Origin of the sequence: Pseudomonas sp. A-B-19 (assembly GCF_019947515.1) — a bacterium.
Lineage (GTDB): Bacteria > Pseudomonadota > Gammaproteobacteria > Pseudomonadales > Pseudomonadaceae > Aquipseudomonas.
In genome coordinates this window covers 1-56,795 of the sequence record NZ_JAGYGN010000037.1, presented here as the reverse complement: position 1 = coordinate 56,795, position 56,795 = coordinate 1, and the positions used below count along the sequence as shown (strand labels likewise).

Here is a 56,795-nt window from a genome sequence, read left to right as displayed (position 1 = left end):
AACTGCTCGACCGCCACGGCACCGGCCGCGTGCTGTTCCGTAACACCCGCGCCGCCGTGCAGGGTTTCCCGGAGCGCAAGCTGCACCCGTACCCGCTGCCGTGCCCGGACCAATACCTCGAACTGCCGTTGGGCGATCACGCCGAGTTGTACCCGGAAGTCAGTTTCCAGGCCCAGCCGGATGCCAACGAAGAAGAACGCTGGTGGAAATTCGACCCCCGCGTCGAATGGTTGATCGATCAGCTGAAGATGCTCAAACGCACCAAAGTGCTGGTGATCTGCGCCCACGCCGAAACCGCCATGGACCTGGAAGACGCCCTGCGCGTGCGCTCGGGCATCCCGGCTACAGTGTTCCACGAAGGCATGAACATCCTCGAGCGTGACCGCGCCGCCGCGTACTTCGCCGATGAAGAGTTTGGCGCGCAAGTGCTGATCTGCTCGGAAATCGGCAGTGAAGGTCGCAACTTCCAGTTCTCCCATCACCTGGTGCTGTTCGACCTGCCGTCCCACCCGGACCTGCTGGAGCAACGCATCGGTCGTCTGGACCGGATCGGCCAGAAGCACACCATCGAACTGCACGTGCCATATCTGGAAACCAGCCCGCAAGAGCGTCTGTTCCAGTGGTACCACGAAGCACTGAACGCATTCCTCAACACCTGCCCGACCGGCAACGCCTTGCAGCATCAGTTCGGCTCGCGCCTGCTGCCGCTGCTGGAAGAGGCCGACGATGGCGAGTGGCAAGCGCTGATCGACGAAGCCCGCGCCGAGCGTGAGCGTCTGGAAGACGAGCTGCACACCGGTCGCGACCGCTTGCTGGAACTCAACTCCGGCGGCGCGGGTGAAGGTGATGCACTGGTCGAGGCGATCCTCGAGCAGGACGATCAGTTCACCCTGCCGATCTACATGGAAACCCTGTTCGACGCCTTCGGCATCGACAGTGAAGACCATTCGGAAAACGCGCTGATCCTCAAGCCCAGCGAAAAAATGCTCGACGCCAGCTTCCCGCTGGGCGACGACGAAGGCGTGACCATCACTTACGACCGTAACCAGGCGCTGTCTCGCGAAGATATGCAGTTCATCACCTGGGAACACCCGATGGTTCAGGGTGGCATGGACCTGGTCCTGTCCGGCTCGATGGGCAACACCGCCGTGGCGCTGATCAAGAACAAGGCACTGAAGCCGGGCACTGTGTTGCTGGAACTGCTGTATGTCAGCGAAGTGGTTGCCCCGCGCTCGCTGCAACTGGGTCGCTACCTGCCGCCGGCCGCCCTGCGCTGCCTGCTCGATACCAATGGCAACGACCTGTCGGCCCGCGTTTCGTTCGAAACCCTGAACGATCAGCTTGAAAGCGTGCCACGTGCCAGCGCCAACAAGTTCATCCAGGCCCAGCGTGACCAGTTGACGCCACGGATCAACGCCGGTGAAGCGAAGATCCTGCCCCGTCACACTGAACGTGTCGCCGAGGCGCAGCGTCGCCTGGCCGCCGATACCGAAGAAGAACTGGCACGTCTGACCGCATTGCAAGCGGTCAACCCGACCGTACGCGACAGCGAACTGGTTGCCCTGCGCAATCAACGCGAGCAAGGCCTGGCCATGCTCGACAAGGCTGCGCTGCGACTGGAAGCGATTCGGGTGCTGGTGGCGGGTTAACAACTCTCCTCCACCGCTATAAAAAGAAGGCCCGCAGCGATGCGGGCCTTTTTGTTTACTTCAATTTCAGTAGTGCTGCTGATGGCTTCATCGCGAGCAAGCTCGCTCCCACAGGGATCTCATATGCAATGAAGATCCAATGTGGGAGCGAGCTTGCTCCGGGCGGCGTTCCGACGATAGCGGTTAAGCAGTCACCGCAGAACCTTCAGGCTCAACCACCGCCACCAACCCTTCCTTCATCCGCTTGGCATCGCGCACAAAACACCGCGAAGCCAGCACCAGAAACACCACGGTGAACAACAGCGCCACCGGAATCAGGTACATCGCATCGTGCAGGCCGACCGCCTTGAAGGCTTCGGTCATCTGCCCGGCACCGGCCGCCAGCATCGCCGAGTAGGCAAAGTGATCCGACAAGGCCCCGACCACCACCGGCCCCAAACCGCCGCCCAACAGATACAGCCCGGCAAAGAACAGCGCCATGGCCGTCGCCCGCAACCGCGGCTCGACCACATCCTGAATCGCTGTGTACACGCAGGTGTAGAAGTTGTAGGCGAACAGCCAACCGAGACTGAACACGGCGACAAACACACCAATCTCGATGCGCCCGGAATGCAGCGCCCACGCGGTGCAGACCGTCGAAATCATCAGGCTGAAGGCCGCAAACAACAGCCGCCCGTTGGCAATCCGCTGGTGAATCTTGTCCGCAATCCAGCCACCGAGGGTCAGGCCGACCAACCCGGTCACACCGACAATAACTCCGGTGGCGACCGCGGCATCCTGCAACGGCATGAGAAAGTACCGTTGCAGCATCGGTACCAGAAACGAGTTGCAGGCATAGGTGGCGAAGTTGAAACACAGGCCGGCCATCACCAGCCACAGGAAGGTTGGCACCGCCAATACCCGACGGATCGGCCGATCGATCTTTTCCTGCGACACCTGAACGCTCTCGGCGGCGCCGCGTTTTGGTTCCTTGATGAAAAACATGAAGATCGCGAGGACCAGCCCGGGCACCGCTGCGATAAAAAACGGCGCGCGCCAGCTATCGAAGGCCTTGACCATCGCGCCGATGGTGAAGAACGCCAGCAACAGCCCCAATGGCAGCCCGAGCATGAAGATGCCCATGGCGCGAGCCCGGCGGTGAGCCGGGAACAAGTCGCCGATCAGCGAGTTGGCGGCTGGCGCGTAACTGGCCTCACCGATACCGATGCCCATGCGCACGATCAGGAAACTCCAGAAACTGCCCACCATACCGTTGACGGCGGTCAAACCGCTCCACACCGCCAGCCCCCAACCCATCAGTTTGCTGCGCGAGCCGGTATCGGCCATGCGCCCCAATGGCAAGCCGGCAATGGCGTAGACGATAGTGAATGCCGTACCGATGATCCCCAGCTGGAAATCACTGAGGTGCCATTCCATGCGAATGGGTTCGATGATGATGGCCGGAATGGTGCGGTCGAAAAAATTGAACAGATTGGCCAGGAACAACAGGAACAGGATGCGCCAGGCATTGGCCGCTTGGGTCGAGTTCTGCATGGGTCCGTCTCTTTTATTGTTTTTGGGGCGTCACTGCCCCCGGACTTTGCAATCTAGACAGGCCGACCACGACTGTCTTTCATTATTCGCCAGGCTGATACCCACCCATGGGACGCAACCTGTAGGACCTTTCGCAGGGCGGGTATTTCGCAGTCCGTCCGTTCGTTGAAAAATACCCTTCTCCCCCCCTTCCAAAGCCGTTGGCGAAGCCTAGAATAGCGGCCTTGTTTCCCCTCCGTGTCTCCACTCCTCCTTACGATAATCGCCCATGTCCGAAGCCAGTCCGTGTCTGAATTGCGGTGCCTGCTGTTCTCATTTTCGCGTGTCATTTTTCTGGGGGGAATGTGCCTCGTCCGGGGGAACGGTACCCGATGAGCTTGTCGAGCAGATCAGCCCCAGCCGGGTCGCGATGCTCGGCACCGGCTGCAAACCCGTGCGCTGCACCAGCCTGGTGGGAGACGTGGGCAGTACGGTGCAGTGCTCGATTTACGAAAAACGCTCCAGCACTTGCCGGGAGTTCGAGGCTTCTTGGGTCGATGGCCTGGCCAATCCCGATTGCGACGCGGCCCGTGCCGCTTTCGGCTTGCCGGCGCTGCAACCCGCATTCGAGACGCCTCAGAAGCAAATCGCCTGAGCATTAGAACGAATCGCTATCAGGCTAATGCCAAAATCATTAGCATCAATGTGCCACTATCACTTGTGCTCCATCCACGCCCTCTATACTCCAGGACATTCGCTGGCGCTCCTTGCGCCGGCCTCAGGGATAACGATGGGGGCATGCTATGGAGTGGCTTGGTTTGCATTTCATTACCGAGCTACCAGAGAGTGGGCAGGTCATTCTTGATTGCACGCATGACCCTTTTCTGGTGCTGCTGGCTTATCTGGTCGCCTGTGTCGGCTGCTTCGCGACACTGGACATGGCCGAACGGGTTGCTCACGCTGAACAATCCGCCTCCCAAACGCTCTGGCGCTGGGTTGGCAGCGGGTGCCTGGCCGGCAGTATCTGGGCCATGCACTTCGTCGGGATGCTGGCATTCCAGGCGCCTGTCGATCTTCACTACCAACTGCCTGTCACGGTGTTCTCGCTAACCATCGCGCTGCTCGCCGCGTGGCTGGCCATGCATACCCTCAGCCTTCCCGAGCTGAGTTTGCGACAGTGCCTCACGGCATCGATCGGGATCGGCCTGGGTATCTCGACCATGCATTACGTGGGCATGACGGCCATGCACTCCAATGCCTCGGTCTATTACCATCCGGGCCTGTTTGCCCTTTCCATTGCGATCGCGATCGGTGCCGCACTGGCAGCCTTGTTACTGGCATGGTATCTGCGCGACGGCGCCGGCATACTGCATCAGCTCATCAAATACTGCGCCAGCCTGTTGCTCGGGGCTGGCATCCTCAGCATGCACCTCACTGCCATGGCCGCCTTCAACCTGGTGCTGCCCGAAGGCAGCCTGCCAGCGAAAACCGGCGATCACAGCCAACTGCAACTGGCACTGACCGTGGCGGTCATGACCCTGCTGATCATCGGCAGCAGCATCAGCGCGGCGCTGGCGGACAAGAAACTGCAACGCAAGGACCACGACCTGCAACGGGTCAACTCCCTGCTCAGCCAGTTGGACCAGGCGCGCATGTCACTGCAACAGGTGGCGCACTACGACGCGCTGACCAACCTGATCAACCGCCGCGGATTCAACCAGGTCTTCGCCGAAAAACTCATCGACAAAGCCAACAAAGGCGGGATGCTGGCGGTCATGTTCCTGGACATCGACCATTTCAAGCGAATCAACGACAGCCTTGGCCACGATGCCGGTGACGAACTGCTCAAAGTGCTTGCCGGGCACATCAAGAGTTCGATTCGCGGTCACGAGGATGTGGTCGCGCGCTTCGGCGGCGACGAGTTCTGCCTGCTCATCGACCTGCATGATCGTGAAGAGGCGCGGCAGATGGCCCAACGCATCATGCTGAAAATGAAGGAGCCCATCGAACTGGCCGGCAGGCGCATGGTCATGACCACCAGCATCGGCATCAGCCTGTTTCCGGAAGATGGCAAGACGTGTGAAGAACTGCTGAAGAACGCCGACCTTGCGCTGTATCAGTCCAAGGGCGGTGGCCGCAATGGCCTGAGCTTTTTCAGCGCCAACCTGAAAACCCGCGCCACACTGGAATTGCAACTGGAAGAAGAACTGCGCTTTGCCCTGCGAGAAGACGCTGGCCTGATGCTCTATTACCAGCCGATCTATGACCTCAAGACCGGTCAGGTCAGCAAGCTCGAAGCCTTGATTCGCTGGCAACACCCGGTCCATGGTTTCCTCGTACCGGATCGCTTTATCGCCATCGCCGAGGCCAACGGCCTGATCGCCGAACTGGACAACTGGGTGCTGCGCAAGGCCTGCGAAGATCTGGGCGAGTTGTCGCGCCAGGGTTGTGTAGACCTCAAGATCGCCGTGAATTGCTCGCCCCTGAGCCTGGCGCGCGTTGAACTGGCCGATGAAATCGAGTCCGCATTGCGGGCCGCCGGTGTGGAGCCCCACCGGCTGGAACTGGAAGTCACGGAAAACGCCTTGATGGGCAATATCGCCAATACGCTGATGTTGCTGCGACAGATTCGTGCCCTCGGCGTGTGGCTGTCGATCGATGACTTCGGCACCGGCTATTCATCTCTGGCCTACCTCAAGCGCTTGCCGCTCAACACACTGAAAATCGACCGTTCGTTCATCCAGGACATCCCCAAGGCCACCCAGGACATGGAGATTGTCCAGGCGATCATCGTGATGGCCCATACCCTGCACCTGCAAGTGGTCACCGAAGGGGTCGAAACCTTCGAGCAATATCAGTTTCTGGAAAACCATGGCTGTGACTTCGTTCAGGGCTATTTGCTCAGTCGGCCGTTACCGCTGGCTGAACTGCATCCGGTACTGAACGAAATCAAGCAGCGCAAGCACGCCTGTACCGTCACGACCCTGAGCCTGGCTCACGGTACATCTGCACTAATGTAGACGGGTCTTTTTCAAGGAAACCCTGACTCCCATGCAGGCGCATCAACTGCGCGGCCAGACCACTGATCGGTGTCGCCGAGCCTTGCTCACGGGAAAACTTCACAGCGGTATCCAGATCCTTGAGCAACGTGCGCACATGCCACTTGACCGGCTCGAAACGGTTTTCCGCCATTTGTGGGGCCAGGATCTGCAAGGGTTTCGAATCGGCAAAGCCGCCGGCCAGCGCTTCGGCGATCAGACTGGCATCAACCCCGGAACGTTCCGCCAACGCGACCACTTCGGCAATCACCAAGGCATTGCAGGCGACGATCATCTGATTGCACGCCTTGGTCACCTGCCCTGCCCCGACGCCGCCCATGTGCGTCACACGTTGCCCCAGGTTCAGCAGAACGGGGCGAACCCGATCCAGATCCTGCGGCTCGCCACCCACCATGATCGCCAGCCTCCCGGCTTCAGCCCCGACCACACCGCCGGACACCGGCGTGTCGAGCCAGCCCATGCCGGTTTTGCCGGCGAGCTCTGCGGCCATTTCCCGTGTGGCGTTGGGCTCCAGGCTGGAGAAATCCACCAGCAACTGGCCTTTTTTGGCGCCCTCCGCAATGCCTGCCGGAGCAAACACGACCTCGCGTACGACCGACGTATCCGCCAGGCACAACATCACCACGTCCGCGTGCTGGCACAGTTCTGCCGGGCTGGCGACCTGGCGTGCCCCGGCCTCCACCAGCGGCTTGCACTTGTCCGGATTGCGATTCCATACCGCCAGCGGATAACCCGCTGCCAACAGGCGCCGGCACATTGGCAACCCCATCAGGCCGATCCCGGCAAACCCCAGCGAAGGTAGCGTTGACATCATTTTGCCTCCTTTTGATTAAAGATCGCCAAATATTGGCCGATCCATCATGACTCAGGAAAGGATTCACGCCGAGCGATGCTCAGGCCAAGGACCAAGGCATGGTCCAGGTACGCGCTGAAAAAAAGACGCGATTGTATTCCGTGACGGTTCGACGACTGCGAGTCGGCCAACCAATCAGCCCAGGTAGATGGCGAACAATGACTTCTAAAAACAACCCGGCCACTGCGGTAACCGATCTGACGTTGAGCCCTGCGGCCAACGGCCCGTCATCACTGAAGCCATTGATTCAATCGCGCCCCTTGGCAACCCAGCAATACCTGTACTTCACCGAAACCAACACCGACCGCATCCTCGACAACCTCGACGGCCTGCGCGACATGGTGTTCCCGCGCGCACCGCATCTGGACGGCGACAGCGAACAGCACAACGATCAGGAATTCCCGTCGGTGTGCCTGATCGGCCTGGGCCGCTGCGGTTCGAACATTGCGCTGGACGTGGCGGAGCTGGTGTACAACGCCCGCAAGTTCTACCTCAACGAATTCAACAACGAAGATCGCCTGTCGCCAGACAAGCGTTTTGCCGAAAAGGGCTACAGCCCGGCCCAGTGGATCCGCAATAACCTGCGCCTGGGTCAGAACAAAAACACCAAGCCGGTGTTTCTGGTCGAGCCACTGGTGATGCTCGGCGACCTGGACAAGGACATCGCCGGACGCATCCGTTTCTCGCGCAAGGGCGAAAAAAGCGGTTTCCTGCGCGACTACAGCAAGATGAAAATCATGGACTTGTCGGAAGTCCACGCCGGCGGCGCCGGTAACGCGCCGATCCTCGGCCAGTACCTGGCCAAGATCATCCTGAACAAGGACACCCAGCGTTTCTCCAGCCCTGACTGGAAGATGATCCACTCGTACCTGATCGACAGCTGCGGCATCAAGGCCAACCAGTCGCGCCTGTATTTCTCGATATTCAGTGCCGGTGGCGGTACCGGTTCGGGCATGGCCTCGGAATTCGGTCTGGCCCAACAGCACTCGTACATGAACAAAACGTTCGACACCAAACCGATGGACGAGCACGACAGCAAGAGCGGCCACGCCTTCGTCTTCGAACCGATCTTCACCAGTGGCATCTGCGTACTGCCGAACATTTCCGATCACCGCAGTGAAATGTCCGAGGCCCTGCACATCAATGCCGGCCGCCTGCTGTGCAAGTACCTGTCGGAAGAGTGGGACTTCTCCTACAACTTCGCCAACGAAGACAGCAGCGAAGCCAGCGTCATGGGCCGCATCCGCCCATGGAACGCGATGATGCTGATTTCCAACGACATCATGCGTTACGCCGAAGAGAACGATGACGGCAATATCCAGAACATTGATGTCAATGCCATGGAGAAGCATGCCAACCAATACATCTCGCAGCAGATCTTCAACATTCTGACGGCCCAGGCGGTGACCACCGACTACGACCAGAACTATTTCCGTCGCGCCGGCATCGACATCGGCGAAACCATCCGCCTGGACGCCAACGACCTGTTCATGAGTCTGGCCGGCCCGGTGGCGATTGCCTACGCAGAGTCCGTGGTGCCGGAAACCCCGCCGCCGAGCAGCGACAAATTCAAGGTGTTCGAGAAAGAGCCGCAGCGCCTGAACATCGACGACCTGTTCTTCCGTTCGATCGACCTGCCGCACTTCAACAAGGTCACCCAGGCCATCGAAGGCATCAGCCTGTTGCCGATCGAGTCCAAGCGCTATCGCGCGTCGCTGGAGCAGTACAAGAACTCGGGGTACGACGCGGCGGCCCTGCACGACCTGCACTTCTTCAAGAATTGCTCGTCGGTGGTGTCGATCGTTTCCTTGCCCAAGGACTACAAGCTGTCCTACATGGATTTGAACCGGTTGAAGACGCACCTCAACAGCCTGTTCCCCAACACCACGCTCAAGCGCTACGCGCTGGTGATCGGTGCCTCGGCCAACCTGTCGCTGACCACCCTGATCGCCAAGAGCCCGTGCCTGTCGGACGACTTCCTGACACTGATCGTGGCCTTCATCAAGCGCTGCTTCGCAAAAAATCCGTACCGCTTCGACGAGACCCTGGACAACTCGATCCTGGACTTCATCATCAACGAACAGTTCGATGAAGACCGGATCGACGAGTTGCTCAACGAATTCGAGAACCCGGCGAAGATCCTCGATACCAACTGGTACGCGATCAAGCCGATGTACGAGAAGAAGTACCGAGAGCTGATCAATGACAAGGACAAGTTCGTCTCGATCAACGACATCCGCCTGTCACGCGACTGTGTGAAGAAATCGATCAAGTACCTGCGTGAGATCTACCGTCACCGAATTGGCAAGACCAAGGTCATTTCGTTGAATAACCATACGGGCAAGACTTTCTGAGACTGACCTGGTACCGAGTCGCTCCAATCGCTGGCAAGCCAGCTCCTACAGGATTTGATGTCGAACACATATTTCGTGAACGACACCGAACCCTGTAGGAGCTGGCTTGCCAGCGAAGGCGGCTTCGAATCCAACACACATTCAACATCCAGAAACAATTGAGCAGCCGTTCAGTTGTCCTCCCAACTGTTCCCGTTACGTTTACGTCACCGTGAGGCTGTGGCCTTTCTCCACGGCAACATGCCATCACGCTACCCGGCTACACACTTTCCCCCCTGAAAAGAACGCACCAAACAGGTGCGATCATTCAAACCTGCGCCCTTTCCTGGATCAGAATCCACGGCGAAACGACCACGGCCCACAACTGCGGATCACGTTCAAAAAGGTCCAGCGCCCGCGTTTCAGACAGTTTGGCGAGCTCGTCAGCGGCCAGCCAGGCAGCCACTTTCTCCCCTTCATCCTGGGCCACGGCCTCGGCGGCGGCGATCAAATCCAGGCCGGGATCGACCCACAATAGGGCACCCTTGGCGAAGAACGGCTCCAACTCTTTCCAGGTAATAGATGCGGTTTCACCAAGCAGCTTGGCATAGAGGGTGCTAGGTTCTTGATTCATGGGACTGTCCGGAAAAGAAATCGACGCGAATGATAACGTCGGTGGTCTGGCAGAAAAACCCGGATGTGATTGAGTCACCGAAATGAAAAGCGCAGTAAAGCCAGGGAATGCACTGAATCCGGCTATAAGCCCTTCAACACCCCCGCCGCAATTCTGTCTTTTTCTTTCAATAAAGCGACACTTGCAGGTTTTGTCCCCCGGCGCCGCCTTCCCAGGCCGACAATCGGCGCTCTACACTGTACCGGTACAGTTGTCGGGGGGCATTTCCGGGGGATGTCGTGGATATCTGACCCGGTTCTGCTGCCATCGGCGCCAGGACTATAAAAACTACAACAGTAAGAGTGGAGCACTATGACTAAGGCTACTAAGCAGATTTCCAAACTGTTTGCCGCTATGGTTCTGGCCGGGGTTGCCAGCCATTCGTTCGCAGCTGATACCATCAAGATCGGCATCGCCGGCCCTAAAACCGGCCCGGTCACTCAATACGGCGACATGCAGTTCATCGGCGCCAAGATGGCCATCGAGCAGATCAACGCCAAGGGCGGCGTCGACGGCAAGATGCTCGAAGCCAAGGAATACGACGACGCGTGCGACCCTAAACAAGCCGTGGCCGTCGCCAACAAAGTGGTCAACGATGGTGTGAAATTCGTTGTCGGTCACCTCTGCTCCAGCTCCACTCAACCGGCTTCGGACATCTACGAAGACGAAGGCGTGATCATGATCACCCCGGCTGCCACCAGCCCGGACATCACCGCACGTGGCTACAAAATGGTGTTCCGCACCATCGGCCTGGACAGTGCCCAGGGCCCTGCAGCCGGTAACTACATCGCCAACCACGTAAAACCGAAAATCGTTGCTGTGCTGCACGACAAACAGCAATACGGTGAAGGCATCGCCACTTCCGTGAAGAAAACCCTCGAAGGCAAAGGCGTCAAGGTTGCCGTGTTCGAAGGCCTGAACGCCGGTGACAAGGACTTCTCCTCGATCATCCAGAAGCTCAAGCAAGCCAACGTCGACTTCGTCTACTACGGCGGCTACCACCCGGAATTGGGCCTGATCCTTCGCCAGTCCCAGGAAAAGGGCCTGAAAGCCAAGTTCATGGGACCTGAAGGCGTCGGCAACGACTCCATCTCGCAAATTGCCCAGAACGCATCCGAAGGCCTGTTGGTGACCCTGCCGAAGTCTTTCGACCAGGACCCGGCCAACAAGGCGCTGGTCGAGGCGTTTGCCACCAAGAAACAGGACCCGAGCGGCCCGTTCGTGTTCCCGGCCTACTCGGCCGTCGAAGTGATCGCCGAAGGCATCAAGGCAGCGAAGAGCGAAGACCCCGCCAAAGTGGCTGAAGCCATTCACAAAGGCACCTTCAAGACCCCGACCGGCGACCTGTCGTTCGACGACAAGGGCGACCTGAAGGACTTCAAGTTCGTGGTCTACGAGTGGCATTTCGGTAAACCAAAGACCGAAGTTTCGCCTCAGTAAGCTGGCTCCATAAGTAATAGAGCCCACTGCGCAAGCCGTGGGCTTTGTTTTACGAGGTTAATAGGCCAGAGTCCCGCGATCCGGGAGCTGACTTACCTGAAAATCTTAAAACCGTCACCAGCGGTTCGCTGGCAAACGCTCGTGCGAAGGTGGCTACAGACCACACAGCCCGGGCCGGAACATGACTCCACCAGTGAAATGCGTATCAGGTTTTTAGGAGCGTTGTAATGCCTGAGATCTATCACTTCTTCCAACAGCTGGTTAATGGTCTGACCATTGGCAGCACCTATGCCCTGATTGCCATTGGCTACACAATGGTTTACGGCATCATTGGAATGATTAACTTCGCCCATGGCGAGGTCTACATGATCGGTTCCTACGTGGCCTTCATCGTCCTTGCCGGACTGGCCATGCTGGGTATCCATTCTCTGCCGCTGTTGATGACCGCCGCATTCCTGGCGACCATCGTTGTAACCAGTGCCTACGGCTACAGCATCGAACGGATCGCCTACCGCCCCCTGCGGGGCAGTAACCGCCTGATCCCGCTGATCTCGGCCATCGGCATGTCGATCTTCCTGCAAAACTCCGTACTGCTCTCGCAGGACTCCAAGGACAAATCGATCCCCAACCTGATTCCGGGCAGCTTCAGTTTCGGTCCGGGCGGCGCACAGGAAGTGCTGATTTCCTACATGCAGATCCTGGTGTTCGTGGTGACCCTGGTGGTGATGCTCTGCCTCACCCAGTTCATCTCGCGCTCACGCCTGGGACGTGCCTGCCGGGCCTGTGCCGAAGACATCAAGATGGCCAACCTGCTGGGCATCAACACCAACAACATCATCGCCCTGACCTTCGTCATTGGTGCCGCCCTGGCGGCCGTGGCAGCTGTATTGCTCAGCATGCAGTATGGCGTGATCAACCCGAACGCCGGATTCCTGGTGGGCCTCAAGGCCTTTACCGCGGCGGTACTGGGTGGCATCGGCAGCATTCCGGGGGCCATGCTCGGTGGTCTGGTGCTGGGGGTGGCCGAAGCATTCGGCGCCGATATATTCGGTGACCAGTACAAGGACGTAGTGGCTTTCGGCCTTCTGGTTCTGGTGTTGTTATTCCGGCCAACCGGCCTGTTGGGGCGTCCGGAGATTGAGAAAGTATGACTAGGAATCTTAAACAAGCGCTGTTCAGCGCCCTGCTGGTCTGGGCCGTGGCCTATCCGGTACTCGGCCTGAAACTGTCCATCGCCGGCATCAACCTCGAAGTACTGGGTGCCAGTACCTCAACGCTGTTCATCATCACCGCCAGCTCGGTGCTGATGTTCCTGCGGGTGCTGTTCGACAAGCAGTGGAACACCCTGATGAAGTCAGCGCCGAAAGGCGCGCTGATTTCGCCGAAGGTCAGCCACTTCATGACCCTGCCCAGCACCCAACGCTGGGTCATCATGGGGTTGATCGTGCTCGCGCTGGTGTGGCCGTTTTTCGGCTCGCGCGGTGCGGTGGATATCGCCACGCTGATTCTGATCTATGTGCTGCTCGGTCTGGGCCTGAACATCGTGGTCGGTCTGGCGGGGTTGCTCGACCTGGGCTACGTCGGTTTCTACGCGGTGGGTGCCTACAGCTATGCGCTGCTGTCGCACTACTACGGCCTGAGCTTCTGGATCTGCCTGCCCATCGCCGGACTGATGGCTGCGACGTTCGGCTTCCTGCTGGGCTTCCCGGTACTGCGTCTGCGCGGTGACTATCTGGCGATCGTGACCCTGGGCTTCGGTGAGATCATCCGTCTGTTCCTGCGTAACCTGACGGACCTCACAGGCGGACCGAACGGCATCAGCAACATCCCCAAACCGTCGCTGTTCGGCCTGAGCTTCGATAGAACGGCCGCCGAAGGCATGCAGACCTTCCACGAGTACTTCGGCCTGACTTACAACCCGGTCAGCAAGGTGGTATTCCTCTACCTGGTGGCGCTGTTGCTGGCGCTGTTCGCGCTGTTCGTGATCAACCGTCTGCTGCGCATGCCGATCGGCCGTGCCTGGGAAGCCTTGCGTGAAGACGAAATCGCCTGCCGTGCCCTGGGCCTGAACCCGACCGTAATCAAGCTGTCGGCCTTCACCCTGGGCGCCTGCTTCGCCGGATTTGCCGGTAGCTTCTTCGCCGCGCGTCAGGGTCTGGTGACGCCGGAGTCGTTTACCTTCATCGAATCGGCCACCATCCTGGCCATCGTGGTGCTGGGCGGCATGGGCTCGCAATTGGGCGTGGTCCTCGCGGCCATCGTAATGATTCTGTTGCCCGAGCTGATGCGTGACTTCAGCGAATACCGCATGTTGATGTTCGGTGCCCTGATGGTGCTGATGATGATCTGGCGTCCTCAAGGTCTGCTGCCCATGCAACGTCCTCACATGGAGCTGCGTAAATGAGCCGCGAGATCCTTAAAGTAGAAAATCTGAGCATGCGCTTTGGCGGCTTGCTGGCGGTCAACGGCGTGGCCTTGAGCGTGAAGGAAAAACAGGTCGTGGCACTGATCGGCCCCAACGGCGCCGGCAAGACCACCGTGTTCAACTGCCTGACCGGTTTCTACAAGCCGAGCGGCGGCAGCATCCTGCTGGACGGCGAGGCCATCGAGGGCCTGCCCGGCCACAAGATCGCCCTCAAGGGCGTGGTGCGTACGTTCCAGAACGTGCGGCTGTTCAAGGACATGACCGCGGTCGAGAACCTCTTGATCGCCCAGCACCGTCACTTGAATACCAACTTCCTGTCCGGCCTGTTCAAGACCCCGTCATTTCGCAGAAGCGAACGCGAGGCCATGGAGTACGCCGAGTACTGGCTGGAAAAGGTTCACCTCAAGGAGTTCGCCAACCGTCCGGCCGGCACCCTGGCCTACGGTCAGCAACGTCGCCTGGAAATCGCCCGCTGCATGATGACCCGCCCGAGGATCCTCATGCTCGACGAACCGGCCGCCGGCCTGAACCCGAAGGAAACCGAAGACCTCAAGGCGCTGATCGGTGTGCTGCGTGAAGAGCACAACGTCACCGTGCTGCTGATCGAACACGACATGAAACTGGTCATGAGCATTTCCGACCACATCGTCGTGATCAACCAGGGCACCCCCCTGGCCAACGGTACGCCGGAACAGATCCGCGACAATCCTGAAGTGATCAAAGCCTACCTGGGGGAAGCGTAAATGCTGCAGTTCGAAAACGTTTCCACCTTCTACGGCAAGATCCAGGCCCTGCACAGCGTCAACGTCGAAGTCCGTCAGGGCGAGATCGTGACCCTGATCGGCGCCAACGGTGCCGGCAAGTCGACCCTGCTGATGACGCTCTGCGGTTCGCCACAGGCCCACAGCGGCAGCATCCGCTACATGGGTGAGGAACTGATCGGCCAGGACTCCTCGCAGATCATGCGCAAGAGCATTGCCGTGGTGCCGGAAGGTCGTCGGGTGTTTTCCCGCCTGACCGTGGAAGAAAACCTCTCCATGGGTGGTTTCTTCACCGATAAGGGCGATTATCAGGAACAGATGGACAAGGTTCTCGGACTTTTCCCACGCCTGAAGGAACGCTTTGCCCAACGCGGTGGCACCATGTCCGGCGGTGAACAGCAAATGCTCGCCATCGGCCGTGCGCTGATGAGCAAGCCCAAGCTGTTGCTGCTCGACGAGCCGTCACTGGGCCTGGCACCGATCATCATCCAGCAGATCTTCGACATCATCGAACAGCTGCGCAAGGACGGTGTGACCGTGTTCCTGGTCGAACAGAACGCCAACCAGGCGCTGAAAATCGCTGACCGTGCCTACGTGCTGGAAAACGGCCGGGTCGTGATGCAAGGCACCGGTGAAGCATTGCTGACCGACCCGAAAGTGCGCGAAGCGTACCTCGGCGGCTAAGCCATTGTGGTAAACAGAAAACGGCCTTCGGGCCGTTTTTTTATGCCCACCACAATCTCAACAACAATGAAATTCCCTGTGGGAACGAGCTTGCTCGCGATGGCGGCTTCACCTTCAACATAGATGTTGGCTGACCTACCGCTATCGCGAGCAAGCTCGCTCCCACAGGGTCTAGTGTCAGATGCCTTTGTCACAACCGGTCCAGCGCCTCCCCACTGCGCTTGAACCACCCGATCAGATAGTCCGCCAGCACCTGCGTGCGCTTGGGCAATCCGCCCTGATACGGATGCACCAGATACATCGGCATGCTGCGGGTCTGATAATCGCGCAGCAGCCATCGCAAACGCCCTTCGGCCAGCTCTGTTGGCAAACAGTAGGATGGCAGGCGCGCAATACCGGCACCGACCAGTGCGGCTTTCTTCAACAGGTTGTAGTGGTTGCTGGCGAACGGCCCCGACACGCGCACCCGCAACAATTCATGCTGCTGGTGATACAGCCATTCTTCGCGGCCGCTGTAATGGCTGTTGAGCAGGCAACGATGCTCGGCTAGCGCCTGGGGTGTTTGCGGCTCACCGTATTGCTCCAGATAAGCCGGGCTGGCACAGGTCAGTTCTTGCCACGCCAGCAGCGGACGCGCCACCAGTCGCTGGTCAATCGCCACGTCAGAACGAATCGCCAGATCGAAGCCGTCGCGTGACAGATCGCGATAGCTGTTGTTGAGTTCCAGTTCGATCTGCACCTGGGGATACTTGGCGGAGAACTCCAGCAACACGCCATCGAAGAAGGTTTCCCCGAGTGATACCGGAACTGTCATCCGTACCGGGCCGGCCATGTCGTCCTTCAGCCGCGCCAGCGCCTGACGCGCCCGCTCGACTTGCACCACCAGCGCCTGAGCCTGTGGTAACAACGCAGCGCCGGCTGCCGTCAGGCTCAAACGGCGAGTGGTGCGTTGCAACAGCACCACGCAAAACTGCGCCTCCAACTGGCTGATGCGCTTGGACAGCTGGCCTTTGCTGCAACCGAGCTGCTGCGCCGCCAGGGTGAAACTTCCCGCTTCGATCAATACGGCGAACGCGGCCAGGTCATCCATCTCGCTCATGGATTGTTTCCATTTGAAAACCAAAGGTTGCCTATTAGTGCGCTTATCCGCAGAAAAAACCACCCTAAACTGATGCCTTGTTCAACCCACACGAGGATCAACCCCCATGAAAATTCTTTTGATCGGCGCAAACGGCACCATCGGATCAGCTATCGACACAGAACTGTCGCAACGCCACGAAATCATCCGCATAGGTCGCACCAGCGGCGACTTCCAGGTGGACATCAGTGACAGCGCCTCGATTCGTAAACTGTTCGCGCAGACCGGCAAATTCGATGCACTGGTGTGTGCCGCCGGCAACGTGACCTTCGCACCGCTCAGCGAAATGACTGAAGAGAGCTTTGCCTTGGGCCTGAAAGACAAGCTCATGGGCCAGGTCAATTTGCTGCTGATCGGCCGAGAGTTCGCCAACGACGGCGCTTCGTTCACCTTCACCACCGGCGTACTCAGCCATGATCCGATCTACAGCGGCGCATCGGCAGCACTGGTCAACGGTGCACTGGACAGTTTCGTTCGTGCCGCCGCCATCGAACTGCCCCGCGGCTTGCGTGTGAATTCGATCAGCCCGAATGTCCTGCTCGAAGCCATGGGCAAATACGCGCCGTACTTCCGTGGCTTCAAGCCGGTTCCTGCAGCGGATGTGGCTTTGGCCTACGCCAAAAGCGTGGAAGGCCTGCAAACAGGTCAGACCTTTCACATAGGCTGAGCCGGTTCAAGCTCAATCAACCAACGTGGGCAAGAGGTCTTTGGCGATGGCTTTCGGGATGGACACTCTGAACTGCGATCCCAGGACCGATTGCACTGTCGTCTCAGAAACCTTCCAACCATTGATCGATAGCGTCAATTTCCGGCCTATCGACTCGCGGCTAATGCGCTGCATACGCTCAGTTGCTTCAGGACTGAGCGTGACATTCATTTCAAACACCGAATGAAGTCTGTCGTTGTCCTTCAATAGCAAATCCATTCGGGTGAAGTCGGTTGCCGAAGACAAATTGATCTCGGCAGCCTGACTGCCCGTGGCCCCCGTCATCACAATCAAAAACAACCAGTTCTTCCAACCCATTGCGTTCTTCATATCCGCCCCCTGCAAAAGCGCGGCAGCTTACCTTTGGCGTCCTGAAACTCGGCATCGGAATAATTCAGAAGATGTTGCAGGAAATCACCCTCTACTTTGCCAGAGAGCAACTCCAGCCTTGTGATGAACGGTCAGCCTGAGTAACGTGGCGGCACTTGTCAGGAGACCCCAAGATGCGTGTTGCCCGTTCCTTAGTCCTCGTTGCCCTGCTTCCGCTGTTCGCCGCTTGCCAGTTGTTCGAGGGGGAGCGGCAGAGTGTTTCCCATGCCGGCCAGACACGTATGCAAGGCCAGTTGACCGCGGCGGACGGCAAACTGCTGTTCCAGCCGTGCAACCAGGCAAAGCGCTACGTGGTCAACGACACGGGGGGTACCAGCGTCCTGCAGCAGGCCGCAAACCTGGCGGACAAGCAGGGCAAACTGTTTGCCGACGTGCGTGGGCGGGTTGTGGCCGGCAGCGGTGGCGACGGCCAGCTCGATCTGGAGCAGTTGTACCGCGTCGAGCGCTCGGGCACCGCGTGCGAAGATCCGAATTTCAAGCTGCTGATCCTGCGCGCCGCCGGCCATACGCCGGAGTGGAACGTGAAAGTCAGTGGCAAAGGCATGGTCATTGACCGCGCCGGCCAGCCTCCCCTCGCCGTGCCCTACGTGGAAGAGCAACTGGGCGATGGCCGTTTCAATCTCAGCACCGAAGCCAACAACCAGCACATCGAACTGTGGGTTGCGCCGCAACGTTGCGTCGACAGCAGCACTGGCAGCATCCAGCACATGAGTGCCGAGCTGCGCGTCGACGGCCAGGTCCAGCGTGGATGCGGGTATTTCGGCGGTTCGCGCGACGACTGATTCGACGAGAGGCGGTTTATGCCTCACTGGACGCAGTCTTTCGGGCTTATAATCGCCGGTTTCAAACGCCCTGGCGCAGTTGTGCGCCCCGCGAACCGGATCCCGCCATGTTACGAATCACCGAACTCAAGTTGCCGATCGACCATCCCGATGAAGACCTGCGCCCTGCCATCGTGCAGCGCTTGGGGCTTGCCAGCGATGACCTGCTCGATTTCACCTTGTTCAAGCGCAGCTACGATGCGCGTAAAAAGTCCTCCGAGCTGTGCTTCATCTACACCATCGACCTTGAAGTTCGCGACGAGGCGGCGGTGCTGCACAAGTTTGCCGATGACCGTAACGTCAACGTGGCACCGGATGTCAGCTACAAAGCGGTAGGCCGGGCACCGGGCGACCTGAGCGCACGTCCGATCGTCGTCGGCTTCGGTCCATGCGGGATTTTCGCCGGCCTGTTGCTGGCGCAAATGGGCTTCAAACCGATCATCCTCGAACGCGGCACCGAAGTCCGCCAGCGCACCAAGGATACCTGGGGCCTGTGGCGCAAAAGCGTGCTCAACCCCGAGTCCAACGTGCAGTTCGGCGAAGGCGGCGCGGGGACATTTTCCGACGGCAAGCTCTACAGCCAGATCAAGGACCCGAAATTCCTCGGTCGCAAAGTCCTGCACGAATTCGTCAAGGCCGGCGCGCCGGAAGAAATCCTCTATGTCAGCAAACCGCACATCGGTACGTTCCGTCTGACCGGCGTCGTGGAAAACATGCGTGAGCAGATTCGCGCCCTCGGCGGCGAAGTGCGCTTCCAGCAGCGGGTCACCGACGTATTGATCGAAGACGGCCAACTGGTCGGTGTCGAACTCAATGGTGGCGAGCAGATACATTCCAGGCACGTGATCCTCGCCCTCGGCCACAGTGCCCGCGACACCTTCCGCATGCTCCACGGCCGTGGCGTGTTCATGGAAGCCAAGCCGTTCTCGGTGGGTTTTCGCATCGAGCACCCGCAATCGCTGATCGACCGTGCGCGCCTGGGCAAATATGCCGGCCACCCGAAACTGGGCGCCGCCGACTACAAACTGGTGCACCACGCCAAGAACGGCCGTTCGGTCTACAGCTTCTGCATGTGCCCGGGCGGTACGGTGGTGGCGGCGACTTCCGAGCCGAACCGCGTGGTCACCAATGGCATGAGCCAGTACTCGCGTAACGAGCGCAATGCCAACTCCGGGATCGTCGTCGGCATTACCCCGGAAGTCGACTATCCGGGCGGCCCGCTGGCCGGTATCGAGTTGCAGGAACGCCTGGAATCCCACGCCTTTGTGCTCGGCGGCAGCAACTACGAAGCCCCGGCGCAACTGGTCGGCGATTTTATCGCAGGAAAACCATCCACCGAACTGGGCAGCGTCGAACCGTCCTACAAGCCGGGCGTTGCCCTGGGTGATCTGGCGTTGGCACTGCCGGCGTTCGCCATCGAAGCGATTCGCGAAGCCTTGCCGGCGTTCGAAAAGCAGATTCGTGGTTACTCGCTGCACGATGCGGTGTTGACCGGCATCGAGACCCGTACCTCCTCACCGCTGCGCATTACCCGCAACGAGTCGTTGCAGAGCCTGAATGTGAAAGGCCTGTTCCCGGCCGGTGAGGGTGCCGGTTATGCGGGCGGGATTCTGTCAGCGGGTGTTGACGGGATTCGCATTGCCGAGGCTGTGGCTCGGGATATCCTCGGTCTCGAGGCCTGACACCGACTCTCTCAAACAACACAAAACCCTGTAGGAGCTGGCTTGCCAGCGAAGACGGTTTCACATTCGAATTGAATGTTGGCTGATCCACCGCCTTCGCGAGCAAGCTCGCTCCTACAGGTAATGGGGGTCAGATGTTGGCGCGCAGCACGCTCGCCGGCAATGGCTCACCCCGCTCCACCGTCGCCCTCACCGCATCGATCAAGCCACTCAACTCATACCCCTGAGCCTTGAGCCAGTCCTGATCGTAATAGGTCGTGGCGTAGCGCTCGCCACTGTCGCACAGAATCGCCACCATCGACCCCGTCTCCCCCTGCGCCTTCATGTGCTGGGCGGCCATCAGTGCGCCGATCAGGTTGGTCCCGCTCGACCCGCCCACATGGCGTCCCAAACGCTGCGCCAGGTAGTGCATGGCCGCCAGTGACAAGGCATCCGGCACCTTGACCATGGCGTCGATCACCTTAGGCAAAAACGACGCCTCCACACGCGGCCGACCGATACCTTCGATCCGCGAGCCGTGGTCCAGTCGCAGGCTGGCATCACCGGTCTGGTAGTAATCGAAGAACACCGAACGCTCGGCATCGGCACACAGCACGCGGGTGCAATGCTGGCGATAACGCACGTATCGGCCCAGGGTGGCCGTGGTACCCCCGGTACCGGGGCTGGAAATCAGCCAGCTCGGCTCGGGATGCTGCTCGAAACGCATCTGCTGAAAGATCGACTCGGCAATGTTGTTGTTCGCCCGCCAGTCGGTGGCGCGCTCGGCGTAGGTGAACTGGTCAATGAAGTGCCCGTCGTGCTCGCGGGCCAGGCGCTCGGACTCTGCATAGATCCGGGTCGGATCGTCCACCAGGTGGCTTTGGCCGCCATAGAAGGCGATTTGCGCGATCTTTTCTTTCGAGGTAGTCGCCGGCATCACCGCAATGAACGGCAGGCCCAGCATGCGCGCGAAGTACGCTTCGGAAATCGCCGTGGAACCGCTGGAAGCCTCAATGACCGGCGCCCCTGGCTTGAGCCAGCCATTACACAGCGCGTACAGGAACAGCGAACGGGCCAGTCGGTGCTTGAGACTGCCCGTGGGGTGGCTGGATTCATCCTTGAAGTACAACTCGATGCCTGGAAAACCCGGCAGCGGCAAGGGGATCAGGTGGGTGTCGGCGCTGCGCTGGAAATCGGCTTCGATGATCCGGATCGCTTCGCGGGACCACTGTCGGTTGTCGCTCATGATGGATTTCTCGTTGAATCGGGCAGGAGTCGGCCATTTTTCAAGGCTCATCCAACAAGCTTAGGAAAAAACCTACATCCAGCACAGGTACAGCTGAGGTCCAATACGCCCGACAACTGCTAGGCTCAGCTCGGTACTGATGGCTCACTCTGTAACGACATATAATAAAAAAGAATATAACTTTTGTTTTAACAACTAACAGTACTTGTTAGGGTGTAACACCTTTTGAATTCACGGATGGAGAGCGACCTTGCCTCTGCGTAGCACTTTCACGCGTTTCTTTCAGTTGGAAGCTGCCAGCGGTCTGTTACTGATCGCCGCTGCCGTTCTGGCTCTGATCATCAACAACTCGCCGTTGGCGTGGCTGTACAACGGCCTGCTGGACACCCCTGTGGTGGCGCAGATCGGCGCGCTGAAAATCGCCAAGCCGGCGTTGCTCTGGATCAACGACGGCTTGATGGCGCTGTTCTTCCTGCTGATCGGCCTGGAAGTGAAGCGCGAAGTCCTCGACGGCCAGTTGTCCAAACCGTCGCAAATCGTCCTGCCTGGCGCGGCGGCGATTGGCGGCATGGTGGTGCCGGCGCTGATCTACTGGTACCTCAATCGCGACACGCCACCGGCCCTCAACGGCTGGGCAATCCCGACCGCTACCGACATCGCCTTTGCCCTTGGCGTGCTGGCGTTGCTGGGCAAACGGGTTCCGGTCTCGCTGAAACTGTTCCTGATGACCCTGGCGATCATCGACGACCTCGGCGCGATCATCATCATTGCGATCTTCTATTCCGGCGCGCTGTCGACCCTGTCTCTGGCGCTGGCCGCGGCCTGCATTGCGGCGCTGATCGGAATGAACCGGCTCGGCGTGGTCAAGCTCGGGCCCTACATGATCATTGGCTTGATTCTCTGGGTCTGCGTGCTCAAGAGCGGTGTCCACGCCACGCTGGCCGGTGTGACCCTGGCTTTCTGCATTCCGCTGCGCACGAAAAATGCCGAGCCCTCGCCATTGCTGACCCTGGAACACGCCCTTCACCCGTGGGTCGCCTATGGCATTCTGCCGCTGTTCGCGTTTGCCAATGCCGGCCTGTCCCTGAGCGGTGTCACCGTCGAAAGCTTCACTCACCACGTGCCCATGGGCATCGCCATCGGGCTGTTACTGGGCAAGACCGTCGGCGTCTTCGGCCTGACCTGGCTGGCCGTGAAAACCGGTATCGCCGCCCTGCCCCAAGGCGCCAATTGGGGCCAGATACTGGGCGTGGCGATTCTCTGCGGCATTGGTTTCACGATGAGCCTGTTTGTTGGCTCGCTGGCCTTTGAACCGGGCGTGAGTGATTTCGCCGGGATGGACCGCATGGGGATCCTGACCGGTTCGATTCTGGCCGCGCTGATCGGTTATGGGGTGACGGCGATGGCGAGCCGCAAGAGTTCCGGCCTGGCATCCTGATAAACTGATAACGCCTGGCGCCAATCAAGACTCGCCTCGGCCAAAAACAAAAAACCCGATCAGTCACCTGATCGGGTTTTTTGTTTATCCGGCGTTTGCGCTTAGTGCGAAACGCGGCTGGTGCCACCCACACTGGCGATACGCACACGCTCACCAACACGGAACACTTCGTTTGGCTGAACTTCCTGCACATAGGCACGCATGCTGCCATCGTCTTCACGCACGGTGATTTCCACGCCCTGGGTGCGGGTCAAGCCTTCTTCAGCGGCCGAACCGAGCAGACCGCCGGCTACAGCACCGACGACCGCAGCAACGACGCTGCCTTTGCCACCACCGATGGAGCTGCCACCAACGCCGCCGACCACTGCGCCTGCAGCGCCGCCGATAGGGGTTTTGGTGCCTTCGATTTTCACCGGACGCAATGCTTCGATGGTACCCATGCGAACGGTCTGCACGCGACGCGCTTCGTCACGGGAGTAGGAGTCACCGGTCAGGCTCGATTGGCAACCAGTGAGCAACATCGCCATCGTGGAAAAGGAAGCAACCAGTAGTACAGACTTACGCATAGCATCAACTCCAAAGAACCGGATATTCATTAGACTCCGCAGCTTGACGCCTGTCACGGCATCGCCCGGATAAAATTGGTTTGATTCAGGCTCCGTTAAGGCGCCTCCACGAACTCACACAGTAGCGGCAAAAACGGAAAACTACCCCCACTGGCCAAGGATTTTCATGGACTACTTTATCATTTTCGTTACTACCGTCGCTGGACTGTATTTCCACTGGTGGCTGTACGTACGGATCAAACGCTGGATGGACCGCGACCTGGCACTAGCGCTGGCGGGCAAGGATGAGCAGAAAAAAGCCTTCATGCTCGAACGGTTGGCGAGTGCTCAGGCGCAGAGGATCAAGCGTCGAGACCTGCCGAAGTGGCTGGAGGCCGCTGCGGCAGACTATCCCGGTGGGTAACTGTTCTGCTCAGGGGGCCAGACGTTCAAGAATCCAGTCGGCGCCCTGCAGGCGGTAATTGAGGCGGTCGTGCAGGCGGCTTGGGCGGCCCTGCCAGAATTCGATGCGTTCCGGCAGCAAGCGATAACCACCCCAGTGGTCCGGGCAATGCGGCTGGGTGTCGCTGAAACGTTGCTCGGTGTCCTTGAGCAGCGCTTCGAGTTCGCCACGACCGGCGATCACGCGGCTCTGCGGCGATGCCCAGGCCCCCAGGCGACTGCCCAGTGGACGGACCTGATAATAGGCATCGGACTCTTCAGGCGTGACCTTCACCACCCGTCCTTCGATGCGCACCTGGCGCTCCAGCGCCGGCCAGAAAAACGTCATGGCCGCGAACGGATTCGTGGCCAGGTGTTGGCCCTTGGCGCTTTCATAGTTGGTAAAAAAGGTGAAGCCCTGCTCGTCCAGCCCCTTGAGCAACAGAATGCGACAGTGCGGTCGACCGTCCTGGTCAACGGTGGCCAGGGTCATGGCATTGGCTTCCACCGGTGCCTGTTCGGTTTTCACCGCGTCGGCGAACCACTGGTGGAACAGCGCAAACGGCTCGGCCGGGGCTTGCGCCTCGGTCAGGCCATCACGGGTGTAGTCACGACGCATATCAGCCAGGCCCTGGGTCATGGCGCATTCCTTTTGGTTAACCTATCACTGCTTTGCAGTATCGGTGGTGGCGACTTTCTTGTCAGCCGTCGAGGCTTTGGCTGGCGTGGTCTTTTTTGCCGGCGTTGCGGTTTTCGCAGGTGTTTTCTTGGCCGACGCTTTTTTCGCCGGGGCTTTTTTCGTCGTTGGAACAGCAGCCTTTTTAGTCGCTGGGGCCGGTGTCACAGGCTTGGCGACCGGTTTGACGTCAGCGGCAGCGACCATGGTCACCGGGGCTGGCGCCGGCATGTTGTACTTGCTCAGCAGTGCGACCATGGTGTTTTGCGGGGTCACCAGCAGTTCCACGCGGCGGTTCAACGCACGCCCTTGCACGCTGTCGTTGGCGGCACGCGGTGCATCACCACCCAAGCCACGCAGCATCAAACGATCACGCTGCAAACCACTGAGACGGAAAATCGCCGCAACAGACTGGGCTCGCTCCTGGCTCAGTTTGACGTTGGCCGGTGCAGCGCCGGACGTATCGCTGTGGCCGAGGATCAAGACAGCGGTCTTTGGATCGGCTTCAAGCATTTTCGCAACCCGGGTAAACGGACCGAGTGTGACTGGCAGCAGCATGGCCGGACGATCAGGGTTGAATGAGCCTTCGACCGGTACAGTCACCACCAGCACGTTTTCGCGACGCTCGAGTTGCATGTTGCTGCCCTTGACCGCCTCGCGCAGACGCGGTTCGTAGTCGTCAAGCCAGGCCTGGGTGACTTTCGGGTCTGGCATCGGCACAGCCTTGGCGGCACTCTTCTCGCTGCCGCCGAACGGCCAGTACCACTTGCTGCCGCTATCGGTTTCGGCCTTGGTCACCGCAACCGGTTTGACTTCAGGTTTCACTTCCGGCTTGACCGCGGGTTTACCAGCGCTGTCGTCGGAACCGAACGGCCAGTACCAGTGGCTGCTGGCAACGGGGGCCGCCGCGTCTTTCTGCGGAGTCTGTGCGCAACCGGTAATAGCGAAGCACAGAGCCAAGGCGAGGGTCTTATTGGATGACATTGGATATCCACAAAAATGAAGTCAAAAAAATCAGGCCACATCGGCCCGTATAAACAGACGCTTTGAAACTGGAAAAGCAATCGGGTTCCAGCACTGGAACCCGATGAGCGCTTTTACAGACAAGTGGCCAGAACCCGCACCAGCTTTTGCGCGCGCGGATCCATCAAGACGTACGGCCCCAGGGTATTTGTCACAAATCCGAAGGCCACATCGTGCTCCGGGTCAGCAAAGCCAACGGAACCGCCGGCGCCGGGATGACCAAACGCCCGCGGACCGAGGCCGAAGGTGGCATTGGCAACGTTCGGTTGATCGAGCATGCAACCCAGACCGAAACGGGTCCGGGTGAGTAAAGTCTTGTCCTCGCCGAGACTGTGCTCGCGGGTCAGTTCATCGAGCATTTCGCTTTCCAGCAGGCTGCCGTCCAGCAAGCCTGAGTAGAACCCGGCCAGGCTGCGGGCATTGCCATGGCCATTGGCGGCCGGCTGCTGCATGCGTCGCCACTCGGGTTTGTTGGTGCTGGTCATGATCGACGGCGGGTTGGTGAAAGCCCTGGTCGTCATGGCAGTTGGCTCACGCATGGTCACTTGCAGCAGGCGCTGGGCGGCGGCATCGCCGACATTTCCCTTGCCCCGCGCAATGTGGGCCACGCGATAGAACTCTTCGTCGGCCAGCCCCACATGAAAGTCCAGGCCCAACGGTTTGGCGACCCGCGCGACGATGGATTCCCCCGGTCCACGACCGTCGGCACGGCGCAGCAACTCGCCGACCAGCCAGCCATAGGTGATCGCCGCGTAACCGTGACCCTCGCCCGGCGTCCACCACGGCGCTTCGGCGGCCAGGGCGTCGACCATGGTTTGCCAGCCGTAAAGGGCTTCGGGGGCCAGTAACTCGCGTAATGCCGGCAGACCGGCCTGATGGCAAAGCAGTTGACGCAGGGTGACGGACTCTTTGCCGGCAGCGCCAAATTCGGGCCAGTAGCGCGCAACCGGGGCATCCAGTTGCAGCTTGCCTTCGGCCACCAATTGCAGCGCAGTGACTGCGGTAAAGGTCTTGGTGCAGGAGAACAGGTTGGCGATGGTGTCGCTGTGCCAAGCCTCGGCCCCATCCTTGTCCGCAGTGCCGGCCCACAGATCGAGGACGGTTTCGCCACCAATCCGAACGCACAACGCTGCGCCACGCTCCTGGGGATCGTCGAACAGCGCCGCGAACGCCTCTCGCACAGCTTCGAATTTAAGCTCGTAATGACCCTGAATCTGCACCCGTAACTCCCCGGATTAACGCTCTACAAAGTGGCGGGCATTGTTCCAGCCCTTGAGGGTTTTGGGAACAGGGTTGGGCTGGATGGTCAGTCGTAAATGGAATGGATTAAAAATCTACCGTGACCTCAGGGGCGCCTTCGCTGGCAAGCCAGCTCCTACAAGAGCGGTGGTGATCTGTAGGAGCTGGCTTGCCAGCGAAGAACGATGACGCGGTAGTCTTAGTGACCTTTACCGGAATGCCCACCCGCGCCCTTCCCCGGCCCCTTGCCGGCCTCGGCCTTGCGGCCACCTTCGGCGTCATGACTGGCTTTGTCGGCGGCAGCCGCAGCCTTCTCCGCCTCCTTGCCCAATTGCTCGACCATCGCCAGGTTGCTCTTGCGCACGCTGTCGACAAAGCCCTGGAACGGCAGATCAGTAATGCCCACCAACCCGAAGTGACCGTTTTCACCGTCAAGCAGACGCCCGGTGACCGGTTGATCGAGGTACTCAAACCAATGCACGCCAACAATCGACGGCTCGCTCAAGGCCTGCTTGAGGAAGTTGGCATACGCCGCACCGCGGTCCTCCTCCTTCGCCAACGGCGTGACGCCACCCCAGAACGGGCCACGATCGGTCGAGCCGAAATTGAACTCGGTGATCAGCACGGGTTTGTCGAGACTGCGCAGATTGGCGAAGTCGTACCCATCCTGAGGTTGCAAGGTATACATGTTGAAACTCAACACGTCGCAATACTGGGCGCAGGACTCCACGGCCTCCGGCGTGCTGATGGCGAAACGGCCGCCGAGCAGCAGCTGGTTCGGTGCGTGCCACTTGAGTGAATCGGAGAGGGTCTTGAAATAGGTATCGGCAAAGACCTTCTGGAAGTATTTGAAGTCAGCCTCGATTTCCGGGTGTTCGGCGCTTGGCAATGGCGGTACGAACCCCGGATCTTCCATCAACTCCCAGGCCGGCAGATCAATGCCCCAGGCTTTCGACAGGCCAGCCTGATTGCGGTACTTGTCGCGCAGTTGCTTGAGGAACGCGCGCTTGGCCGGCACGTCAGTAGTCATTTTCAAGGTGCCGTAGGCCAGGGCATAACGGGCTTTCGGGTCATCCCCTGGACCGGCCCAGGCCAGCTCGTTGTCGGCGTAGTAACCGATCAGCCACGGATCGTCACGATGGTCGCGAGCGGCAATCGCCACGGCACGTTCGGTGGCCATGGCGAAACGCGGGTCGAACGGGTCGGGCATGCCGCCCCACCAGTCGGGGCCGGTGCTGATGCTGGCGTAGTCGCCGACGATCGACAGCGGCAAGGTGTACGGCACGCGATCAGCGTTACCCAGCACCGGCGCACTCCAGTTGCCAATGGTGTTGAAGCCCCAGGCCTGCAAGCGATCCAGGGTGTGACTGGCCCAGCGTTGCTCGTCGAACAGCGCTTTGCACGGTTCGACAGATTTCGGCTCTGGCGCTTTCGCTACCGCCGCTTCGGGCTTGGCCGCTTCGGTGACGCCGGTCTTGGTTTCGCTGCCCAACGCGCAAGGATCACCATACAGACGCTGCAGGTTGGCAGCGTAGAAGTCGTACCAGCGACCGGCATTGTAGCCGCGTCCTTGATCGGCTCCGTTGCCGCCACGGTTGTCGCCTTCGCCATAGTGGCTGGCCAGCGCCTCGTCGGCCTTGGGCAGGGATTCGAACATCCACTCGCGACCGGCAACATAGGTCTGGTTGACATCCGGGGCCACGGTATTGACCCCGAGGGAATAGAACGGGTGGCCCTCAGGCGTCACCAGATACCAGCGACCGTCATGCTTCTCTGTGCGGAAAAAACCGCTGGCCTTGAAGGACGGGCCTTTGGTCAAACCACCGAATTTGTCCAGGGAGGACTTTTCGCGCTCGGCCAGCCAGGTTTTCAGTTGCTGCCGCTCCTTGCCGGCAGCGCCCTTGAGTTGTTCGTCGCTGCTGATTTTTTCCGGCCATTTAGCCCGGGTCGACTGGCCGTATGCATCCACCAGTCCGCCATACACGGCTTGGGTGATCGAATCGCCGTCCTGCACACCAAAGCGTTCCAGCAGGATGCTTTGCGCGACCTTCGGCTGGTCCATCGACAAGCTCACCGACACCACCTGGCTGCGATCCAGGTCACCGGCGCTACTGACCAGCAACACACGCTGACCTTCGACGGTCATTGGCATCGGCGGGCCAGCCTTCATGCCCTCGCTCAGTGGTGATGTCGCTTGCAAAGGCACCAACAAGGTTTGCGCAGGCCCCGCTGGCAGGTCGACGCGACTGACCAGTGTCTTGCCGTCGTTGCTCTGGATGGTTACATACAGGGTCAGGGCCCAGTTCATCGCGTTCTGGATCCGCAGGCTCATGACGCCCGACTGCGACCAGTCCCAGACGCCGGTTTGCGGGGTCAGACGCAAAGTCGGCCGGGTGACCGGGTTGAACGTCACCCGGCGCAGCACTTCGCCCTCGGGGGTTTGCTCGGCGTTGGATTGCGGCAGGCTGGCGTCCTGTGTCACCACCTGGACCACGTCGGCGGGGCGCACAAAGTTGAACAGCGTCTGCGGGCTGGCGGGAGCGGCCAGCAGAGGTGTTGCGAACAGCAGGGCAAAAACAGCAGGCAACGAACGGCAAATCATGAGAACGAAAATCTCCCTAACGACCTTCAATGGGCCAGTGGAAAAGCGATGGCAGAGAGATAGACAACGCGGTGGGCAAAACTGCCCACCGGTGTTTCAGGAAATTTCCCGACGGAACGGCGGCAACGCATTGAGGATGGCTTTGCCATAGCGCTGGGTCACCAGGCGCCGATCGAGCAAGGTGATGGTGCCGCGGTCTTCTTCGGTGCGCAGCAAGCGACCGCAGGCCTGGACCAGCTTCAGCGAGGCGTCCGGCACGGAGATTTCCATGAACGGATTGCCACCCCGGGCTTCGATCCATTCTGACAAGGCTGCTTCGACGGGATCATCGGGTACCGAGAATGGAATCTTGGCAATCACCACGTGCTCGCAATAGGCACCGGGCAAGTCGACCCCTTCGGCGAAGCTCGCCAGGCCGAACAGCACGCTGGAATCGCCACCATCGACTCGTGCCTTGTGCTTGTTGAGGGTTTCCTGCTTCGACAGGTTGCCCTGGATGAACACTTGCTTGCGCCAGTCGCGGTCCAGGCCGTCGAACACGTCCTGCATCTGTTTACGCGAGGAAAACAGCACCAGCGTGCCCCGCGAGCCTTCGACCAATTCAGGCAGATCCCGAATGATCGCGGCGGTATGCGCTGCAGCATCACGTGGGTCGGCGTTCAGGTTCGGCACCCGCAACACACCGGCGTCGGCATGATGGAACGGGCTTGGCACCACCGCCGTCACGGCTTTTTTCGGCAGGCCGGCGCGCATGCGGAAGCGGTCGAAGGTGCCGAGTGCGGTCAAGGTCGCCGAGGTCACCAGACAGCCATACGCGACATTCCACAAATTGCGCCGGAGCATTTCCGCCGCGAGGATGGGACTTGCGTTGACCTCGATGTCGAACAGCGAGCCGCTTTCGGCCAGGGTCAGCCAGCGGGCCATGGGCGGGTTGTCTTCCGGGTCTTCGACGGTAAAGGCGGTCCACAGCTCCCAGTTGCCGGAAGAACGCGACAACAGGCTGCCGAACAGCGGATACCACTCCTCGGCCTGATTGCTGGCGATGCCAATGTTGACCTCGCCGTCCATGCCTTCCTTGAGCAGGTCGGTCAGGCGGGTGAACAGGTCCGTCAGCCGCGCGAAGCCTTTCTTCAGTTCAATGCCCATCTCGCGCATGTGCTCGGGAATCACACCGCCGACGAATCGGTGACGCGGGCGCTCGCGGCCTTCGACGTCTTCACCGGGTTTGAAATCGGCAATCTGCTCGCAGGCGGTGAACATGAACTGCTGCTGGGTCTTGATCTCCCGCGCCAGCTCCGGCACCTGTTCGATCAACTTGCCCAGGTCGCCCGGCAACGGGTGCTGGGCCAGCAGTTTGGTGAGGTTCTTGGCGGTGGTTTCCAGCCAGTCGGCGGTGGAGCGCAGGCGCGTGTAATGAGCGAAGTGGCCGATGGCCTTGTCCGGCAGGTGATGGCCTTCGTCGAACACGTAGATGGTGTCACGCGGGTCCGGCAACACGGCGCCGCCACCCAGGGCCAGGTCGGCCAGTACCATGTCGTGGTTGGTGACGATCACGTCAACCTTGCCCATGCCTTCGCGGGCCTTGTAGAACGCGCACTGGCCGAAGTTCGGGCAATGACGGTTGGTGCACTGGCTGTGGTCGGTGGTCAAGCGCGCCCAGTCGGCGTCTTCCAGGGCGGTTGACCAACTGTCGCGGTCGCCGTCCCATTTATTGCCGGCGAGCTTCTCGATCATGCTGGTGAACAGCTTCTGGCTGGCCTCGTCGACCTCGATCTTGAAACCTTCTTCTTCGAACAACTGCGCCGTGGCGGTCTGCGCGTGGCCTTCCTGAAGCAACATGTCGAGCTTGGACAGGCACATGTAGCGCCCGCGCCCCTTGGCCAGGGCGAAGCTGAAGTTCAGCCCGCTGTTGCGCATCAGGTCGGGCAAGTCCTTGTAGACGATCTGCTCTTGCAGGGCCACGGTGGCCGTGGCGATCACCAGGCGCTTGCCGGCGGCCTTCGCCGTGGGAATCGCCGCCAGGCTGTAGGCTACGGTCTTGCCGGTACCCGTGCCGGCTTCCACCGCGACAATCGCGGGGTCGCCACTGCGCCGGCCTTCGTCGTCGGTGTCGATGTCACCCAGAACCTTGGCGACTTCGGCAATCATCAGGCGTTGGCCGTAACGCGGCTTGAGGCTCTTGGCTTCGAGAAAACGCGAGTAGGCGCCCTGGATCGTGGTTTTGAGTTCAGTGCTGATCATGGATTGTCGGGCGCAAAAACGCTGGATAAATTTTCAGTGGTTCGGTTTGGCCGCTATCATACCCCGCTAATGAATACCGCGCAGAACGGAGTAACCCAATGACACCTTTTAGCCTCATTTATAGCCTGCATGTACTGGCAGCCCTGGTCTGGGTCGGCGGCATGTTTTTCGCCTGGATGGTCCTGCGCCCCGCGGCGATCACGGCACTGGAGGGCCCTGCCCGGCTGAAGCTGTGGGTAGAAGTGTTTCAAGGTTTTTTCCGCTGGGTCTGGGTGGCGGTGGTGCTGTTGCCGGTCAGCGGCGTGGGCATGCTGAATCTGCACTTCACCGGTTTTGAAAACGCGCCGCGCTATGTACAGGTGATGATGGGCTTGTATGTGGTGATGACCGCGCTGTTTATCCGCATTCAGGCGCTGATGCTGCCGGAACTGCGCACCGCCGTGGCCGGGCAGGATTGGCCAGCCGGGGCCGCGATACTGGGACGGATTCGCCGGTTGGTGGGGATCAATCTGCTGGTGGGGTTGGCGGTGGTGGCGATAGCGGCGGTTCGGCCGACGCTTTAAAAGCTTCGCGGGCAAGTCGGAGCGCCGCACCGACTTGCCCGCGAAGACAATCGACTAGACGACACACATTTCGGCGATTGCTTACAACCGCTGCACCGTCACCGAACCCGCCGCGCCTTCCGGCCCAGGCTGACCATCAGTCCCAGGTTTACCGCTCTTGCCGCCATCGGCCTTGTAAATCAGGCAACCCTTGGCCTTGCCGCCCGCGCCCGGCTTGCCGCCAGGACCGGCCAGGCCACCGACACCGCCGGCCACCTGCACCTTGATCCGGTCTGCCGGGTAGTCGTGCGGCACTGCCAGTTTAACCAGAGCCCCCGGTGCCCCCGGCTGACCATTGCTGCCATCACTGCCATCGGCACCGCGACCAGCCTGCCCCCAGGTGCAGCCCGGTTCCTGGCCATTGGCCCCATCGAGACCAATGAACCCTGGTGCGCCCGCACCACCACGAGCATCAACGATCAACTGCGGAGCGTTGAGTGCCTTGATCTGCAAATCAAGGTTGCGTCCGGATCGGGCGGCCTTCTGATAGGTCCCGGGTGCGCCACGGGCGGTGATCTGACTGCCTTCGGACAGATCAGCGCGACGAACCTTCAGTGCCAGCGCCTGTTCCCCCGGCACGATGGCAATGCGCGCTTCACGCCCCAGATGCAATTCACCCACGATGACTTCGGTGACGTTCGAGGGGATCAGCAAGGTGCCGTAATCGGCCACTTCCAGGCGTTCCAGCTGCAGGGTGCTGGCGGTGTTGGGCAAGCGCATCAGCGAGTTGGGTTCGACACTGACCACCTGTGCGCTGGCCAATGGGCTGATGAGTGCGGCGAGCAGACAGAGTTTACGCATGGGAAGCCTTCGAAGCGGTGGGGGCTGGAATGGTTTGCAGATGGAATACGCCGAAAATGACGATCTTCAGACGGTCAAGCCAGGGATGGGCGCGACCCCGGAGGCTGCGATAGCACAGCAACGCTTCCAGAAGATGGATGAACCCCAACAGGCCGCCAGCCAGGTTGACCAACGGATGCAGCGGAAAGACGAACGGTGTGAGCAGATTGACCAGCACTACCGACCAGAACAGCAAGGTCAGTAACCGCCCCAGTCCCCATAAGACTTTCATACGCGCCCCCGATGAGAATTATTGTTTGCGCGCACAGTAACGGCTTCCACGCGGGATAAGCCAGAGGGCAACGGAAAAATCTTCATGCAGGCCGCCGAACGGCCGTCGCACCGCTCACAAATGTCGCCCGACGGCTCTATCTCTTGGCTCAGCGGTTTATATGCAGATCCACGCGACGGTTTTTCGCACGGCCTTCTTCTGTTTCGTTGTCGGCAATCGGCTGGCTCGCGCCCTTGCCTTCGCTGGTGACCTTGTTCGGCGCCACACCCTGGCTCAGCAAGTATTCCGCCACGCTGCTGGCACGTCGCTCCGACAAGGTCTGGTTATAGGCATCCGAACCGACGCTGTCGGTATGGCCGACCACTTTGATGCTGACCACATCGGCATCCTCGAACTTGCTCATCAACGCGTCCAGTTGACTCTTCGCCGTCGGGGTCAGGTCGGATTGGTTGAAAGCAAACAGCACATCATCGCTCAGGGTGATGACTTCCGATTGCGCAGGCTCGGCCTGGACGCGGTCCGGGTACTGCGGCACCGGACAACCGCGATGGTCGACCGGGGTATTGGCGGGGGTGTCAGGGCAACGGTCGCGTCGGTCGAAAACGCCGTCGCCGTCTTCGTCGCCATCCTGGGCATAACAGATCAGGCCGCCGGACAAGATACCCAGCGCCGCCCCACCCCCGGCCCAGGCGCCGCTCTCGATTGCGCCCAGACCACCTCCGACCAGGCCGCCGATCAGGCTGCAAACTGGCCAGGTGCGTTGATTGAGGGGGGCAGTGCCATCGCTGTGGGTGGCGCAACCGGTCAAGAGGCTGCCAAGTAGCAGAACCGGCAAGACGGTCCTTGTGAGAACGATCATGTTGAAAGCTCCTGTGTCACCGGCCAATACCGGCTACACAGGAGTAAAGACCCGCATCCACGACTGCACAAGGCGCGGACGCGGGGGGCTTAACGCTGGATTTTGATTTCGGTACGACGGTTCTGTGCGCGGCCGTCAGCGGTCTTGTTGTCCGCCACTGGCTGGCTTTCACCGGCACCGACAACCGACACGAAGTTGCTGCGAGGCACGCCTTGCCCGATGAGGTATTCAACCACCGAGTGGGCGCGTTTATCCGACAGTTTCTGGTTATAGGCGTCACTGCCCACGCTGTCGGTATGGCCGGTTACGGTCAGTTGAGCAGTAGGGGCCTCGGCTTTCAGGCGAGTGGCAATCTTGTCGAGTACCTGTTTATCGGACGAGGTAAGCGTGGCCTTATTAAACTGGAAGTGAACATCGCGGATGACGATAGTTTCTTCCTGGACTACAGCCACTTCTTCGACCATGGGTGCAGGTGCAGGTGGTGGGCAACCGTTGGCATCGACCTTGACGCCTTTTGGCGTGCCTGGGCACTTGTCGCGACTATCTGGCACACCATCGCCGTCTTCGTCGCCATCACCATGAACCCAGCAATAAGCCGCCGCCGTACCGCCGACGAGCAGAGCACCATACCCTGCCCATGCCGAGCTTTCGGTCGCACCGAGGCCCGCACCCACGACACCACCGACCGCCGCACAGGTCGGCCAGTCGGTTTTCTGCAAACCTGCGCAACCAGTCAAGACACTGGTTAGCAGAACCAAGGGTAATGCTGTCCGTACTATGCTCATCTAGTTTTCTCCTGAGGGATCGGCTTAAAACCGATTCAGGTAGTAAAGACCCGAGTTTTAATCTCCGCCAGCAATAGGCCATGCTGTTTATTCGTGTATTAACGCCAGGTTGGCGCTTTTGTCGCCAGGCCGCTCTAGGCCCGAACGTTCGGGCAGGCTAGTCTTGGCAGATCTGATTGAGGGTCTTCGATGATTGCAGGTATTTCTTCACGCACGCCACAACAGGCACTGGCCGCGTTACTTGACCGGTATGCCCCCGCGCGCCTGCTGTTGATCGGCGCCAGCGAATTCCCGGCACTGGAAGCGTTCAAACTCGCGCACCCGGACAGCTGCGTCGCTTTCGCAGCCCCCGGCCCATTGCCCGACGAGTTGGCGGCCCGCCGTTTCGACCTGGCCCTGGTGGTCGATTGCCTGGAGCATTTGCCCAAGCGCAACGGCCTGAATCTGCTGGGCGGCATTCGCAACCTCAACGCCAGCCGCATCGCCGTGTTGGCGGATCTGTCAGCGTGTGGCTGGCAGGAAACCGACTTTTTTTCCCTGGCCCTACAAGCCAGCGAACGCTTTCAACGGGACGAACAGGTCTTGACCCTGTTCACCTACGATCTGCTTGAATACAAACAAGTCCCTGACTGGCTCAATTCGCGCTTCTGGGCCAATCCGGAAAACTTCGGGAAATACTGGTGGTAATGCAATGAGTACATCCATTTGCCCTTGCGGCAGCGGCACCCCGCTCGACGCCTGCTGCGGTCACTACCATGCCGGACACCCGGCGCCGTGCGCCGAAGCCTTGATGCGCTCGCGCTACAGCGCCTACGTGCTGGGGTTGGTCGACTATCTGGTGGTCACCACCCTGCCCGCCCAACAGGCCGGCCTGGACCGTCAATCGATCAGCGACTGGAGCGCGCAAAGTACGTGGCTGGGCCTTGAGGTGGAAAGCTCCGAAGTGCTGGGCGGCCAGCCTGAACACGCCTTCGTGACTTTCACTGCACGCTGGCACGACAGCAATGGCGAGCACAGCCACCGCGAGCGTTCCTCATTTGTACAAAACGCCGGGCGCTGGTATTTCATCGACCCCACCGTGCCGCTCAAGCCCGGACGCAACGACACCTGCCCGTGCGCGAGCGGGCAGAAGTTCAAGAAGTGTTGCGCCGGGTATTTCAGCAGTTAGGACATGGAATGTCTGTCCACCCCGCAAGAGCTGCCGAAGGCTGCGATCTTTTGGGTCTGGACCAGGGGCCCAAGGGAGAAACACCACGATGATCATCCGCCGCGGCGCACTCTATCTGCTCACGTTGTTCCTGACACTCGGACTCGGCGGCTGTGCATCGTGGTTCGGCGACGACTTGCCGGACCCCGAGGTCCATCTGGTGAAGATCGAGGTGGTCCGCGCCAAATTGCTGGAACAGGAATTCCTTCTGCATTTTCGCATTGACAACCCCAACGACAGCGACCTGACGGTGCGCAGTATGGAATACCGCGTTCACTTGGGTGACATGCTGCTGGCCGACGGCGAGTACGAACATTGGTTCACCATCGGCCCCAGGCACAGCGCTTACTTCAAGGTACCGATCCGCACCAACCTGTGGTCCAAGGTCCGTGATCTGGCCAAACTGCTGAAAAAATCCGATCAGCCCATTCCCTATCGTCTGGAAGGTGAACTGCAAACCGGTATATTCATCGCCCACTACGTGCACCTGGCGCGCAATGGCGTGATAATCGCCGCCGATCTAATTCCGGAGCAACACCGATGACCCAGCAACCCCATGTCCACGGCCCTGACTGCAACCACGATCATGACCATCACCACCATGATCACGACCACGGCCATGTCCACGGTCCGAACTGCGGCCACGCTCACCAGGAACCGGTGCGCAATGCCCTGAAAGACGTCGGCCGCAACGATCCGTGCCCATGCGGCAACGGCAAGAAATTCAAGAAGTGCCACGGCGCTTGATGCTTCGGGCGAAGATTTGCTTCGCCTGTTGAATCGCCTTCGCGAGCAGGCTCGCTCCCGCAGTGTCATAAACGACACAAGCGTCTGTAGGAGCGGGCTTGCCCGCGAAGACGGCGGTACATGCAACAATGATGTGACGGCCATGCCGCTTTCGCGAGCAAGCTCGCTCCTACAGGTTTTTCAGTCAGCCTTTAATAGGTCGGCAGTACTGACAACAGTTGCGTACTCGCCGTGCAAATTCCCCAGCGACATCGCATGCACCTCTTCGGCGCTATGGGCATGGCCGAAAAAATCAGCCTTGTCGAAGGTAAAGCACGCATCCTCGACCACCCAGGTATCAAACCCCAGGTTGCCTGCGGTACGCGCCGTCGATTCCACCGAGTTGTGGGTCGCAACACCGACGATGATCAACTGCCCGATCCCTGCCTCGCGCAACTGCGCCTCCAGCCCCGTTGAACAAAACGCATCCGGCACCTGTTTCTGGATCAAGCGCTCACCAGCCATTGGCTGAAACCGTTCCTGAAACTCAACCCCCGACTGCTGCGGCCAGAATACCGAGTGCTCCGAGCGGGACAGGTGTTGCACATGGATCACCGGCCGGGCGGTGCGCCGCCAAAGGTCGAGCAATTCCAGCACGCGCTCTTCAGCCTGAGGATTATTCCGGCGACCGAGCCTGGGATGCAGGATGCCTTTTTGTTGATCGATGATGATCAGTGCCGCGTTTGCCTTGAGCTCCATGCCGACTGTTCTCCTGGATTGTTGAGCGTGTCGCACTTCAATATCACCGGTTACGGCTGGCAAGCCACTGTTGAGATCAAAAGATCGCAGTCTTCGGCAGCTCCTGCGCGAGATCGGCGCATCTCTACTGGAGCTGCCGAAGGCTGCGATCTTTGACAAATCCTGAAATAACCTCTTACCCCGCTTGCGCGGCCATCGCCTGCTCACTAACGTAGCGCCTTTATTGCGCCACCACCCCCGCAGGAGCTTTGCCATGGCCTCGCCAGCCCTTACTCATTTTCTACCCCGGTTCGGCGTTGCCGCTGCAGTGGCCGGTGTCTTGAGCCTGACCGGTTGTCAGAACTTCAACGCCCAGGACACCCTCCCGCCGACCTCCGGCGTACAACCGCTCAAGGGCCTGGCGCAGAATGTTTCGGTGCGCCGCAATGCCATGGGCATGCCGCTGATCGAAAGCAACAGCTTCCACGACGCGCTGTTCACCCTCGGTTACGTGCATGCCAGCGACCGCATCACACAGATGGTCACCCTACGCCTGCTGGCCCAGGGCCGTTTGGCCGAGATGCACGGCGCCGACCTGCTGGATGCCGACCGGTACATGCGGGCGGTCAACCTGAAGAAGAGTGCTGGCGAGTTGTACAAGGCCTCTTCGCCGCGTCTCAAGCGTTTCTTCGAAGTCTATGCGCGCGGCGTCAACGCCTACCTGTTCCGCTACCGCGACAAACTGCCGGCGGACCTCGCGGCGTCCGGGTACCAGCCTGAATACTGGCAGCCGGAAGATTCGGCACTGATTTTCTGCCTGTTGAACTTCAGCCAGTCGACCAACCTGCCGGAAGAAATTTCCTCACTGGTACTGGCCCAGACTGTCACCACCGACAAACTGGCGTGGCTGACGCCGTCGGCTCCCGACGAAAAGCTGCCGGTCGCCGAAAGCGAAAAACTGCAAGGCATCAAACTCAACGGGCAAGTGCCGGGGCTGGCTGAACTCGGCAAGGCCACCGGGCAACTGTCGGACCTGAACCTGCTCGGCGCCACCTCGTCGAACAACTGGGCCATCGCCCCGCAACGCAGCCGCAGCGGCAAGAGCCTGCTGGCCAGTGACAGTCACGGCCCGCTGGGTGTGCCTTCGTTGTTCAGTTACGTGCAGATTCGCGCGCCGAAGTATCAGGCGTCCGGCGTGACCATCGCGGGCCTGCCAATAGTGCTCGGTGGTTTCAACGGCAAGGTGGCATGGAGCATGACGTCCGTGATGGGCGACAACCAGGACCTGTTCCTGGAGAAGATCAAACGCCAGGGCAACGGGCTCACCTACGAAAACGCCGGGAAGTGGCAACCGGCGATCGTGCGCAACGAAACCTATTTCGTCAAAGGCCAGCGGCCGATTCGCGAAGCGGTGTACGAAACCCGCCATGGCCCGCTGCTCAACAGCGCCCAGGGCAGCACTCTGGCCAATGGTTTCGGCCTGGCCTTGCAGACGCCAGGCTTCACCGACGACAAGACCCTGGACGCGTTCTTCGACCTGTCCCGCGCCCAGAGCGTCGAGAAAGCCTCGGATGCCAGCCGCGAAATCCGCGCCATCGCGCTGAACCTGGTGTTTGCCGACGCGAGCCACATCGGCTGGCAAGTCACCGGTCGTTACCCGAACCGTCGCGAAGGCGAAGGTCTGCTGCCCTCGCCCGGCTGGGAAGGTCGTTACGATTGGGACGGCTACGCCGACCCGATGCTGCACCCGTACGACCAGGACCCGGCACAAGGCTGGCTCGGCACCGCCAACCAGCGGGTCATTCCCCATGGCTACGGCATGCAGTTGTCCAATTCCTGGGCCGCTCCGGAACGCGGCGAGCGCCTGGCAGAACTGGCCGGCGCCGGCAAGCACGACAGCCGCAGCCTGATCGCCATGCAATACGACCAGACCACTACCTTCGCAGCCAAGCTGAAGAAAATGTTTGAAGCGCCAGGCATGGCCCAGCCGCTCAAACACGCCATGGACGCCTTGCCGGTGACAGATCGTGCCAAGGCACACGAGGCCTACAGCCGCCTGATGGCGTTCGACGGCAAGCTCGGCCCGACCTCCACCGACGCGGCCATCTACGAACTGTTCCTGCAGGAAAGCACCCGACAGATCTTCCTCGATGAACTGGGTCCTGAAAGCAGCGCGGCATGGAAGGCCTTCGTCGCCAATGGCAAGCTTTCCTACGCGGCCCAGGCCGATCACTTGCTCGGGCGTGAAGACAGCCCGTTCTGGGATGACGTACGTACCGCGCAGAAAGAAGACAAACCGGCCATCCTCGCCCGCAGCCTCGCCGCAGCGATCAGCGCAGGCGACAGCCAGTTGGGCAGTGATCACAAGGCCTGGCAGTGGGGCAAACTGCACCGCTATGAATGGAAAAACATCAGCGGCCAGACCATACGCGGACCGCTGCCGGCCGGTGGTGATCACACCACGCTCAACACCGCAGCCTTCGCCTGGGGTCAGGATTTCAGCACCACGCTGGCGCCAGCCATGCGCTTTATCGTCGACTTCGGCCAGTCCGAGCCGCTGATGGCACAAAACGGCACCGGCCAATCCGGCAACCCGGCCAGCCCGAACTACCTCAACAGCATCGAACCGTGGCTCAAGGGCCAGTACATGAGCCTGCCGATGCAGCCGCAGAACTTCGACAATGCCTATGGCAAGGCACGGTTGACGCTGACGCCCGGCAAATAACCCCGCCCTTTACCTGTAGGAGCGAGCTTGCTCGCGATGGCGCCATATCAGTCAACATCGTTGGTGACTGACATACTGCTATCGCGAGCAAGCTCCCACAGGAAGCTGATATTAATCCCCCCAAAAACAAATAGAACTTCTCGCCACACGCCAACCTCATAGCTAACAAGCCCCTCCACTCCGGTAACGACATGGACCTTGTTATCTCGCGCCCCGAAGGTTTGTACTGCCCCGCCGGCGACTTCTACATCGACCCGTGGCGGCCGGTCGAGCGCGCCGTGATCACCCACGCCCACGGCGATCATGCCCGCGCCGGCAATCAGCATTACCTGGCGGCAGCACCCGGCGAGGCCATCCTGCGCGCACGACTGGGCCAGGACATCAACCTGCAGACCCTGCGCTATGGCGAACGCCTGCTGCATCGAGGCGTGCGCCTCAGTTTTCATCCCGCTGGCCATGTGCTTGGCTCGGCGCAAGTACGCCTGGAATACGGCGCACAAGTCTGGGTCGCATCCGGGGACTACAAGATAGAACCCGACGACACTTGCGCGCCGTTTGAACCGGTACGTTGCGACACCTTCATCACGGAGTCGACCTTTGGCCTGCCGATCTACCGCTGGCAACCCCAGGCACAGGTGTTTGCCGAGATCAATCAATGGTGGCAGGCCAATGCGGCTGTCGAAAAAACCAGCGTGCTGTTCTGTTGTTCCCTTGGCAAGGCCCAGCGCATTCTCCATGGCATCGACCCACGACTCGGTCCCATTCTGGTGCATGGCGCCGTCGAACCCGTCAACGGGATTTACCGCGAAGCGGGGGTATATTTGCCGCCCACGATTCATGTCGCCGACGTAAAAAAGAGCGACCCACTGATGCGCAAAGCACTGGTGCTTGCCCCTCCTTCAACGGCGAACAGCAACTGGATGCGTCGCTTCGGCGATTACAGCGATGGTTTCGCCAGTGGCTGGATGCGTTTGCGTGGCACGCGTCGGCTACGCGGTGTGGACCGTGGCTTCGTGCTGTCCGACCACGCCGACTGGCCCGGCCTGCTCTGGGCCATCGAACAGACTGGCGCTCGGCGGATCATGGTGACCCATGGTTCGGCCGGCGCGCTGGTACGCCATCTGCACGAGCAGGGGCACGATGCCATGGCGTTCGATACCCAATACGGTGATCACGAAGAGGAGGCGGTCATCACCGACGCCGAGCCTGCCGAGATGCTGCCATGAAGGCGTTCGCCGAGCTGTATACCGAACTGGACGCGTCCACTTCGAACAACGCCAGACTGGCGGCATTGCAAAACTACTTCGCCCAGGCCACTCCGGAAGATGCCGCCTGGGCGGTGTACTTTCTGTCGGGGGGACGCCCCCGGCAATTGGTGCCGGTACGGGTACTGCGCGAATTGGCCGTGGCATTTTCCGGTTTACCGCAATGGCTGTTCGAAGAGAGTTACCAGGCAGTCGGTGATCTCGCGGAAACCATTTCGCTGGTTTTACCGCAATCGTCGCATCATTCGAGCGAGGGGCTGGCCGCGTGGATCGAGGACAAATTGCTGCCGCTGCGCGGCGAAACAGCGCAATCCCTCGCTCAACGGTTACCGACGCTGTGGACGCAACTGGACGGTCCGAGCCTGATGCTCTGCATCAAACTGATCACCGGCAGCTTGCGCGTCGTGGTGTCCCGATTATTGGTGACCCGCGCCCTGGCAGCCATGGCTCATCTTGACAGCAAACGTGTGGCCCAGCGCATGGAAGGTTACACCGACCAGACCCATCGCCCCAGTGCCACCCGCTACCTGAAACTGATCGCCGCCGAATCCCTGGATGAACGCGCCCAGCGTGGCGGTGAGCCCTACCCGTTTTTCCTCGCCCACGTCTTGTCGCCGCCCGTGGAGCAATTCGAAGCACTGCTCGGCCCTGTCCAGCACTGGCAGGCGGAATGGAAATGGGATGGCATCCGCGCCCAGGTGATCAAGCGCGACGGGCAACTGTGGATCTGGTCGCGGGGTGAAGGGCTGGTGACCGAACGCTTCCCTGAACTGGACAGCTTATTTCTGAGCCTTCCCGAAGGCACGGTGATCGACGGCGAAATCGTCGCCTGGAAATTTGCGCCAACCGGCATCGACAAGTTTTCTCAACCAGCTACGCAACCTTTCGCCCTCTTGCAAAAACGAATCGCTTGCAAGGTCCTGGACCGGAAAATCCTCGAAGAAGTGCCAGTTGTGTTAATCGCCTTCGATTTGCTTGAATGGCAAGGTGAGGACTGGCGCAACCGGTGTCAGGCGGAGCGACGCGCGCAACTGGAACGGGTCGCCAGTGACTGCGCCAATCCGCGGTTGCGCCTCTCGCCATTGGTGACCGGCGACACCTGGCTCGACCTCGCCCGCCAGCGTGAGGCATCCCGCGCCCTCGGTGTCGAAGGCCTGATGCTAAAGGCGCGCGATGCCTTGTACGGTGTCGGCCGGACCAAGGACGTGGGTGCGTGGTGGAAATGGAAAGTCGACCCGTTCAGCGTTGACGCCGTGCTGATCCATGCGCAACGGGGGCAAGGACGTCGGGCCAGCCTCTACAGCGAATACACGTTCGCCGTGTGGGACGGCCCGCCAGACGTCAGCGAACGTTCCCTGGTGCCGTTCGCCAAAGCGTATTCAGGGTTGAGCGATGACGAAATTCGCCAGGTCGACAGCATCGTGCGCAAGACTACGGTGGAAAAAATCGGCCCGGTGAGCAGCGTCCAGCCGAGTCTGGTGTTTGAATTGGGGTTCGAGGGCATCGCCCCCTCTCGCCGTCACAAGAGTGGCATTGCCGTACGTTTTCCGCGGATGTTGCGCTGGCGCCAGGACAAGTCGGTCGACGAAGCCGACAGTTTGACGACCCTGAAAAATCTGCTCGGCTGAGCCTTGTTTTTATCCTCAAAATTTTTTCTTTTTGAGTCGAACCGGTGCGGCCATTTCCCTGCGCCCGTTTTCGTGCATAAATCTGTCTCCGGCTATTTCCAGACACCTTTTAAAACGCTTGTTCGGCACTCTGGTTCGGAAATTGCTACTTTCAACAGGTCTTACGCTTTCCAGTAACAATAATTCTGCGCCACAAGCGCTCATATTGGTTTTAGGGATTGAATAATGAAAAAAGCATTGCTGACCCTTTCTGCACTGGCATTGTGCATGGCCGCTGGCTCCGCCATGGCGAAGGAGTACAAAGAACTGCGTTTCGGCGTTGACCCTTCTTACGCACCGTTTGAGTCGAAAGCGGCCGATGGCAGCCTGGTGGGCTTCGACATCGATCTGGGGAACGCGATCTGCGCCGAGCTGAAGGTCAAGTGCAAGTGGGTCGAAAGTGACTTCGATGGCATGATTCCAGGCCTCAAAGCCAATAAATTCGACGGTGTGATCTCGTCGATGACCGTGACCCCGGCCCGTGAAAAAGTCATCGACTTCTCCAGCGAGCTGTTTTCCGGCCCAACCGCTTACGTGTCCAAGAAAGGTTCCGGCGTGACCGCAGACGTCGCCTCCCTCAAGGGCAAAACCGTCGGCTACGAACAAGGCACCATTCAGGAAGCCTATGCCAAGGCCATTCTGGACAAGGCCGGGGTAAAAACCCAGGCCTACGCCAACCAGGATCAGGTCTACGCTGACTTGACCTCCGGTCGTCTCGATGCCGGGATCCAGGACATGCTGCAAGCCGAACTGGGCTTCCTGAAGTCGCCACAGGGTGCCGACTACGAAGTCAGCAAGCCGGTCGACAATGAACTGCTGCCGGCCAAAACAGCGGTTGGCATTAAGAAAGGTAACACCGAGCTGAAAGCACTTTTGGATAAAGGTATCAAAGCGTTACACGATGATGGCACCTACGCCACCATCCAGAAGAAACACTTTGGCGATCTGAATCTGTACAGCGGCAAATAATGCCCGGCGCCCATCTCTGGATGGGCGCTTTTTTCATCCGATCAGGTTGCTGATTTATGTTCGAAAACCTACTCGAAAATCTGGGGCTCTCTGCCTTCAGCCTCAGGGGCTTCGGTCCGCTGCTGATGCAAGGCACCTGGATGACGATCAAACTGTCGGCGTTATCGCTGTTGGTAGCCGTGTTGCTCGGGCTGCTCGGCGCCAGTGCCAAGTTGTCAAAAGTCAAACTGTTGCGCTTGCCCGCCCAGCTCTACACCACACTCATTCGCGGCGTTCCCGACCTGGTGCTGATGCTGCTGATTTTCTACAGCCTGCAAACCTGGCTGACCTCGTTTACCGATTACATGGAATGGGAATACATCGAAATCAACCCGTTCAGCGCCGGGGTCATCACCCTGGGCTTCATCTACGGCGCGTATTTCACCGAAACCTTCCGTGGCGCGATTCTCGCCGTCCCACGGGGTCAGGTCGAAGCGGCCACCGCTTATGGCCTCAAGCGCGGCCAGCGTTTCTGGATCGTGGTGTTCCCACAGATGATGCGTTATGCCCTGCCGGGCATCGGTAACAACTGGATGGTAATGCTCAAGGCCACCGCCCTGGTGTCGATCATTGGCCTGGCCGATCTGGTCAAGGCTGCCCAGGACGCCGGCAAAAGCAGCTATCAGCTGTTTTACTTCCTGGTACTTGCCGCGCTGATCTATCTGGTGATCACCAGCGCGTCCAACTTCATTCTGCGCTGGCTTGAACGTCGTTACTCCGCCGGTACCCGGGAGGCCGTGCGATGATCGAACTCCTGCAGGAATACTGGAAACCCTTCCTTTACAGCGACGGCAACAACATCACCGGCCTGGCCATGACCCTGTGGTTGCTCAGCGCATCGATATTCTTCGGTTTCATCGTCTCGATTCCGCTGTCTATCGCCCGGGTTTCACCGCGCCTCTACATTCGCTGGCCGGTGCAGTTCTACACCTACCTGTTCCGTGGCACGCCGTTGTATATCCAGCTGCTGATCTGCTACACCGGGATCTACAGCCTGGCCGCCGTGCGCGCACAACCGCTGCTCGACAGCTTCTTTCGCGATGCGATGAACTGCACCATCCTGGCCTTCGCCCTGAACACCTGCGCCTACACCACGGAGATTTTTGCCGGGGCTATCCGCAGCATGGCCCACGGTGAAGTCGAAGCGGCCAAGGCTTACGGCCTGACCGGCTGGAAGCTGTACGCTTATGTGATCATGCCGTCGGCCCTGCGTCGCTCGTTGCCGTACTACAGCAACGAAGTGATCCTGATGCTGCACTCGACCACCGTGGCCTTCACCGCGACCATCCCGGACATCCTGAAAGTCGCGCGGGACGCCAACTCGGCGACCTTCCTGACCTTCCAGTCGTTCGGCATCGCCGCGCTGATCTACCTGACCGTCACTTTTGCGCTGGTCGGCCTGTTCCGCCTTGCCGAACGCCGATGGCTGGCCTTCCTCGGGCCGACCCACTAGGACTAATCCTGCTTCAGGAAACAACAGATGCGCCACCAGAAACATGACCTCCTGGCCCCGCTGCCGGGGACCGCGCGACAGATCCACAGTTTTCACTTCGGCCCACAACCGGCCAATGGCAAGATCTACATCCAGGCCTCACTGCACGCCGACGAAATGCCCGGCATGCTGGTGGCCTGGCACCTCAAGCAACGCCTGGCGGAGCTGGAAGCCGCCGGTCGCCTGCGCAGCGAAATCGTGCTGGTGCCCATCGCCAACCCGGTGGGCCTGGAACAAGTGCTGATGGATGTGCCGCTGGGCCGCTACGAGCTGGAAAGCGGCCAGAACTTCAATCGCTGGTTCGTCGACCTCAGTGAGGAAGTCGGCAACGCGATCGAAGACCAGCTCGGTGAAGACCCGCAGCACAACCGGCAACTGATCCGCAGCAGCCTGCGCGATGCGCTGGCCCGGCAGACCGCCGACACCCAATTGCAATCCCAGCGCCTGACCCTGCAACGACTGGCCTGCGATGCCGACATGGTGCTCGACCTGCATTGTGATTTCGAAGCGGTCGCACACCTGTACACCACGCCGCAGGCTTGGCCACAGGTCGAGCCACTGGCCCGCTACATCGGTGCCGAAGCGAGCCTTCTGGCAACCGATTCCGGTGGCCAGTCGTTCGACGAATGCTTCACCCTGCTCTGGTGGCAATTGAAGGAACGCTTCGGCGAACACTTCGACATTCCACCGGGCAGTTTTTCGGTGACCGTCGAATTGCGCGGTCAGGGCGACGTCAATCACCCGCAGGCCAGTCTCGACTGCCAGGCGCTGATCGACTACCTGATCCATTTCGGCGCGATCGCCGGCGAGCCTTCGCCCCTGCCTGAGTTGCCCTGGCCAGCGACACCGCTGGCCGGTGTAGAACCGGTAGCCACGCCCGTCGGCGGCCTGCTGGTGTTCACCGCACAGCCGGGCCAGTACCTGGAAGCCGGGCAACTGATTGCCGAGATCATTGATCCGATCAACGATCGCGTCACCCCCGTTCATTGCTCCGCCGCCGGGTTGATGTACGCCCGTTCGCTGCGCCGCATGGCCACTGCCGGCATGGTGATCGCCCATGTCGCGGGCACCGAAGCCTATCGCAGCGGCTATCTACTTTCGCCTTGAGGATGCACGCCCCATGTACAAATTGACCATCGAAGGCCTGCATAAGAGTTATGGCGATCATGAAGTCCTCAAAGGTGTTTCACTCAAGGCCAGGACCGGCGACGTCATCAGTCTGATCGGCGCCAGCGGGTCGGGCAAAAGCACCTTTCTGCGTTGCATCAACTTCCTGGAACAACCCAACGACGGCGCCATGAGCCTCGACGGGCAGAACATCCGCATGATCAAGGACCGTCACGGCATGCACGTGGCCGATGCCAATGAACTGCAGCGAATTCGCACCCGCCTGGCCATGGTGTTCCAACACTTCAACCTGTGGAGCCACATGACGGTGCTGGAAAACATCACCATGGCCCCGCGCCGGGTGCTGGGCTGCGACAGGAAAGAAGCCGAGGACCGCGCCCGGCGTTACCTCGACAAGGTGGGGCTGGCCTCCCGTGTGGCGGACCAATACCCGGCATTCCTGTCCGGCGGTCAGCAACAACGGGTGGCGATTGCCCGCGCACTGGCCATGGAGCCGGAAGTCATGCTGTTCGACGAACCGACCTCGGCGCTGGACCCGGAACTGGTGGGTGAAGTGCTCAAGGTGATCCAGGGCCTGGCCGAGGAAGGCCGGACCATGATCATGGTGACCCACGAAATGAGCTTCGCCCGCAAAGTGTCGAGCCAGGTGCTGTTTCTGCACCAGGGCCTGGTTGAGGAAGAAGGCGCACCGGAAGATGTGCTGGGCAATCCGAAAAGCGAGCGGTTGAAGCAGTTCCTCAGCGGCAACCTGAAGTAACGGCTACAGCAAAACCTGTGGGAGCGAGCTTGCTCCCACAGGTTTTGATCTGTAGTGTCTGAACTGTCAGGCAACGGGCGCAGGCGGTGGCTCATCCGGCAGCGTAGGCTCGCCCGGTTCGTTAGGCTGTTCGTTCGGGGTATCAGGATCAGGCTGGCCGGGAATACCCCCTGACATGCTGACGGGCGGATGCGCCAACAAGGACCAGGCCAGAACGCCAATCTGATTGGGTTCAAGCCTTGCCAGTTCGGCACTGATTCGCGGATCGATCTTCATTCGACACTCCTGAGCGATAGCCCGACCCGCCTTGCGCGGATCGGAGCAGTACACTCCATAGAGTGTACGCCCGCCCAGGAATTCCCGGCATTTGTCGGACGGTTGACTCAGGTGCGAGGCAGGGTCACGCCACGCTGCCCCTGGTACTTGCCGCCACGATCCTTGTAAGACACTTCACATTCTTCGTCAGACTCCAGGAACAGCATCTGCGCCACGCCTTCGTTCGCGTAGATTTTCGCCGGCAGATTGGTGGTATTGGAGAACTCAAGGGTCACATGACCTTCCCACTCAGGCTCGAGCGGCGTGACGTTGACGATGATGCCGCAGCGCGCGTAGGTGCTTTTACCCAGGCAAATGGTCAAGACATTACGCGGAATGCGGAAGTATTCGACGGTGCTGGCCAGGGCGAAGGAATTGGGCGGAATGATGCACACGTCGCTGTGGATGTCGACGAAGCTGCCGGCATCGAAATTCTTCGGATCGACGATGGCCGAATTGATGTTGGTGAACACCTTGAAATGACTGGTGCAACGCACATCGTAGCCATAGCTCGACACGCCGTAGGAAATTACACGGCTATCGTCGCTGCCGCGCATCTGGCGCTCGACGAAAGGCTCGATCATGCCGTGTTCCTGCGCCATGCGGCGAATCCACTTGTCCGATTTGATGCTCATGGCGGGTGTCCTGAATAGCGAGGTCGAAAAATTCTGTCCGGCATCTTACCGGGCGCGCCGCCGGGTTCAAAGTGCGCGGTGCAATTCTCGCCGAACAGGCAGGAATTACCTGCGCTGACGACGAACCGTCGCACCGCCGATCCTTAAATCAGAGAAACCTTCGCAAGAAGCATTGGCACGTTCAGGAAAAAGGGTTAAGGTGGCGCCACTGTGCTGCTTGTGTCACTGAGAATCTCTACACGATATGTTGAATTTCGATCCAACCATCTACAAGAATTTTTCCTGCTCTTTGCACTCAGTCTCGGCCAGGGTTCTTCCTGAGTCGCAGTTATCTTTGTTCAAGGAGTTACACCATGTCTAATCGCCAAACCGGTACCGTTAAGTGGTTCAACGATGAAAAAGGCTTCGGCTTCATCACTCCACAATCCGGTGACGACCTGTTCGTTCACTTCAAAGCTATCCAATCCGACGGCTTCAAAAGCCTGAAAGAAGGCCAACAGGTTTCTTTCATCGCTACCCGCGGTCAGAAAGGCATGCAAGCTGAAGAAGTTCAAGTTATCTAACTTGTACTTGCTTTAGTAAAAAAGCCCCGCCCTCAACAGCGGGGCTTTTTTGTGCCTGTGTGTTTTTCACAGGTAAAAAAGATCGCAGCCTGCGGCAGTTCCTAAAGGGTGAACATAACTCCCCTGCAGGAGCTGCCGCAGGCTGCGATCTTTTAGCGTCTTACCAAGTCACGCCAAACCCTGCGGTGTAGCGTGTCTTGTCCAGATCCGAATCGTCGGTGCCGCTGATGATGTCCCGCTCCGCCTTCAGGTTCAGTGAAGCCCAGTCAGTCACCTTGTAACGCAACCCCATCTCGGCATCGAGTGCATAGTCGGCCACGCCCGACAGAGGCTTGCCGACCTCACCATTGGTGAAGAACTCGACACGCTTGCCGATCAGGTAGCGGTTGTAATCCCACGTCATGGCCAGTGCGTAGAAATTTTCCTTGCTGCCATCGGAGAACTCATAGTCCGTGCGGTTGACCAGCGAGCCCAGGGAGAACGCCCCAAGCTCGTCATCCCAGAACTGATAGCCGGGACCGGTACCGACCGTGCGTTGACGGGACAGGTCTTCGACCTTGTCGCGCTTGTACACCAGGCGCCCCTGCCAGAACCATTGCTCGGTCAGGAATCGATCGATGGAGTACTCGGCCCGCCAGTTGTCAGTGGTCACCACGTCGTCCTGGAACTCGCGGTTGTATTCACCTTCGGCGGTGTGCCGCCAGCGACCGTGGCGGGCACTGGTCTTGAAATCGATGTCGTAGTCATCAGTGTCGTTTTCCGCCCTTTGATAATCCAGTGCGACATCGACGTTGCCTTTCCACACCAGATCCTCGACCACCGGTTTTGGCTTGAGAATCTGCTGAATGCTCGCCAGTTCGACCGTCTTCGGTGCTTCGCCGTTGGCCAGCGTGACCTTGCCGGCGTCCGCCGCTTTCAGCGACTTGGCTTTCTCGCCACTGTAGGCATCCTGCTTGACCAGCAACTCCTGATCGCTGTCCAGAGTCTTGACCTGTTTCCAGTCGATCGTCACCGCACCGGCGTACTCGGTCTGGATCAGCAGCTTGCCGCCATCGAACAGCGTGATCTTGCCGCTCAGCTTGTCACCGTTCTTCAACCACACGGTATCGGCCAACAAGGGAGTAGAAGCACTGAGGACAGCGAGACACAGCAGGGATCTGGACAACATAAGCGAAATACGGGCTCGGGCTTGCGAGAAAAGTCGGCATTATCCGCAGGAATAAGGCCCTGACAAGGACTGACCCGACTATTTCTGTTGAGTTCATTTCTCAACCGCCTGTACAGGATTTACTCTACAGATGGTAAAGCAGACTTCTTCAGGAATGACGGACGTGACCGATCCAACCGATGAACCCGAGAGTGCGGCGCAAATCCGACGCACGGCGCTGTACCTGACACTGGCGCAAGTTCCCGAGGGCAAAGTCGTCAGCTACGGTCAATTGGCCGAGCTTGCAGGACTGGGTCGCGCCGCCCGCTGGGTCGGCCGCACCCTCAGCCAATTGCCGAGCGACAGCAAATTACCCTGGCATCGCGTTCTGGGTGCAAACGGGCGCATCAGCCTCCCGGTCGGCAGCCCTTCGGGCGATGAACAGCGCGCACGATTACGCATGGAGGGCATCAGTATCCTGAATAATCGTGTTGATATTCAGCGCCATGGCTGGCGTCCGGTAGAGCACAGCGGTTAGAGTGCGCGCTTTGTTTCCGTATTTGTTGAGGCAGACTCCAGCCCATGCCCCGTAAAACCTGGCGCGCCGCGCTCGCCGCTTATGCCAGCCCTTCAACACTCGTGCTGTTGCTGCTTGGTTTCGCCGCCGGCCTGCCCTACATGCTGGTGTTTTCGACGCTTTCAGTCTGGCTGCGCGAGGCCGGCGTGGCGCGCGAAACCATTGGCTATGCAAGCCTGATTGGCCTGGCGTATGCCTTCAAATGGGTCTGGTCGCCGTTGCTCGACCAATGGCGACTGCCATTGCTTGGCAAACTCGGTCGACGACGATCCTGGCTCGTGCTGTCCCAGGCACTGGTCATCCTTGGCCTGCTAGGAATGGGTTTGTGCGATCCACAAAAGCATTTGTCCTGGCTGATCGCCATTGCCGTGGTCGTCGCCTTCGCATCAGCGACGCAGGATATTGCTGTAGACGCCTATCGCCTGGAAATCGCCGAAGACAATCGTCAGGCTGCCCTGGCCGCCAGCTACATGTCCGGCTACCGGGTCGCTGCACTGCTGGCGACTGCAGGCGCGCTGTACTTTGCCGAAGGCTTTGGCTCCACCGGCTTCAACTACAAGCATTCGGCCTGGGCCGGTACTTACATTCTGTTCGGGGTGCTGATGGTCCCGGCGCTGCTGACTTCCATATTCATGCGCGAACCTCCCGTGCCGTTACGCACGCAATTGCAGGCCGGTCGCTACAGCTTCGTGCATCAACTGGCCTCGGTGTTCGTGCTGATCATATTGCTGGTATCCGTGCCGGCCATGTTCACCCAGCTCTACTACACCGACTTCGCCAGCGTACTGTTCGAAGGCGTGAGCCTGCTCGACCTGTTGCTCGAAGACCGCGCGTTCCTGCGGGCCATCCTCTATATCACGCTCACCGCCCTGTGCCTCTCGGCCATGGGCCGTCGCGGCCTGGCGCCAGTGCTCACGCCAGTCAATGACTTCATCCTGCGATACCGCTGGCAAGCGCTGCTGCTACTCGGCTTGATCGCCACCTATCGGATGTCCGATACGGTCATGGGCGTGATGGCCAACGTGTTCTACATCGACCAGGGCTTCACCAAGGACCAGATCGCCAGCGTCAGCAAAATCTTCGGCCTGATCATGACCCTGGTGGGTGCCGGCATGGGCGGCCTGCTGATCGTGCGTTTCGGCATCCTGCCGATCCTGTTCATCGGCGGCGTCGCATCCGCGGCGACCAACATCCTGTTCCTGATGCTCGCCGACATGGGCCCCAACCTGAACATGCTGGTGCTGACCATCTCCCTGGACAACTTCAGTTCAGGTCTGGCGACTTCGGCGTTCGTCGCCTACCTGTCGAGCCTGACCAACCTCAAGTTCTCCGCCACCCAATACGCCCTGCTCAGCTCGATCATGCTGTTGCTGCCGCGCCTGATCGGCGGCTATTCCGGGGTCATGGTGGAAAAGTTCGGTTACCACGACTTCTTCCTGATCACCGCCTTGCTGGGCGTCCCGACCCTGCTGTTGATCGCCTTGCACTGGTTCCAGGAGAACCGCCGCGAAGGTCCGACACCGACACCGGAACCCGTGCAGACCCCGGTAGCCGAAGAATCGTAGGATCTTTACGCAGGAACAATCGCGGAGGGCCGAGTGAATCGTGCCCTCCTGCCACACCACTGACCGCACGCCTGTACGCCGGCGGTTCTCGCCCGTACAATGCTCCGTCACTTCTCGTCATCAGCAATCGATAACGGCCAACCATGCGCACCAGTCAATTTTTGCTCGCCACACAAAAAGAAACGCCTTCCGACGCGGTCGTGATCAGCCACCAGCTGATGCTGCGCGCCGGCATGATCCGCAAACTCGCCTCAGGCCTGTACACCTGGCTGCCGATGGGCTTGCGGGTAATGCGCAAGGTCGAAGCTGTCGTTCGTGAAGAAATGAACGCCGCCGGCTCTCTCGAAGTGTTGATGCCGAGCACGCAACCGGCCGAGCTGTGGCAGGAGTCCGGGCGCTGGGAAGAGTACGGCCCTGAATTGCTGCGCTTCAAGGATCGCCACGGTCGCGACTTCTGCGCAGGCCCGACCCACGAAGAAGTCATCACCGATCTGATGCGCAACGAGCTGAGCAGCTACAAGCAGCTGCCAATCAACCTGTACCAGATCCAGACCAAATTCCGTGACGAAATCCGCCCACGCTTCGGCTTGATGCGTGGCCGCGAATTCATCATGAAGGACGCCTACTCGTTCCACGCCGACCAGCCTTCGTTGCAGATTACCTACGAGCGCATGCACCAGGCTTACTGCAACGTGTTCACCCGTCTGGGCCTGAGGTTCCGCCCTGTTGAGGCCGACAACGGCTCCATCGGCGGCGCCGGCTCCCACGAGTTCCACGTTCTGGCCGAATCGGGCGAAGATGACATCGTCTTCAGTAACGGTTCCGACTACGCGGCGAACATCGAGAAAGCCGAGGCCGTGCCGCGGGAAACCTCGCGCGCCGCGCCAACCGAAGAACTGCGCCTGGTCGACACACCGAACGCCAAGACCATTGCGCAACTGGTCGAAGGCTTCAACCTGCCGATCGAGAAAACCATCAAGACCCTCGTGGTGCACGCTGAAGAGAAAGGCAAGCTGATTGCCCTGATCATCCGTGGCGACCATGAACTGAACGAAATCAAGGCGGCCAACCAGCCAGGCGTTGCCAGCCCGCTGGTCATGGCCTCGGAAAGCGAACTGCGCGACGCCATTGGCGCCGGTGCCGGTTCCCTGGGCCCATTGAACCTGCCGCTGCCGATCATCATCGACCGTTCGGTCGAACTGATGAGCGACTTCGGCATCGGCGCCAACATCGACGACAAGCACTACTTCGGCGTGAACTGGGAGCGCGACTTGCCTGTTCCGACCGTTGCCGACCTGCGCAACGTTGTGGCCGGCGACCCGAGCCCGGATGGCAAAGGCACCCTGGAAATCAAGCGCGGCATCGAAGTCGGGCACATCTTCCAGCTGGGCAACAAGTACAGCAAAGCGATGAAGTGCGAAGTGCTGGGCGAAAACGGCAAGCCGGTCACCCTGGAAATGGGCTGCTACGGCATCGGCGTGTCCCGCGTGGTAGCGGCTGCCATCGAGCAGAACAACGACGAAAACGGGATCATCTGGAGCGACACCCTCGCACCTTTCCAGATCGCCCTGGTGCCGCTGCGCTACGAAACCGAACAGGTTCGTGAAGCCACCGACAAGCTGTACGCGCAACTCACCGCTGCCGGCTTCGAAGTGCTGCTCGACGACCGCGACAAGAAAACCAGCCCGGGCATCAAGTTCGCGGACATGGAGCTGATCGGCATTCCACACCGGATCGTGGTCAGCGACCGCGGCCTGGCCGAAGGCAACCTGGAATACAAGAGCCGTACCGAGGCCGACGCACAAGCGCTGCCGGTTGCCGATGTACTGTCGTTCCTTCAGGCCCGCATCCGCCGCTGATACCAGACATAGAGGCGTCATGTTCAAGCGAAACACCTTAGGCCTTGGTGGTGCCGCCTTGTGCGGCACCCTGCTGGTCAGCGGCTGTGCCAACCACATGTCACAACGCAGCGAGCAAGAGGAACGTGTCGAGCGCAAATTGCTCGATCACAGCCTGCAGATCGATGTCGGTGAGCCCAAGGTGCTTGAGCTGCCGCAACGTCGGGTGAAAATTCACGAGCAGAAGACCTTCGAAGTCACCGAGTACGAAGTCACGCGTCACTACGACCGCTATACGCCGTACCAACCCTGGCGGGAGATTTACGAAATCCCGCTGGGTGCGGTGGCTGTGGTGGCGGGTGTCGGTGCCAATGTGGTCAACGTATTCACCCTCGGCAATCTGCCAGACAGCGTGACCAAGGACTGGCTGAGCTACGGCTTCGCCGGGCTCAACCCGTTCATGAACGTGCAGTCCCACGGTCGCGCGCAGCAGAACCTGGCCGGCATTGATGAAGTCCAGCGCGACAAGCGTACGGAATACTCAAGCCTGCCCTGGAGCGAGCGTCCGGTCGAGGTCAAGGCCGGCAAGGAAACCTTCGAGCTGACCACTGACAAAAACGGTGTGTTACGCCTGAATCTGTTGGACAGCCCGTTCGCCGAACATGACATCAACCATCTGAGCCGCTTGCTGATCCGTGTCGAGGATGCCCAGGGCAACGTGCACAACGATTCCACCCTGGTCATCAGCAGTAACTTGCGCAGCAAGCTCTATGAGGCCCACGGGTTGATTTATGACGATCTCGAAGGTGACGAAGTCAATCAGTGGGTCCACCGGGTCAAACGCCTGTCGGAGCTGGGTCTTGAAGAAGAGGCCAGCGAACTGGAACAGAGCCTGATCGAACTGACGCGCAATGATCCTGAATTGCAGAGCGAGTTCCTCAAGTCACTGGCCCGCAATGGCGAGCGACTGGTGGCGAATCCGGGGCTGAACTAAACCCCAAAAAAAATCGCAGCCTGCGGCAGCTCCTACAACAGATCGCGTTCTGCTGTAGGAGCTGCCGCAGGCTGCGATCTTTTGTGTTTCAGAATTTACCGCTCAAACAACTCCATCTGCTCGAACCCGCCCCGCAAGTCCTCCAGCCGCACGCCGACGCCCAACAACCGCACCGGTTTACCGCCGCGATTGAAAGCCTGGGTCAACATCATCTGATAACTCCCCAGATCCCGCCCTGCCCCGGCCTGCTCCAGTGTCGTCTGGGTGAAATCGTGGAACTTCACTTTGACGAATGGCTTGCCCGGACGATAGCTGCTGTCGATTCGCGCCATGCGGCCAGCCAGGGTCTCCAGCAGCTCGGGCAACTTGTCCAGGCAACTCTTCAGGTCCGGCAGGTCAACGTCGTAGGTATTTTCAACACTGATCGACTGTCGGCGACTGTCGTTATGCACCACACGGTCATCGATACCACGGGCCAGGCTCCAGAGTCGCTCGCCAAAGCTGCCGAATTCACGGACCAGCGTCAACTTGTCCCACTCGCGCAATTGCAGGCAATCGGTGATCCCCAGCTTGCCGAGCTTGTCAGCGGTGACTTTGCCGACCCCGTGCAATTTGCTCACCGGCAAGCCGCTGACAAAGTCCTCGACCTGATCCGGAGTGATGACGAACAGGCCATTGGGCTTTTTCCAATCACTGGCGATCTTGGCCAGAAACTTGTTCGGCGCCACACCCGCCGACACAGTGATATGCAACTGATTGGAGACTCGGCGCCGGATGTCCTGGGCGATGCGCGTTGCGCTACCACCGAAATGCGCACTGTCCGACACATCGAGGTACGCCTCATCGAGCGAGAGCGGCTCGATGATCTCGGTGTAATCGCGAAAGATCGTGTGAATTTCCCTGGACGCTTCTCTATAGGCGTCCATGCGTGGCTTGACGATGATCAGGTCCGGGCACAGTTTCAGGGCATGCCCGGAAGACATTGCCGAACGCACGCCGTACGCGCGCGCCTCATAATTGCAGGTGGCGATCACCCCGCGCCGATCAGCCGAGCCGCCCACCGCCAGTGGTTTACCGGCGAGGCGTGGGTCGTCGCGCATTTCGATGGCTGCATAGAAGCAGTCACAATCGACGTGGATGATCTTGCGTTGAGTCATAACAAAGCCGTGTTCATGGCAAAGAAAAGGCGTCATGGCGTGCCGGACAAACAGTATCTCACCGACACCTGTATATAGCACCAGTAGTCTGAATGTTCTTTTCCAATCGTAGGAAGAGTCGATTGTGAATTTATTTTTTCAATCGAAAAAATACTTTCAATAGACGCGCAGGCCTTGTCCTGCCTGCCTCACAGACCGGTCGCCCCCCCACTTTTAACGCTAACCGATTGAACAGGAAGAGGTTTTATCGGAATTTGAGGTTGACACCCGAGCGCATCTCTATAGAATGAGCCACACAGACGCGGGATGGAGCAGTCTGGTAGCTCGTCGGGCTCATAACCCGAAGGTCGTCGGTTCAAATCCGGCTCCCGCAACCAAACATCAAAAAAGGCTACTCGAAAGAGTGGCCTTTTTTGT

General features: G+C 59.8%; 53 protein-coding genes and 1 tRNA gene (1 of these 54 running past the window's edge). 33 read left to right on the top strand and 21 right to left on the bottom strand.

Translation table 11 applies throughout. The features are described 5' to 3' along the window. Positions 1–1,649: the 3' portion of an RNA polymerase-associated protein RapA gene (gene rapA, locus KGA81_RS27510; RefSeq protein WP_223550357.1), read on the top strand. It extends 1,198 nt beyond the left edge of the window; 1,649 of the gene's 2,847 nt are visible here — the last part of the coding sequence; its start codon lies beyond the left edge, outside the window; the stop codon is at positions 1,647–1,649. Between the two features lie 183 nt (positions 1,650–1,832). On the opposite strand, the gene KGA81_RS27505 is transcribed toward rapA, so the two are convergent. After that, entirely contained in the window at positions 1,833–3,182 is a 1,350-nt protein-coding gene (locus tag KGA81_RS27505; RefSeq protein ID WP_223550355.1) for a spinster family MFS transporter, read from the bottom strand. A gap of 268 nt (positions 3,183–3,450) precedes the next feature. Here KGA81_RS27505 and KGA81_RS27500 point away from each other — a divergent pair, with 268 nt between their 5' ends. Together KGA81_RS27500 and KGA81_RS27495 are read left to right on the top strand one after the other, a co-directional pair. Next, a complete protein-coding gene (locus KGA81_RS27500) occupies positions 3,451–3,816 on the top strand; it encodes a YkgJ family cysteine cluster protein (protein WP_150754146.1) in 366 nt (121 codons plus the stop codon). Positions 3,817–3,964: 148 nt separating this feature from the next. Beyond that, positions 3,965–6,181 carry a putative bifunctional diguanylate cyclase/phosphodiesterase gene (locus KGA81_RS27495; RefSeq protein WP_223550353.1) on the top strand — a complete coding sequence of 739 codons (2,217 nt, stop codon included), beginning with the start codon at positions 3,965–3,967 and terminating at the stop codon, positions 6,179–6,181. Here KGA81_RS27495 and KGA81_RS27490 read toward each other — a convergent pair. Continuing rightward, positions 6,138–7,034 carry an NAD(P)-dependent oxidoreductase gene (locus KGA81_RS27490; RefSeq protein WP_223550351.1) on the bottom strand — a complete coding sequence of 299 codons (897 nt, stop codon included), beginning with the start codon at positions 7,032–7,034 and terminating at the stop codon, positions 6,138–6,140. The two genes, KGA81_RS27495 and KGA81_RS27490, sit on opposite strands and share 44 nt — an antisense overlap. A gap of 197 nt (positions 7,035–7,231) precedes the next feature. On the opposite strand from KGA81_RS27490, the gene KGA81_RS27485 reads away from it, so the two are divergent. Then, the gene (locus KGA81_RS27485; protein ID WP_223550349.1) at positions 7,232–9,427 is read left to right on the top strand and encodes a hypothetical protein; all 2,196 of its coding nucleotides are present in this window, start codon (positions 7,232–7,234) and stop codon (positions 9,425–9,427) included. Positions 9,428–9,734: 307 nt separating this feature from the next. Here the strand turns inward: KGA81_RS27485 and KGA81_RS27480 are convergent, their stop codons facing one another. Continuing rightward, positions 9,735–10,040: a DUF2288 domain-containing protein gene (locus tag KGA81_RS27480; RefSeq protein ID WP_223550346.1), complete on the bottom strand. Its 306-nt coding sequence runs from the start codon at positions 10,038–10,040 to the stop codon at positions 9,735–9,737. Positions 10,041–10,391: 351 nt separating this feature from the next. On the opposite strand from KGA81_RS27480, the gene KGA81_RS27475 reads away from it, so the two are divergent. The 5 genes from KGA81_RS27475 to KGA81_RS27455 all read left to right on the top strand — a co-directional run bounded on the left by KGA81_RS27475 (position 10,392) and on the right by KGA81_RS27455 (position 15,389). Next, positions 10,392–11,519, top strand: a complete 1,128-nt coding sequence (locus tag KGA81_RS27475) for a branched-chain amino acid ABC transporter substrate-binding protein (RefSeq protein ID WP_223550344.1) — start codon at positions 10,392–10,394, stop codon at positions 11,517–11,519. A 227-nt stretch (positions 11,520–11,746) separates the two neighbouring features. Continuing rightward, on the top strand, positions 11,747–12,670 hold the full coding sequence (gene livH, locus KGA81_RS27470; RefSeq protein ID WP_046043982.1) for a high-affinity branched-chain amino acid ABC transporter permease LivH: 924 nt from the start codon (positions 11,747–11,749) through the stop codon (positions 12,668–12,670). Further along, a complete protein-coding gene (locus KGA81_RS27465) occupies positions 12,667–13,923 on the top strand; it encodes a high-affinity branched-chain amino acid ABC transporter permease LivM (RefSeq protein WP_223550342.1) in 1,257 nt (418 codons plus the stop codon). The genes livH and KGA81_RS27465 overlap by 4 nt, the downstream gene beginning before the upstream one ends. Next, positions 13,920–14,687 carry a high-affinity branched-chain amino acid ABC transporter ATP-binding protein LivG gene (gene livG, locus KGA81_RS27460; protein WP_223550340.1) on the top strand — a complete coding sequence of 256 codons (768 nt, stop codon included), beginning with the start codon at positions 13,920–13,922 and terminating at the stop codon, positions 14,685–14,687. Before KGA81_RS27465 ends, livG begins: the two co-directional genes overlap by 4 nt. Continuing rightward, the gene (locus tag KGA81_RS27455) at positions 14,688–15,389 is read left to right on the top strand and encodes an ABC transporter ATP-binding protein (protein WP_223550338.1); all 702 of its coding nucleotides are present in this window, start codon (positions 14,688–14,690) and stop codon (positions 15,387–15,389) included. A 190-nt stretch (positions 15,390–15,579) separates the two neighbouring features. Here the strand turns inward: KGA81_RS27455 and KGA81_RS27450 are convergent, their stop codons facing one another. Further along, positions 15,580–16,488, bottom strand: coding sequence for a LysR family transcriptional regulator (locus KGA81_RS27450; protein WP_223550335.1), 909 nt, complete (start codon positions 16,486–16,488; stop codon positions 15,580–15,582). A 106-nt stretch (positions 16,489–16,594) separates the two neighbouring features. Here KGA81_RS27450 and KGA81_RS27445 point away from each other — a divergent pair, with 106 nt between their 5' ends. Continuing rightward, entirely contained in the window at positions 16,595–17,194 is a 600-nt protein-coding gene (locus KGA81_RS27445; RefSeq protein WP_223550333.1) for a short chain dehydrogenase, read from the top strand. A 12-nt stretch (positions 17,195–17,206) separates the two neighbouring features. Here KGA81_RS27445 and KGA81_RS27440 read toward each other — a convergent pair whose 3' ends face one another. After that, a complete protein-coding gene (locus tag KGA81_RS27440; RefSeq protein WP_223550331.1) occupies positions 17,207–17,563 on the bottom strand; it encodes a hypothetical protein in 357 nt (118 codons plus the stop codon). A gap of 173 nt (positions 17,564–17,736) precedes the next feature. Here KGA81_RS27440 and KGA81_RS27435 point away from each other — a divergent pair, with 173 nt between their 5' ends. Together KGA81_RS27435 and KGA81_RS27430 are read left to right on the top strand one after the other, a co-directional pair. Next, positions 17,737–18,405 (top strand): COG3650 family protein, encoded by a 669-nt coding sequence (locus KGA81_RS27435; RefSeq protein WP_223550329.1) that lies wholly within the window; start codon positions 17,737–17,739, stop codon positions 18,403–18,405. A gap of 107 nt (positions 18,406–18,512) precedes the next feature. Next, positions 18,513–20,126 carry an NAD(P)/FAD-dependent oxidoreductase gene (locus tag KGA81_RS27430; protein WP_223550327.1) on the top strand — a complete coding sequence of 538 codons (1,614 nt, stop codon included), beginning with the start codon at positions 18,513–18,515 and terminating at the stop codon, positions 20,124–20,126. A gap of 130 nt (positions 20,127–20,256) precedes the next feature. Here KGA81_RS27430 and KGA81_RS27425 read toward each other — a convergent pair whose 3' ends face one another. Beyond that, complete coding sequence (locus KGA81_RS27425) at positions 20,257–21,354, bottom strand: PLP-dependent cysteine synthase family protein (RefSeq protein WP_223550363.1); 1,098 nt, start codon at positions 21,352–21,354, stop codon at positions 20,257–20,259. A 247-nt stretch (positions 21,355–21,601) separates the two neighbouring features. On the opposite strand from KGA81_RS27425, the gene nhaA reads away from it, so the two are divergent. Then, a complete protein-coding gene (nhaA, locus tag KGA81_RS27420) occupies positions 21,602–22,789 on the top strand; it encodes a Na+/H+ antiporter NhaA (RefSeq protein ID WP_223550324.1) in 1,188 nt (395 codons plus the stop codon). Positions 22,790–22,890: 101 nt separating this feature from the next. Here the strand turns inward: nhaA and KGA81_RS27415 are convergent, their stop codons facing one another. Beyond that, positions 22,891–23,355, bottom strand: a complete 465-nt coding sequence (locus KGA81_RS27415) for a glycine zipper 2TM domain-containing protein (RefSeq protein WP_223463193.1) — start codon at positions 23,353–23,355, stop codon at positions 22,891–22,893. 166 nt (positions 23,356–23,521) lie between these two features. Here KGA81_RS27415 and KGA81_RS27410 point away from each other — a divergent pair, with 166 nt between their 5' ends. Beyond that, positions 23,522–23,758 (top strand): hypothetical protein, encoded by a 237-nt coding sequence (locus KGA81_RS27410; protein ID WP_223550321.1) that lies wholly within the window; start codon positions 23,522–23,524, stop codon positions 23,756–23,758. A 9-nt stretch (positions 23,759–23,767) separates the two neighbouring features. On the opposite strand, the gene pdxH is transcribed toward KGA81_RS27410, so the two are convergent. The 5 genes from pdxH to dinG form a co-directional block, all read right to left on the bottom strand. Next, on the bottom strand, positions 23,768–24,415 hold the full coding sequence (gene pdxH, locus KGA81_RS27405; RefSeq protein ID WP_223550319.1) for a pyridoxamine 5'-phosphate oxidase: 648 nt from the start codon (positions 24,413–24,415) through the stop codon (positions 23,768–23,770). A gap of 24 nt (positions 24,416–24,439) precedes the next feature. Beyond that, entirely contained in the window at positions 24,440–25,435 is a 996-nt protein-coding gene (locus tag KGA81_RS27400) for an OmpA family protein (RefSeq protein WP_223550317.1), read from the bottom strand. 113 nt (positions 25,436–25,548) lie between these two features. Next, entirely contained in the window at positions 25,549–26,694 is a 1,146-nt protein-coding gene (locus KGA81_RS27395; RefSeq protein WP_223550314.1) for a serine hydrolase domain-containing protein, read from the bottom strand. A gap of 218 nt (positions 26,695–26,912) precedes the next feature. Continuing rightward, positions 26,913–29,315 (bottom strand): beta-galactosidase, encoded by a 2,403-nt coding sequence (locus KGA81_RS27390; protein ID WP_223550312.1) that lies wholly within the window; start codon positions 29,313–29,315, stop codon positions 26,913–26,915. A 96-nt stretch (positions 29,316–29,411) separates the two neighbouring features. Next, positions 29,412–31,556, bottom strand: a complete 2,145-nt coding sequence (dinG, locus tag KGA81_RS27385) for an ATP-dependent DNA helicase DinG (protein WP_008016067.1) — start codon at positions 31,554–31,556, stop codon at positions 29,412–29,414. Positions 31,557–31,654: 98 nt separating this feature from the next. Here dinG and KGA81_RS27380 point away from each other — a divergent pair, with 98 nt between their 5' ends. Further along, the gene (locus KGA81_RS27380; RefSeq protein ID WP_223550311.1) at positions 31,655–32,119 is read left to right on the top strand and encodes a CopD family protein; all 465 of its coding nucleotides are present in this window, start codon (positions 31,655–31,657) and stop codon (positions 32,117–32,119) included. Between the two features lie 81 nt (positions 32,120–32,200). Here KGA81_RS27380 and KGA81_RS27375 read toward each other — a convergent pair whose 3' ends face one another. From KGA81_RS27375 to KGA81_RS27360, 4 genes are all read right to left on the bottom strand, one after another. Continuing rightward, on the bottom strand, positions 32,201–32,959 hold the full coding sequence (locus tag KGA81_RS27375) for a collagen-like protein (RefSeq protein ID WP_223550309.1): 759 nt from the start codon (positions 32,957–32,959) through the stop codon (positions 32,201–32,203). Next, positions 32,952–33,230: a DUF1145 domain-containing protein gene (locus tag KGA81_RS27370; protein ID WP_108216718.1), complete on the bottom strand. Its 279-nt coding sequence runs from the start codon at positions 33,228–33,230 to the stop codon at positions 32,952–32,954. Before KGA81_RS27370 ends, KGA81_RS27375 begins: the two co-directional genes overlap by 8 nt. A gap of 148 nt (positions 33,231–33,378) precedes the next feature. Further along, on the bottom strand, positions 33,379–34,089 hold the full coding sequence (locus KGA81_RS27365) for an OmpA family protein (protein ID WP_223550307.1): 711 nt from the start codon (positions 34,087–34,089) through the stop codon (positions 33,379–33,381). Positions 34,090–34,178: 89 nt separating this feature from the next. Beyond that, positions 34,179–34,874, bottom strand: a complete 696-nt coding sequence (locus KGA81_RS27360) for an OmpA family protein (RefSeq protein WP_223550305.1) — start codon at positions 34,872–34,874, stop codon at positions 34,179–34,181. 189 nt (positions 34,875–35,063) lie between these two features. On the opposite strand from KGA81_RS27360, the gene KGA81_RS27355 reads away from it, so the two are divergent. From KGA81_RS27355 to KGA81_RS27340, 4 genes are all read left to right on the top strand, one after another. After that, positions 35,064–35,561 (top strand): DUF6231 family protein, encoded by a 498-nt coding sequence (locus KGA81_RS27355; RefSeq protein WP_223550303.1) that lies wholly within the window; start codon positions 35,064–35,066, stop codon positions 35,559–35,561. A 4-nt stretch (positions 35,562–35,565) separates the two neighbouring features. Beyond that, positions 35,566–36,042, top strand: a complete 477-nt coding sequence (locus KGA81_RS27350; protein WP_223550301.1) for a YchJ family protein — start codon at positions 35,566–35,568, stop codon at positions 36,040–36,042. Positions 36,043–36,130: 88 nt separating this feature from the next. After that, on the top strand, positions 36,131–36,625 hold the full coding sequence (locus KGA81_RS27345) for an LEA type 2 family protein (RefSeq protein WP_223550299.1): 495 nt from the start codon (positions 36,131–36,133) through the stop codon (positions 36,623–36,625). Next, positions 36,622–36,828, top strand: a complete 207-nt coding sequence (locus KGA81_RS27340) for an SEC-C metal-binding domain-containing protein (RefSeq protein WP_007955014.1) — start codon at positions 36,622–36,624, stop codon at positions 36,826–36,828. The genes KGA81_RS27345 and KGA81_RS27340 overlap by 4 nt, the downstream gene beginning before the upstream one ends. A 180-nt stretch (positions 36,829–37,008) precedes the next feature. Here KGA81_RS27340 and KGA81_RS27335 read toward each other — a convergent pair whose 3' ends face one another. After that, positions 37,009–37,566, bottom strand: a complete 558-nt coding sequence (locus tag KGA81_RS27335; RefSeq protein ID WP_223550361.1) for a cysteine hydrolase family protein — start codon at positions 37,564–37,566, stop codon at positions 37,009–37,011. Between the two features lie 253 nt (positions 37,567–37,819). Between KGA81_RS27335 and KGA81_RS27330 the strand changes: the two genes are divergently transcribed. From KGA81_RS27330 to KGA81_RS27295, 8 genes are all read left to right on the top strand, one after another. Next, positions 37,820–40,270, top strand: a complete 2,451-nt coding sequence (locus tag KGA81_RS27330; RefSeq protein ID WP_223550297.1) for a penicillin acylase family protein — start codon at positions 37,820–37,822, stop codon at positions 40,268–40,270. Positions 40,271–40,461: 191 nt separating this feature from the next. Next, positions 40,462–41,496, top strand: a complete 1,035-nt coding sequence (locus KGA81_RS27325) for a ligase-associated DNA damage response exonuclease (protein WP_223550295.1) — start codon at positions 40,462–40,464, stop codon at positions 41,494–41,496. Next, the gene (locus KGA81_RS27320) at positions 41,493–43,163 is read left to right on the top strand and encodes an ATP-dependent DNA ligase (protein ID WP_223550293.1); all 1,671 of its coding nucleotides are present in this window, start codon (positions 41,493–41,495) and stop codon (positions 43,161–43,163) included. The genes KGA81_RS27325 and KGA81_RS27320 overlap by 4 nt, the downstream gene beginning before the upstream one ends. A gap of 225 nt (positions 43,164–43,388) precedes the next feature. Then, a complete protein-coding gene (locus tag KGA81_RS27315) occupies positions 43,389–44,171 on the top strand; it encodes a transporter substrate-binding domain-containing protein (protein ID WP_007996874.1) in 783 nt (260 codons plus the stop codon). Positions 44,172–44,227: 56 nt separating this feature from the next. Next, positions 44,228–44,956, top strand: a complete 729-nt coding sequence (locus KGA81_RS27310) for an ABC transporter permease (protein WP_223550291.1) — start codon at positions 44,228–44,230, stop codon at positions 44,954–44,956. Further along, on the top strand, positions 44,953–45,663 hold the full coding sequence (locus KGA81_RS27305) for an ABC transporter permease (protein WP_223550289.1): 711 nt from the start codon (positions 44,953–44,955) through the stop codon (positions 45,661–45,663). Before KGA81_RS27310 ends, KGA81_RS27305 begins: the two co-directional genes overlap by 4 nt. A gap of 27 nt (positions 45,664–45,690) precedes the next feature. After that, positions 45,691–46,809: a succinylglutamate desuccinylase/aspartoacylase family protein gene (locus tag KGA81_RS27300; protein WP_223550287.1), complete on the top strand. Its 1,119-nt coding sequence runs from the start codon at positions 45,691–45,693 to the stop codon at positions 46,807–46,809. A gap of 13 nt (positions 46,810–46,822) precedes the next feature. Then, entirely contained in the window at positions 46,823–47,587 is a 765-nt protein-coding gene (locus tag KGA81_RS27295) for an ABC transporter ATP-binding protein (protein WP_223550284.1), read from the top strand. A 66-nt stretch (positions 47,588–47,653) separates the two neighbouring features. Here KGA81_RS27295 and KGA81_RS27290 read toward each other — a convergent pair whose 3' ends face one another. Both KGA81_RS27290 and dcd read right to left on the bottom strand, forming a co-directional pair. Continuing rightward, positions 47,654–47,863, bottom strand: a complete 210-nt coding sequence (locus KGA81_RS27290; protein ID WP_223550282.1) for a hypothetical protein — start codon at positions 47,861–47,863, stop codon at positions 47,654–47,656. A gap of 107 nt (positions 47,864–47,970) precedes the next feature. Continuing rightward, complete coding sequence (gene dcd / locus KGA81_RS27285) at positions 47,971–48,537, bottom strand: dCTP deaminase (protein WP_085724551.1); 567 nt, start codon at positions 48,535–48,537, stop codon at positions 47,971–47,973. A 353-nt stretch (positions 48,538–48,890) separates the two neighbouring features. Between dcd and KGA81_RS27280 the strand changes: the two genes are divergently transcribed. Next, the gene (locus KGA81_RS27280; RefSeq protein WP_002554837.1) at positions 48,891–49,100 is read left to right on the top strand and encodes a cold-shock protein; all 210 of its coding nucleotides are present in this window, start codon (positions 48,891–48,893) and stop codon (positions 49,098–49,100) included. A 160-nt stretch (positions 49,101–49,260) separates the two neighbouring features. Here KGA81_RS27280 and KGA81_RS27275 read toward each other — a convergent pair whose 3' ends face one another. Next, a complete protein-coding gene (locus tag KGA81_RS27275; protein WP_223550279.1) occupies positions 49,261–50,268 on the bottom strand; it encodes a DUF481 domain-containing protein in 1,008 nt (335 codons plus the stop codon). Between the two features lie 154 nt (positions 50,269–50,422). Between KGA81_RS27275 and KGA81_RS27270 the strand changes: the two genes are divergently transcribed. The 4 genes from KGA81_RS27270 to KGA81_RS27255 all read left to right on the top strand — a co-directional run bounded on the left by KGA81_RS27270 (position 50,423) and on the right by KGA81_RS27255 (position 55,221). Then, positions 50,423–50,785: an MGMT family protein gene (locus KGA81_RS27270; RefSeq protein WP_263293479.1), complete on the top strand. Its 363-nt coding sequence runs from the start codon at positions 50,423–50,425 to the stop codon at positions 50,783–50,785. A 44-nt stretch (positions 50,786–50,829) separates the two neighbouring features. Further along, positions 50,830–52,389, top strand: a complete 1,560-nt coding sequence (locus KGA81_RS27265) for an AmpG family muropeptide MFS transporter (protein WP_223550275.1) — start codon at positions 50,830–50,832, stop codon at positions 52,387–52,389. A gap of 143 nt (positions 52,390–52,532) precedes the next feature. Continuing rightward, positions 52,533–54,248, top strand: coding sequence for a proline--tRNA ligase (locus KGA81_RS27260; RefSeq protein WP_223550272.1), 1,716 nt, complete (start codon positions 52,533–52,535; stop codon positions 54,246–54,248). 19 nt (positions 54,249–54,267) lie between these two features. Then, positions 54,268–55,221 (top strand): hypothetical protein, encoded by a 954-nt coding sequence (locus KGA81_RS27255; protein ID WP_223550270.1) that lies wholly within the window; start codon positions 54,268–54,270, stop codon positions 55,219–55,221. Between the two features lie 95 nt (positions 55,222–55,316). Here the strand turns inward: KGA81_RS27255 and dinB are convergent, their stop codons facing one another. After that, positions 55,317–56,378: a DNA polymerase IV gene (dinB, locus tag KGA81_RS27250; protein ID WP_223550268.1), complete on the bottom strand. Its 1,062-nt coding sequence runs from the start codon at positions 56,376–56,378 to the stop codon at positions 55,317–55,319. 300 nt (positions 56,379–56,678) lie between these two features. On the opposite strand from dinB, the gene KGA81_RS27245 reads away from it, so the two are divergent. After that, a tRNA-Met gene (locus tag KGA81_RS27245) sits at positions 56,679–56,755 on the top strand. Positions 56,756–56,795: the final 40 nt, after the last annotated feature.

Coding starts and splice junctions, on each gene's coding strand:
- KGA81_RS27445 (WP_223550333.1), top strand. CDS start 16,595: ATGAAAATTCTTTTGATCGGCGCAAACGGCACCATCGGATCAGCTATC.
- KGA81_RS27415 (WP_223463193.1), bottom strand. CDS start 23,355: ATGCGTAAGTCTGTACTACTGGTTGCTTCCTTTTCCACGATGGCGATG.
- livG (WP_223550340.1), top strand. CDS start 13,920: ATGAGCCGCGAGATCCTTAAAGTAGAAAATCTGAGCATGCGCTTTGGC.
- KGA81_RS27440 (WP_223550331.1), bottom strand. CDS start 17,563: ATGAAGAACGCAATGGGTTGGAAGAACTGGTTGTTTTTGATTGTGATG.
- KGA81_RS27290 (WP_223550282.1), bottom strand. CDS start 47,863: ATGAAGATCGATCCGCGAATCAGTGCCGAACTGGCAAGGCTTGAACCC.
- KGA81_RS27490 (WP_223550351.1), bottom strand. CDS start 7,034: ATGATGTCAACGCTACCTTCGCTGGGGTTTGCCGGGATCGGCCTGATG.
- KGA81_RS27335 (WP_223550361.1), bottom strand. CDS start 37,566: ATGGAGCTCAAGGCAAACGCGGCACTGATCATCATCGATCAACAAAAA.
- KGA81_RS27475 (WP_223550344.1), top strand. CDS start 10,392: ATGACTAAGGCTACTAAGCAGATTTCCAAACTGTTTGCCGCTATGGTT.
- KGA81_RS27330 (WP_223550297.1), top strand. CDS start 37,820: ATGGCCTCGCCAGCCCTTACTCATTTTCTACCCCGGTTCGGCGTTGCC.
- KGA81_RS27495 (WP_223550353.1), top strand. CDS start 3,965: ATGGAGTGGCTTGGTTTGCATTTCATTACCGAGCTACCAGAGAGTGGG.
- KGA81_RS27310 (WP_223550291.1), top strand. CDS start 44,228: ATGTTCGAAAACCTACTCGAAAATCTGGGGCTCTCTGCCTTCAGCCTC.
- KGA81_RS27430 (WP_223550327.1), top strand. CDS start 18,513: ATGTTACGAATCACCGAACTCAAGTTGCCGATCGACCATCCCGATGAA.
- KGA81_RS27265 (WP_223550275.1), top strand. CDS start 50,830: ATGCCCCGTAAAACCTGGCGCGCCGCGCTCGCCGCTTATGCCAGCCCT.
- KGA81_RS27255 (WP_223550270.1), top strand. CDS start 54,268: ATGTTCAAGCGAAACACCTTAGGCCTTGGTGGTGCCGCCTTGTGCGGC.
- KGA81_RS27320 (WP_223550293.1), top strand. CDS start 41,493: ATGAAGGCGTTCGCCGAGCTGTATACCGAACTGGACGCGTCCACTTCG.
- KGA81_RS27325 (WP_223550295.1), top strand. CDS start 40,462: ATGGACCTTGTTATCTCGCGCCCCGAAGGTTTGTACTGCCCCGCCGGC.
- KGA81_RS27375 (WP_223550309.1), bottom strand. CDS start 32,959: ATGCGTAAACTCTGTCTGCTCGCCGCACTCATCAGCCCATTGGCCAGC.
- livH (WP_046043982.1), top strand. CDS start 11,747: ATGCCTGAGATCTATCACTTCTTCCAACAGCTGGTTAATGGTCTGACC.
- KGA81_RS27450 (WP_223550335.1), bottom strand. CDS start 16,488: ATGAGCGAGATGGATGACCTGGCCGCGTTCGCCGTATTGATCGAAGCG.
- KGA81_RS27400 (WP_223550317.1), bottom strand. CDS start 25,435: ATGTCATCCAATAAGACCCTCGCCTTGGCTCTGTGCTTCGCTATTACC.
- KGA81_RS27315 (WP_007996874.1), top strand. CDS start 43,389: ATGAAAAAAGCATTGCTGACCCTTTCTGCACTGGCATTGTGCATGGCC.
- KGA81_RS27260 (WP_223550272.1), top strand. CDS start 52,533: ATGCGCACCAGTCAATTTTTGCTCGCCACACAAAAAGAAACGCCTTCC.
- KGA81_RS27345 (WP_223550299.1), top strand. CDS start 36,131: ATGATCATCCGCCGCGGCGCACTCTATCTGCTCACGTTGTTCCTGACA.
- KGA81_RS27270 (WP_263293479.1), top strand. CDS start 50,423: ATGACGGACGTGACCGATCCAACCGATGAACCCGAGAGTGCGGCGCAA.
- KGA81_RS27295 (WP_223550284.1), top strand. CDS start 46,823: ATGTACAAATTGACCATCGAAGGCCTGCATAAGAGTTATGGCGATCAT.
- KGA81_RS27380 (WP_223550311.1), top strand. CDS start 31,655: ATGACACCTTTTAGCCTCATTTATAGCCTGCATGTACTGGCAGCCCTG.
- dcd (WP_085724551.1), bottom strand. CDS start 48,537: ATGAGCATCAAATCGGACAAGTGGATTCGCCGCATGGCGCAGGAACAC.
- KGA81_RS27340 (WP_007955014.1), top strand. CDS start 36,622: ATGACCCAGCAACCCCATGTCCACGGCCCTGACTGCAACCACGATCAT.
- KGA81_RS27365 (WP_223550307.1), bottom strand. CDS start 34,089: ATGATCGTTCTCACAAGGACCGTCTTGCCGGTTCTGCTACTTGGCAGC.
- KGA81_RS27505 (WP_223550355.1), bottom strand. CDS start 3,182: ATGCAGAACTCGACCCAAGCGGCCAATGCCTGGCGCATCCTGTTCCTG.
- KGA81_RS27280 (WP_002554837.1), top strand. CDS start 48,891: ATGTCTAATCGCCAAACCGGTACCGTTAAGTGGTTCAACGATGAAAAA.
- dinG (WP_008016067.1), bottom strand. CDS start 31,556: ATGATCAGCACTGAACTCAAAACCACGATCCAGGGCGCCTACTCGCGT.
- KGA81_RS27370 (WP_108216718.1), bottom strand. CDS start 33,230: ATGAAAGTCTTATGGGGACTGGGGCGGTTACTGACCTTGCTGTTCTGG.
- KGA81_RS27360 (WP_223550305.1), bottom strand. CDS start 34,874: ATGAGCATAGTACGGACAGCATTACCCTTGGTTCTGCTAACCAGTGTC.
- KGA81_RS27355 (WP_223550303.1), top strand. CDS start 35,064: ATGATTGCAGGTATTTCTTCACGCACGCCACAACAGGCACTGGCCGCG.
- KGA81_RS27275 (WP_223550279.1), bottom strand. CDS start 50,268: ATGTTGTCCAGATCCCTGCTGTGTCTCGCTGTCCTCAGTGCTTCTACT.
- KGA81_RS27455 (WP_223550338.1), top strand. CDS start 14,688: ATGCTGCAGTTCGAAAACGTTTCCACCTTCTACGGCAAGATCCAGGCC.
- KGA81_RS27435 (WP_223550329.1), top strand. CDS start 17,737: ATGCGTGTTGCCCGTTCCTTAGTCCTCGTTGCCCTGCTTCCGCTGTTC.
- KGA81_RS27485 (WP_223550349.1), top strand. CDS start 7,232: ATGACTTCTAAAAACAACCCGGCCACTGCGGTAACCGATCTGACGTTG.
- KGA81_RS27410 (WP_223550321.1), top strand. CDS start 23,522: ATGGACTACTTTATCATTTTCGTTACTACCGTCGCTGGACTGTATTTC.
- KGA81_RS27480 (WP_223550346.1), bottom strand. CDS start 10,040: ATGAATCAAGAACCTAGCACCCTCTATGCCAAGCTGCTTGGTGAAACC.
- KGA81_RS27305 (WP_223550289.1), top strand. CDS start 44,953: ATGATCGAACTCCTGCAGGAATACTGGAAACCCTTCCTTTACAGCGAC.
- KGA81_RS27390 (WP_223550312.1), bottom strand. CDS start 29,315: ATGATTTGCCGTTCGTTGCCTGCTGTTTTTGCCCTGCTGTTCGCAACA.
- KGA81_RS27500 (WP_150754146.1), top strand. CDS start 3,451: ATGTCCGAAGCCAGTCCGTGTCTGAATTGCGGTGCCTGCTGTTCTCAT.
- pdxH (WP_223550319.1), bottom strand. CDS start 24,415: ATGACCCAGGGCCTGGCTGATATGCGTCGTGACTACACCCGTGATGGC.
- KGA81_RS27300 (WP_223550287.1), top strand. CDS start 45,691: ATGCGCCACCAGAAACATGACCTCCTGGCCCCGCTGCCGGGGACCGCG.
- dinB (WP_223550268.1), bottom strand. CDS start 56,378: ATGACTCAACGCAAGATCATCCACGTCGATTGTGACTGCTTCTATGCA.
- KGA81_RS27465 (WP_223550342.1), top strand. CDS start 12,667: ATGACTAGGAATCTTAAACAAGCGCTGTTCAGCGCCCTGCTGGTCTGG.
- KGA81_RS27350 (WP_223550301.1), top strand. CDS start 35,566: ATGAGTACATCCATTTGCCCTTGCGGCAGCGGCACCCCGCTCGACGCC.